General features: G+C 57.9%; 50 protein-coding genes (1 of these 50 only partly in view). 28 read left to right on the top strand and 22 right to left on the bottom strand.

Annotated features, from left to right (window positions below):
• Both ACMYSP_RS06415 and ACMYSP_RS06410 read right to left on the bottom strand, forming a co-directional pair.
• A protein-coding gene (locus tag ACMYSP_RS06415; RefSeq protein ID WP_434586039.1) for a carbohydrate porin crosses the window boundary here: on the bottom strand, positions 1-1177 show its 5' portion. It extends 341 nt beyond the left edge of the window; 1177 of the gene's 1518 nt are visible here — the first part of the coding sequence; it begins with the start codon at positions 1175-1177; its stop codon lies beyond the left edge, outside the window.
• 166 nt (positions 1178-1343) lie between these two features.
• Positions 1344-2267: an aminoimidazole riboside kinase gene (locus ACMYSP_RS06410; RefSeq protein WP_434586038.1), complete on the bottom strand. Its 924-nt coding sequence runs from the start codon at positions 2265-2267 to the stop codon at positions 1344-1346.
• Between the two features lie 248 nt (positions 2268-2515).
• Here ACMYSP_RS06410 and ACMYSP_RS06405 point away from each other — a divergent pair, with 248 nt between their 5' ends.
• The 3 genes from ACMYSP_RS06405 (at position 2516) to ACMYSP_RS06395 (ending at position 4743) form a co-directional block, all read left to right on the top strand.
• Positions 2516-3157: a helix-turn-helix domain-containing protein gene (locus tag ACMYSP_RS06405; protein WP_434586037.1), complete on the top strand. Its 642-nt coding sequence runs from the start codon at positions 2516-2518 to the stop codon at positions 3155-3157.
• A gap of 99 nt (positions 3158-3256) precedes the next feature.
• Complete coding sequence (locus ACMYSP_RS06400) at positions 3257-3601, top strand: DUF3302 domain-containing protein (protein WP_434586036.1); 345 nt, start codon at positions 3257-3259, stop codon at positions 3599-3601.
• Entirely contained in the window at positions 3601-4743 is a 1143-nt protein-coding gene (locus tag ACMYSP_RS06395; RefSeq protein ID WP_434586035.1) for an HlyD family secretion protein, read from the top strand. The genes ACMYSP_RS06400 and ACMYSP_RS06395 overlap by 1 nt, the downstream gene beginning before the upstream one ends.
• Positions 4744-4789: 46 nt before the next feature.
• Here ACMYSP_RS06395 and ACMYSP_RS06390 read toward each other — a convergent pair whose 3' ends face one another.
• The 3 genes from ACMYSP_RS06390 to ACMYSP_RS06380 are packed head-to-tail and all read right to left on the bottom strand — an operon-like array spanning position 4790 to position 7800.
• Positions 4790-5593 (bottom strand): ABC transporter ATP-binding protein, encoded by an 804-nt coding sequence (locus ACMYSP_RS06390; RefSeq protein WP_434586034.1) that lies wholly within the window; start codon positions 5591-5593, stop codon positions 4790-4792.
• The gene (locus ACMYSP_RS06385; protein WP_434586033.1) at positions 5590-6672 is read right to left on the bottom strand and encodes a FecCD family ABC transporter permease; all 1083 of its coding nucleotides are present in this window, start codon (positions 6670-6672) and stop codon (positions 5590-5592) included. The genes ACMYSP_RS06390 and ACMYSP_RS06385 overlap by 4 nt, the downstream gene beginning before the upstream one ends.
• A gap of 6 nt (positions 6673-6678) precedes the next feature.
• Entirely contained in the window at positions 6679-7800 is a 1122-nt protein-coding gene (locus ACMYSP_RS06380; RefSeq protein ID WP_434586032.1) for an ABC transporter substrate-binding protein, read from the bottom strand.
• A gap of 268 nt (positions 7801-8068) precedes the next feature.
• Here ACMYSP_RS06380 and ACMYSP_RS06375 point away from each other — a divergent pair, with 268 nt between their 5' ends.
• The 3 genes from ACMYSP_RS06375 (at position 8069) to ACMYSP_RS06365 (ending at position 10538) form a co-directional block, all read left to right on the top strand.
• The gene (locus ACMYSP_RS06375; protein WP_434587028.1) at positions 8069-8491 is read left to right on the top strand and encodes a hypothetical protein; all 423 of its coding nucleotides are present in this window, start codon (positions 8069-8071) and stop codon (positions 8489-8491) included.
• A gap of 208 nt (positions 8492-8699) precedes the next feature.
• Positions 8700-9203, top strand: coding sequence for an RcnB family protein (locus tag ACMYSP_RS06370; protein WP_434586031.1), 504 nt, complete (start codon positions 8700-8702; stop codon positions 9201-9203).
• A gap of 261 nt (positions 9204-9464) precedes the next feature.
• On the top strand, positions 9465-10538 hold the full coding sequence (locus ACMYSP_RS06365) for an HNH endonuclease (RefSeq protein WP_434586030.1): 1074 nt from the start codon (positions 9465-9467) through the stop codon (positions 10536-10538).
• Between the two features lie 83 nt (positions 10539-10621).
• Here ACMYSP_RS06365 and ACMYSP_RS06360 read toward each other — a convergent pair whose 3' ends face one another.
• Positions 10622-11209, bottom strand: coding sequence for a YSC84-related protein (locus ACMYSP_RS06360; protein WP_434586029.1), 588 nt, complete (start codon positions 11207-11209; stop codon positions 10622-10624).
• 515 nt (positions 11210-11724) lie between these two features.
• Here ACMYSP_RS06360 and ACMYSP_RS06355 point away from each other — a divergent pair.
• The 3 genes from ACMYSP_RS06355 to ACMYSP_RS06345 all read left to right on the top strand — a co-directional run bounded on the left by ACMYSP_RS06355 (position 11725) and on the right by ACMYSP_RS06345 (position 14784).
• Positions 11725-12903 carry a M20 aminoacylase family protein gene (locus tag ACMYSP_RS06355; RefSeq protein WP_434586028.1) on the top strand — a complete coding sequence of 393 codons (1179 nt, stop codon included), beginning with the start codon at positions 11725-11727 and terminating at the stop codon, positions 12901-12903.
• 19 nt (positions 12904-12922) lie between these two features.
• Positions 12923-13699, top strand: coding sequence for an ABC transporter substrate-binding protein (locus ACMYSP_RS06350; protein ID WP_434586027.1), 777 nt, complete (start codon positions 12923-12925; stop codon positions 13697-13699).
• 131 nt (positions 13700-13830) lie between these two features.
• Positions 13831-14784 carry an aldo/keto reductase gene (locus ACMYSP_RS06345; RefSeq protein WP_434586026.1) on the top strand — a complete coding sequence of 318 codons (954 nt, stop codon included), beginning with the start codon at positions 13831-13833 and terminating at the stop codon, positions 14782-14784.
• A gap of 40 nt (positions 14785-14824) precedes the next feature.
• On the opposite strand, the gene ACMYSP_RS06340 is transcribed toward ACMYSP_RS06345, so the two are convergent.
• The 4 genes from ACMYSP_RS06340 to ACMYSP_RS06325 form a co-directional block, all read right to left on the bottom strand.
• The gene (locus ACMYSP_RS06340; protein WP_434586025.1) at positions 14825-15616 is read right to left on the bottom strand and encodes a MoaF C-terminal domain-containing protein; all 792 of its coding nucleotides are present in this window, start codon (positions 15614-15616) and stop codon (positions 14825-14827) included.
• Positions 15617-15639: 23 nt separating this feature from the next.
• The gene (locus ACMYSP_RS06335) at positions 15640-16422 is read right to left on the bottom strand and encodes an SDR family NAD(P)-dependent oxidoreductase (RefSeq protein WP_434586024.1); all 783 of its coding nucleotides are present in this window, start codon (positions 16420-16422) and stop codon (positions 15640-15642) included.
• An 88-nt stretch (positions 16423-16510) separates the two neighbouring features.
• Positions 16511-18244 carry an arylsulfatase gene (locus tag ACMYSP_RS06330; RefSeq protein ID WP_434586023.1) on the bottom strand — a complete coding sequence of 578 codons (1734 nt, stop codon included), beginning with the start codon at positions 18242-18244 and terminating at the stop codon, positions 16511-16513.
• A gap of 70 nt (positions 18245-18314) precedes the next feature.
• Positions 18315-19505, bottom strand: coding sequence for an anaerobic sulfatase maturase (locus ACMYSP_RS06325; protein WP_434586022.1), 1191 nt, complete (start codon positions 19503-19505; stop codon positions 18315-18317).
• A gap of 425 nt (positions 19506-19930) precedes the next feature.
• Between ACMYSP_RS06325 and ACMYSP_RS06320 the strand changes: the two genes are divergently transcribed.
• The 3 genes from ACMYSP_RS06320 to ACMYSP_RS06310 all read left to right on the top strand — a co-directional run bounded on the left by ACMYSP_RS06320 (position 19931) and on the right by ACMYSP_RS06310 (position 23034).
• A complete protein-coding gene (locus ACMYSP_RS06320) occupies positions 19931-20614 on the top strand; it encodes a helix-turn-helix transcriptional regulator (RefSeq protein WP_434586021.1) in 684 nt (227 codons plus the stop codon).
• Positions 20615-20729: 115 nt separating this feature from the next.
• Positions 20730-21917, top strand: coding sequence for an MFS transporter (locus ACMYSP_RS06315; protein ID WP_434586020.1), 1188 nt, complete (start codon positions 20730-20732; stop codon positions 21915-21917).
• Position 21918: 1 nt separating this feature from the next.
• Positions 21919-23034 carry a class II histone deacetylase gene (locus tag ACMYSP_RS06310; protein ID WP_434586019.1) on the top strand — a complete coding sequence of 372 codons (1116 nt, stop codon included), beginning with the start codon at positions 21919-21921 and terminating at the stop codon, positions 23032-23034.
• Between the two features lie 48 nt (positions 23035-23082).
• Here the strand turns inward: ACMYSP_RS06310 and ACMYSP_RS06305 are convergent, their stop codons facing one another.
• From ACMYSP_RS06305 to ACMYSP_RS06290, 4 genes are all read right to left on the bottom strand, one after another.
• Positions 23083-23643, bottom strand: a complete 561-nt coding sequence (locus tag ACMYSP_RS06305; RefSeq protein WP_434586018.1) for a DUF3156 family protein — start codon at positions 23641-23643, stop codon at positions 23083-23085.
• Entirely contained in the window at positions 23621-25120 is a 1500-nt protein-coding gene (locus ACMYSP_RS06300) for an APC family permease (RefSeq protein ID WP_434586017.1), read from the bottom strand. Before ACMYSP_RS06300 ends, ACMYSP_RS06305 begins: the two co-directional genes overlap by 23 nt.
• A 190-nt stretch (positions 25121-25310) precedes the next feature.
• Positions 25311-25676 carry a cupin domain-containing protein gene (locus tag ACMYSP_RS06295; protein ID WP_434586016.1) on the bottom strand — a complete coding sequence of 122 codons (366 nt, stop codon included), beginning with the start codon at positions 25674-25676 and terminating at the stop codon, positions 25311-25313.
• Between the two features lie 13 nt (positions 25677-25689).
• Positions 25690-26991: an NAD(P)/FAD-dependent oxidoreductase gene (locus tag ACMYSP_RS06290; RefSeq protein WP_434586015.1), complete on the bottom strand. Its 1302-nt coding sequence runs from the start codon at positions 26989-26991 to the stop codon at positions 25690-25692.
• A 155-nt stretch (positions 26992-27146) separates the two neighbouring features.
• Here ACMYSP_RS06290 and ACMYSP_RS06285 point away from each other — a divergent pair, with 155 nt between their 5' ends.
• From ACMYSP_RS06285 to ACMYSP_RS06255, 7 genes are all read left to right on the top strand, one after another.
• Positions 27147-28631 carry an aldehyde dehydrogenase family protein gene (locus ACMYSP_RS06285; protein WP_434586014.1) on the top strand — a complete coding sequence of 495 codons (1485 nt, stop codon included), beginning with the start codon at positions 27147-27149 and terminating at the stop codon, positions 28629-28631.
• A 368-nt stretch (positions 28632-28999) separates the two neighbouring features.
• The gene (locus ACMYSP_RS06280) at positions 29000-30079 is read left to right on the top strand and encodes a hypothetical protein (RefSeq protein WP_434586013.1); all 1080 of its coding nucleotides are present in this window, start codon (positions 29000-29002) and stop codon (positions 30077-30079) included.
• 57 nt (positions 30080-30136) lie between these two features.
• A complete protein-coding gene (locus ACMYSP_RS06275) occupies positions 30137-32332 on the top strand; it encodes a TonB-dependent receptor (protein ID WP_434586012.1) in 2196 nt (731 codons plus the stop codon).
• 162 nt (positions 32333-32494) lie between these two features.
• Positions 32495-33871: a phenylalanine transporter gene (pheP, locus tag ACMYSP_RS06270; RefSeq protein WP_434586011.1), complete on the top strand. Its 1377-nt coding sequence runs from the start codon at positions 32495-32497 to the stop codon at positions 33869-33871.
• A 186-nt stretch (positions 33872-34057) separates the two neighbouring features.
• The gene (locus ACMYSP_RS06265) at positions 34058-35263 is read left to right on the top strand and encodes an MFS transporter (RefSeq protein ID WP_434587027.1); all 1206 of its coding nucleotides are present in this window, start codon (positions 34058-34060) and stop codon (positions 35261-35263) included.
• A gap of 15 nt (positions 35264-35278) precedes the next feature.
• Positions 35279-36307: a sugar phosphate isomerase/epimerase family protein gene (locus tag ACMYSP_RS06260; protein ID WP_434586010.1), complete on the top strand. Its 1029-nt coding sequence runs from the start codon at positions 35279-35281 to the stop codon at positions 36305-36307.
• The gene (locus ACMYSP_RS06255; protein WP_434586009.1) at positions 36304-37455 is read left to right on the top strand and encodes a Gfo/Idh/MocA family protein; all 1152 of its coding nucleotides are present in this window, start codon (positions 36304-36306) and stop codon (positions 37453-37455) included. The genes ACMYSP_RS06260 and ACMYSP_RS06255 overlap by 4 nt, the downstream gene beginning before the upstream one ends.
• Positions 37456-37492: 37 nt before the next feature.
• Here the strand turns inward: ACMYSP_RS06255 and ACMYSP_RS06250 are convergent, their stop codons facing one another.
• Positions 37493-37909, bottom strand: a complete 417-nt coding sequence (locus ACMYSP_RS06250) for an Exc2 family lipoprotein (RefSeq protein ID WP_434586008.1) — start codon at positions 37907-37909, stop codon at positions 37493-37495.
• Between the two features lie 251 nt (positions 37910-38160).
• Between ACMYSP_RS06250 and ACMYSP_RS06245 the strand changes: the two genes are divergently transcribed.
• A complete protein-coding gene (locus ACMYSP_RS06245) occupies positions 38161-39141 on the top strand; it encodes a LacI family DNA-binding transcriptional regulator (RefSeq protein WP_434586007.1) in 981 nt (326 codons plus the stop codon).
• Between the two features lie 3 nt (positions 39142-39144).
• Here ACMYSP_RS06245 and ACMYSP_RS06240 read toward each other — a convergent pair whose 3' ends face one another.
• Entirely contained in the window at positions 39145-40389 is a 1245-nt protein-coding gene (locus ACMYSP_RS06240; RefSeq protein ID WP_434586006.1) for a mechanosensitive ion channel family protein, read from the bottom strand.
• 75 nt (positions 40390-40464) lie between these two features.
• Positions 40465-41892: an MFS transporter gene (locus ACMYSP_RS06235; RefSeq protein ID WP_434586005.1), complete on the bottom strand. Its 1428-nt coding sequence runs from the start codon at positions 41890-41892 to the stop codon at positions 40465-40467.
• 109 nt (positions 41893-42001) lie between these two features.
• On the opposite strand from ACMYSP_RS06235, the gene ACMYSP_RS06230 reads away from it, so the two are divergent.
• Together ACMYSP_RS06230 and ACMYSP_RS06225 are read left to right on the top strand one after the other, a co-directional pair.
• The gene (locus ACMYSP_RS06230; protein ID WP_434586004.1) at positions 42002-42880 is read left to right on the top strand and encodes a helix-turn-helix transcriptional regulator; all 879 of its coding nucleotides are present in this window, start codon (positions 42002-42004) and stop codon (positions 42878-42880) included.
• Between the two features lie 18 nt (positions 42881-42898).
• A complete protein-coding gene (locus ACMYSP_RS06225; protein WP_434586003.1) occupies positions 42899-43942 on the top strand; it encodes a DUF2157 domain-containing protein in 1044 nt (347 codons plus the stop codon).
• On the opposite strand, the gene nfsB is transcribed toward ACMYSP_RS06225, so the two are convergent.
• The 3 genes from nfsB to ACMYSP_RS06210 form a co-directional block, all read right to left on the bottom strand.
• A complete protein-coding gene (gene nfsB, locus ACMYSP_RS06220) occupies positions 43939-44592 on the bottom strand; it encodes an oxygen-insensitive NAD(P)H nitroreductase (protein ID WP_434586002.1) in 654 nt (217 codons plus the stop codon). The two genes, ACMYSP_RS06225 and nfsB, sit on opposite strands and share 4 nt — an antisense overlap.
• Positions 44593-44716: 124 nt before the next feature.
• Positions 44717-45097 carry an MmcQ/YjbR family DNA-binding protein gene (locus tag ACMYSP_RS06215; protein ID WP_434586001.1) on the bottom strand — a complete coding sequence of 127 codons (381 nt, stop codon included), beginning with the start codon at positions 45095-45097 and terminating at the stop codon, positions 44717-44719.
• The gene (locus ACMYSP_RS06210; RefSeq protein WP_434586000.1) at positions 45097-45678 is read right to left on the bottom strand and encodes a TetR/AcrR family transcriptional regulator; all 582 of its coding nucleotides are present in this window, start codon (positions 45676-45678) and stop codon (positions 45097-45099) included. The genes ACMYSP_RS06215 and ACMYSP_RS06210 overlap by 1 nt, the downstream gene beginning before the upstream one ends.
• Positions 45679-45867: 189 nt before the next feature.
• On the opposite strand from ACMYSP_RS06210, the gene ACMYSP_RS06205 reads away from it, so the two are divergent.
• The 3 genes from ACMYSP_RS06205 to ACMYSP_RS06195 all read left to right on the top strand — a co-directional run bounded on the left by ACMYSP_RS06205 (position 45868) and on the right by ACMYSP_RS06195 (position 49056).
• Positions 45868-46968, top strand: coding sequence for an MBL fold metallo-hydrolase (locus ACMYSP_RS06205; RefSeq protein ID WP_434585999.1), 1101 nt, complete (start codon positions 45868-45870; stop codon positions 46966-46968).
• Positions 46969-47000: 32 nt separating this feature from the next.
• Positions 47001-47342: a RamA family antibiotic efflux transcriptional regulator gene (locus ACMYSP_RS06200; RefSeq protein ID WP_123755857.1), complete on the top strand. Its 342-nt coding sequence runs from the start codon at positions 47001-47003 to the stop codon at positions 47340-47342.
• 121 nt (positions 47343-47463) lie between these two features.
• The gene (locus ACMYSP_RS06195) at positions 47464-49056 is read left to right on the top strand and encodes an alpha/beta hydrolase (protein ID WP_434585998.1); all 1593 of its coding nucleotides are present in this window, start codon (positions 47464-47466) and stop codon (positions 49054-49056) included.
• On the opposite strand, the gene ACMYSP_RS06190 is transcribed toward ACMYSP_RS06195, so the two are convergent.
• The gene (locus tag ACMYSP_RS06190) at positions 49015-49263 is read right to left on the bottom strand and encodes a DUF1158 domain-containing protein (RefSeq protein ID WP_434585997.1); all 249 of its coding nucleotides are present in this window, start codon (positions 49261-49263) and stop codon (positions 49015-49017) included. The two genes, ACMYSP_RS06195 and ACMYSP_RS06190, sit on opposite strands and share 42 nt — an antisense overlap.
• 502 nt (positions 49264-49765) lie before the next feature.
• On the opposite strand from ACMYSP_RS06190, the gene ACMYSP_RS06185 reads away from it, so the two are divergent.
• Genes ACMYSP_RS06185 through ACMYSP_RS06175 form a run of 3 tightly spaced genes read left to right on the top strand, consistent with a single transcriptional unit; the run spans position 49766 to position 56728 of the window.
• Positions 49766-52489: a cation-transporting P-type ATPase gene (locus ACMYSP_RS06185; protein ID WP_434585996.1), complete on the top strand. Its 2724-nt coding sequence runs from the start codon at positions 49766-49768 to the stop codon at positions 52487-52489.
• Positions 52490-52542: 53 nt separating this feature from the next.
• Positions 52543-53631, top strand: coding sequence for an efflux RND transporter periplasmic adaptor subunit (locus ACMYSP_RS06180; protein WP_434585995.1), 1089 nt, complete (start codon positions 52543-52545; stop codon positions 53629-53631).
• A gap of 4 nt (positions 53632-53635) precedes the next feature.
• Positions 53636-56728 (top strand): efflux RND transporter permease subunit, encoded by a 3093-nt coding sequence (locus ACMYSP_RS06175; RefSeq protein ID WP_434585994.1) that lies wholly within the window; start codon positions 53636-53638, stop codon positions 56726-56728.
• A 70-nt stretch (positions 56729-56798) separates the two neighbouring features.
• On the opposite strand, the gene ACMYSP_RS06170 is transcribed toward ACMYSP_RS06175, so the two are convergent.
• A complete protein-coding gene (locus tag ACMYSP_RS06170) occupies positions 56799-57524 on the bottom strand; it encodes a phosphodiester glycosidase family protein (RefSeq protein ID WP_434585993.1) in 726 nt (241 codons plus the stop codon).
• Positions 57525-57671 lie beyond the last annotated feature (147 nt).

The following is a 57671-nucleotide window of genomic DNA, read 5'->3' as shown; positions in this document are numbered from 1 at the left end:
TGTCGCCGTCGACATAGCGGTCTTTGCTGCTCTGAGCGAGGATTGCCGGAGCGATAGCCCAGTTTTTGCTGAGCGGCGTAGTGCCGTAGCTGGCGAAGCGCCAGGTATTGGCCCCCGGGCGCAGGGCGCCGTCGGAACCGATGCTTTTGACTTCAGCACCCAGCCCATGTCCGTAGAGCAGGGCGGTTTTGCTGGTGCCTTCACGCAGGCCGTAGAAACTGTCGTTGTGCAAACCGAGCACCGCATGCACCCCGGTATTTGCCGCGTCCCCTTTCACCAGATTACCGTTGGTATCTTTACGATCGTCATTGTCTTTCGCCCGCAAGCCGCTGACCATCATCTGCACCGGTCCGGCGAAGTTGTTCATGGTGACGATGTAGTTCTGGACGCTGTTACTGGCCTCATCGATATCGCCGAAGTTGCGCCCGTAAAGCGAGAAGTTACTGCGCAGGCTGTCGTTCCACTTCACGTCATAGATCCCGCCGCCGGTCCCGGCGAGGAAGACCACGTCGGAATCGATCCAGTGAATATCGAAGTTGTCGCGGTCGAAGCGTTTCCCGGCCCACAGGGTGGATCCTTTGAACGGGCCTTCGAAGGTGGGCAGGTTACCCAGTTCGACAAACGCCTGGCGGACGTTGAGATCGCTGGTGCTGGCCGTCCAGTCGTTGTAGCTGCTTTGTCCGTCGGCCACCATCACTTTGAAGCGGGTCGTCGCGCCGTTTTCCAGGGTCTGTTTATGTTCGAGATTCATTTCAACATAGGTGTCGGCCTGGTTGCCCAGACGGCCGATGGCTCCGCCGGTTTCCCCTGCCGGCGTCATGTAGGCCCCGGACTGCGTGCTGGCGCCGGAATCATTCATGATCACCCCGGAACGGGCATAGCCGTGGAACTCAAATCCGCTGGTCTCGGCGGATTTTTTCTCCAGTTTCGCGGTACGCTGCGCGACCTCCTGGGTGGTGTCCTGGGTTTGTTGCTGCTGAGTGGTCAATTGCTGGACTTTTTTCTCTGCCGACTCGGCGCGGTTTTCCGCCGTCTGTGCCCGGTTTTCTGCATCCTGCAACCGTTTTTCCAGCGCGATTAAACGTGCTTCGATGCTGCTGAGGTCGGTTTGCGCATGGGCTGATCCGGCGCCGGTTAGCAAAGCGATAAGAACTGCGAGTGTGCTTTTTTTGAACATTCTGGTCGCATCCCAAAAGTGAAAATGAAGATTGTGTGTTTTTTGCTAAACCGGTTTAGGTGCTATGTTAAACGCGATAATTACGCGCTGGGAATATAATTTGCTAAACCGGTTTAATAATTGTGATGGATGCAACAAAGTGGGCCGCAACGGGCGGCCCGGGGGATCAAAACTGGCGCTGAAGATCGTGCTGATAAGGCAGGGCGGTCATCGCCCCTTTGGCGGTGGTAGCGAGCGCCCCACAGGTTTGTGCGAGGGTGATGGTAGGTTCCAGCGCCTCAAGCGTCTCCGGCATCCCATGGGCGGCAAGGCTGGCGAGCAGTCCGGCGACAAACGCGTCTCCAGCTCCGGTGGTATCGACGCTGACCACCGGCTTCGCGCTGAAGTGCACCCGTTGCTGCTGGAACACTGCCTGTACGCCGGCTTTTCCTTGGGTGACCAGCAGTAAATCGGGTTGATAACGCTGGCTCAGAATCGCGATGCCCTTGGCTAAATCAGGGCTGCCGCTGATCAATTCCAGCTCTTCTTCGGAGAGCTTTACCACATTCGCCAGGCGTAGGGCGCGGTCGAGACAGGCGTGCAGCTGCGTCGGATCCTGCCACAGGTCCGGGCGGATATTGGGGTCAAAACTGACCCGTCCGCCGGCCTGTTTGATCTGCTCCATTGCCGCGAAGGTGGTGCTGCGGCTGGGCTCGGCGCTGAGGGCGATCGAGCAGACGTGCAGCCACTCGTTGGCGGCAAAGACTGGCAGGTCGTCCGGCTGCAGGAACAGGTCGGCGCTGGGGCGTACCATAAAGGTGAAGCTTCGCTCGCCCCTTGAATCAAGCTCAACCACCACGGTAGAGGTACGATGATGCTCGTCGAGCCGCATATAGCTGACGTTGACCTGCTCCTGTTGCAGGGTGTGACGCATAAAGCGGCCAAAAGGGTCGTTGCCGACGCGGCCGATAAACCCGCTATGGCCGCCGAGTCGGGCGATCCCGACGGCGACATTGGCCGGGGCGCCGCCGGGGCATTGCAGCAGGCGACCTTCCGATTCCGGCAGCAAATCCACCACGGCGTCGCCAAGTACCCATACGTTTGTTTTCATGTTCATTCCACCTTCTTGCTAAACTTAATTAAAACGGTTTAGCTAATTAAAGCATAGCCTGCCAGCGATCGGAATGCCGTGGCTGATAAAGTGCGAGGCAGGGCAAGAAACGAGCCTGTGGAGGCGATAAAACAAGACGGTAGCGGCAGAACTCCAGCTGTGGACTTTTACTGCCTGAGGTTCTTCTGTATATTTTGTGCAGCAATAATTTGCCCGCTACCGGTTGGTAAAGGAGAGCGCACGATAAGATGACGAGTCGTTTTGGCAATATCCACTCTTTTTACCAGACGCTGGAGCTCACGACCCACTTGCCTGAGGTTATCGCCTGTGGCGAGTCTGTGGAGCTGGCCGCCGGCGAGCGTTTCCAGCCCGCAGAGGGGTTTATCTACTTTGTGCTGGAAGGGCAAATGACCCTTGCCGTTGACGATGAGCAAAACCTGCTGGGCATTGTTATCGAAAATATGCCGCTGGGCCTGCTGGAGCACTATTGCCCGCCGGTTGAATTCGTCTACCAGTGCAAGGAACATTGCCGCTTTAGCAAAATCACCGCTAGCGATTTTGAACGCATTTTCTATCACTCGTCGCCGCGGTATATGAAAGAGCTGGCCACGATTCTGATCTATATGGGCATCTTTGTGCTGGATGCCAGCAATGAAAGAGGCAACTTATCGGGGTTTCAGACCATCAGGTCGATGCTGTTTCGTTATCTGTATCGCAACGAAATTGATACCGGAAAACGTGAAAGCTTGTCCGCGTTTATTATTAAACGAACGAACCTTTCAAGAAGCTATGTTTATCAGGTGCTGGCGGCGTTAAAAGCGGGAGGATATATTACGGTGAAAAAAGGGCAGCTTATTTCTATTGACCGGAAAATCCCTGAAAAATTCTGATTAATAGCTGAGCAGGAAATAACAATTAATTATTTCCTGGGATCGCTACATCTTAATTCAGCTTTCTGTTTTATTTTAAATTTACTCTGGAGTTATTCTATGACCCTGGATTACGTAGCATTGGCTATCCTGGTTGCGGTAGTCCTGATCCTGTTTTACGGGATCATTGTTATTCACGATATCCCTTATGAAATTGCGAAAAAAAGAAACCACCCGCATCAGGATGCGATCCATTATGCAGGCTGGGTGAGCTTATTCACTCTGCACGTGCTGTGGCCGCTGCTGTGGATTTGGGCCACCCTGTGGCGCGATGACCGCGGCTGGGGCATGAAAAGAATCGAAGATAACCAGGACGATCTGCATCAGCGTCTTGAAACGGTACTGGCCCGCCTTGACGGGGTCCAGCAGGAATTAACGCTGCTGAAAGAGAAGGAGGCAAAATAATGGAAACGTTAATGCTTCTGACCTATGCCGCACTGTGTATTGCGATATTTAAAATATTTCGCATTCCGTTAAATAAATGGACGGTGCCGACCGCGGTATTGGGCGGCGTTATCCTGATTGGTGGGGTGATTTTTGGCATGAATTATAATGCGCCGTTTACCGAGGTGGGGAATCAGGTCTTTCGTACCGTCCCGATTGTTTCACAGGTGCGCGGTCGTGTCTTAACGGTGCCGGTGAAAGCCAATCAGATGCTGCATAAAGATGACATCCTGTTTACCATCGACCCGACGCCATATCAGTCGAAAGTGGACGATCTGGAAGCGCAGGTTAAACAGGCCAGCCAGAACGCGCTGTCGCTGAATTCTGCACTGAACAGCGCGCAGGCCAACCTGAATAAAGCGGTGGCTGAACGCGACCAGGCGCAGCGGGAATATGCGCGTTATCAGGAAGGGCACAACAAAGGCGCCTTTTCCGATCAGATGGTGGATACCCGCCTTCAAACCTGGAAAGCGGATGAGGCCAGCGTCAAGGCCGCACAGGCTGAAGTGGTGCGGTCGAAGAACGATTTGAACTCGGTTGTGAACGGGGAGAATACCACCGTCGCCTCGCTGCTGGCGCAGTTGCGAAAGGCTCAGTTTAAACTCGACAACACCGTGGTGCGTGCGCCATCCGACGGTTATGTCAGCACCGTTGGCCTGCGTCCAGGCACCATGTCGACCGCGCTGGGACTGGCGCCGGTGATGACGTTTGTGCCGATGGTGGCACCTGCAGACAGACTGTACGTGGCCGCCTTTCGTCAGAACTCACTGCAGCGCCTGGAAAAAGGTGAAACGGCTGAGCTGATGTTCCCGGCGATCCCGGGTACCGTCTTCCAGGGCGAAGTGGCTGCTGTACTGCCGGCAATTGGTGAAAGCCAGTTCCAGGGGCAGGGAAAACTGCTGACGACCGCGGCGTTAAACACCCAGGGGCGTGCGCTGGTGGTCATGAAAGTCACCGACGACCGCTTCAAAAACTACACCCTGCCGCAAGGGGCGACGGTTGAAGCGGCGGTCTACTCCGACCATATGAAAGAGCTGCTGCTGATCAGAAAGATCCTGATCCGCATGAAGAGCTGGGAAAACTATCTCTATCTCGACCATTAATCGGCAGACGACAAACGGCCCGGGCGATAAAACCCGGGCCGTTTGTTTATCCCGCTGGGGTGGCCAGACCGTCAATAATCACCTGCATGATCCCCTGTGAACAGGGTTCCACGCGACCACGAACGCCATACACCGCGGCTAAAATTTCCGGCGTAATGACCTGGGACGGCGGGCCATCGGCCAGCAGTCGCCCCTCTTTTAGCATCACGACATGATCGGCATGCCGCAGGGCAATATTAATATCATGCACCACCACCAGGGTGGTGATATGCCGACGGCGCGTCTCCTTACGCACCAGGTCCATCACGTGGAACTGATAGTTTAAGTCCAGTGCGCTAAGGGGCTCATCGAGCAGCAGTAATGCCGGCTGGCGGATCAGCGACTGGGCCAGACCGACGAGCTGTTTTTGCCCGCCTGAAAGCTGATCAAGGTAGCTGAGCGCCAGATGCTCAATGCCCAGCAGGCGCAGCAGAGACATCACTTCTGCCGGGTTATCTGCCTGGCGAAGACCGCCGGCCGCACGCTGGGCGACGATAATCGACTCCAGTACATGCAGATGCACCCCGGCCGGCAAGGTTTGCGGCAGGTAGACCACTTTTTCCGCCCGCCGGGCGAACGGCAGCGTCAGCAGATTTTCCCCGGCCAGCGACAGTTCCCCCGTGGAGGGACCGAGACCCGCGATGGCCCGCATCAGGGTCGATTTACCGCTGCCGTTAGGGCCGAGCAGGGCGGTAATTTTGCCGCGTGGCAGGTGGCGAACCGTGAGGTCGCGGATCACCTGGCGTTTGGGATAACCGGCATTGAAATGGCCGATGGTCAGTCCGGTTGCTACCGGGTCATGCTGGCTCATACGTTCCCCCGATGGCGCAAAATAATGCTCAGGAAGAAGGGGACGCCAACCAGCGAGGTGACGATGCCGACCGGAATAATGGCGCCGGGGAGCAGATTTTTCGAGGCTACCGACGCCAGCGAGAGCACCAGTGCCCCGATACAGGCGCTGGCGGGGAGATAAAACCGGTGATCCTCGCCAAACATCAGGCGCGCGATATGGGGGGCCACGAGCCCGATAAAGCCAATCGGCCCAACGAAGGCTACCGACAGCGCCGACAGAATACTGATGCGTAGCAGCGTGGTCAGACGCAGGCGGCGGACGTGAATACCAAAGCTGATGGCCCGGTCTTCACCGAGGCGCAGTGCGGTCAGTTTCCAGGCGTTGAGCATCGACAGGGGCATCACCACCGCCAGCACCGCCAGCAAAATCCCGACTTTTTGCCACGAGGCGCGATCGATACTGCCCATGGTCCAGAACACCAGGCCCTGCAGAGTATCTTCGTTAGCGACAAACTGCAGCATCGACACCAGCGCGTTGAAGGTAAAGACCAGCGCGATACCAAACAGAATCACTCCTGAGGTGGCGACCTGGGTCCAGCGGGTGATGCCGTCCAACAGCAGCGCCGCCAGCAGGGCGAAGATAAAGGCGTTGGCTGAGACAAACCACTGGGCGGGGATGCCGGGGAGACCGATCCCCAGCACGATGGCCAGTGCCGCACCAAATGCCGCCGCTGAGGAAACGCCGAGGGTGAAAGGGCTGGCGAGGGGATTATTGAGGATGGTCTGCATCTCGGCCCCGGCAAGCCCCAGCGCGAGGCCGACTACCACCGCCATCAGCGCGTAAGGCAGGCGGATGTCCCAGACAATTACCTCGGTTCCGGCGCCGGTGCTGCCGGGAGCGGTCAGCGTTTGCCACAGGGTATGCAGCGAGAGTCCGGACGGCCCGAGGACGAAGTCGAGCAGCAGGGACGCGACAATCAACAGTAACAGGACCAGCATCAGGCCGAGGCGGCGGCGCAGGATGCGGCGGTAGTGCGTCATGACGTCATCCGCGTCGGCGGTCGCCGTGCGGATGCCGGGTTCGGTGGCTGAACTCATGCGGGGTTACTCACCTTGTTTCCAGGAAAAGACGAACGGCAGATCGGGCAGGGTGGTGAAATGGCGCACGATGTAGTGGTAGGTCTCATTCGGATCGAGGGTGCTAAAGGACTGCGGATAGATATCTTTCGCCAGATACTCCATCCCGACGATATTCCACGGGTGGTTGTAGAAATGGTGATAAACCCCGTAAGCGTGCTGGGCTTTTACCGCCGGGATAGTGCTGACGCCGGTGCGTGACAGCAGTACCTGAGCCTGGTCATTAACCGTCTGCGGGTTGACCTGATAACCCAGCGGCAGAACCTGGCTGTTGCCGCGTTTGGAACCGGTCATGATGTAAGCGTCGGGCTTCATGCTGATAATTTTTTCCAGCGACACAAAGCCGGAGGCACCGGGCAGCACCTGTGAGCCAATATTATTGGCGCCCACCGCCTCGACCAGACCGCCCCAGCCGCTATGACCATGGGTGAAGCAGCAGGCGTCGCTATTCCCGGCCAGTGCTTCAACAAACACCGTTGCTTTCGGGGTGATAGCCGCCGTTTTCTGCACAATGGCCTGCAGATGCTGGCGGTAGTAGTCGGTATAGGCTTTGGCGTTGCTTTCGCGGTTGAGGACCTGGCCTAACAGGTCGATGCTGGGTGCGGTGTCCCTGGCTGGATTGATCTCATAATCGACAAACAGCACCGGTATGTTCAACGCCGCCAGTTTGCTGATAATGCCGCTTTCCGTCAGCGCCGGCTTCGCACGCAGCTGGGCAATCATCAGGTCTGGCTGGCGGGAGAGCACGCTTTCCAGGTCAACATTGCCTTTGTCGCTAAACCCCATATCCAGAATCGTGGCCGACTGCGGCCACTTTTGCTTGAGCATCTCCCAGGTGGCAATATCCTGTTTTTTCGCAAGATTATTCCACGCCACCACCCGTTTAAACGGGTTATCGCGGTCCAGTAGCGCCAGCGCCATCAGATCCCGTCCGTCCTGTAAAATAATGCGCTGTGGTTCATGCTGGAGGGTAATGGTTCTGCCGTCGAGGTCGGTGACGGTAAGCGGGTACTGGCTGGCGTAGCCAAGCAAAGGCGTGCCGATGAGCGCGGTGAAAAATATGAGCGATCTTACTGATTTTATTGCCATAAATGAGTACCGTTGCCAATTTATAATAGAATGATTTTGATAATTATTCGCGTATGAAAATAAACAGCAGGTATATGAAAATGGATTTTAATGGAATGTTACAAACTTACTGGAAGATATAGGCCCGTACCGGAAGTGCAGGGGCTTCAGCCTGAAAACGGGTGAAAATCGCATTAAATAGTTTTAAGAACTATCCCTAAAGTCATGAGCGGAATGTTATGCCATGCTGTAGGTGACTCATAACATTAAGAACGTTAGAGAGGACATGATGAAAAAAGCAATGATTGCATTATCTGCGATTCTGGTAGCAGCCCCGGTTTTTGCTGCGACAACACACGCAACTGATGATACCGTCGCGACGGCTCATGAACAGGCGAATACCGCCAAGGAAAAACTGCATCAGGCCCAGAACGAGGGCGATGAGCTGAAGCTGAAATCCGAACATGCGGCGCAAGGCAAAAGCGATAGCGTCGGCAGCCAGGTGAGCGAAGGCGCGCAAAAAACCTGGAATAAGACCAAGGAAGGGACGGAAAAGGGCTGGGATAAAACCAAAGAAGGCACGGAAAAAGGCTGGAATAAAACCAAAGCCGCCACTGAAAAAGGGTGGGATGCCACCAAAGATGGCGCAGCTAAAGGCTGGGACGATACCAAAAAGGGCGCTGAAGACTTAAAAAATAAAGTCTCTGAATAATCAACGTCACTGAATCTGTTCTGTACTGAAGATGTCCCTGATAAAGGCCGCGAAAGCGGCCTTTTTTATTGCCGAGAGTTTTTTTCGGTTCGCCGCGGCGGCTGGTTTCACGCGCTTCAAATCAGCCAGGAATCCTCCTGGATATCCTGATACTCACTATTCCTCCACATTCTGGCGGTAAAAATAAAGCCATATCAGGAGGTGTACTATGAAAAAGATGATTTCTCTCGCCGTCATGTTAGCGTGTGCGTTCAGTTCGCTGGCCTACGCCGATGGCCCGAATGACAGCTACAAACCCGGCCAACAGCAAGAGTGGCAGAAGGGCGACAATCGTGGTGGCCAGGATGCTCATCGCCAGCAGGGGCCCGGTAATAATGGTCCTCAGGGCAACGGCGACAACCATCGTCAGGGCGGTGATAATCGTGGCCCTGGCCGCGACCAGCACGCCGATAACCGTGGACAAAGTAAGCCGCATCAGGATCGTCATGAGCAAGACCACTTTGCGTGGAATGGCCATGATTTCCGTAAAGGACAGCCGGCACCGGAACATTACCGCGGCAACGATTATCGGGTGAATGACTGGAACGCTCGCGGTCTGCCGGCCCCTCCGCAGGGCCAGCACTGGTCCTATATCGACGGCAACTATGTGCTGATTGCGGCGGCAAGCGGCATCATCACCTCGATTCTGGTGAACGGGTTATTGTCGCACTAAGCGATAGTCAGCCGGTATTTCACGCCATCCCCCAGGGCAGCTTTGTGCTATTTGACAAGGCTGCCCTTATATTTTATCTGACCCCTGCCGTTGATACCGAGTAAATAGCGACGGCCACAGTGCGAGTCGTCAGCGGTGAAATATATTGTCGTTTTATCTTCGATAACCGATCATAATTCCCATGGATGGAACGATGCAGAGAAGGTGACGCAGATGATTTGCGCTGTGGCACCGAGGCATTAACTGAAAACCGCGAATAAAATGAACGACACGACTTCCCCGCAACATACCGCTGGCACCACCAAAAAGAAGAAAAAGAAACAAACAATGTCTCCCGGGCGCGTTGAGCGCCGCCGTCGTGAAGTACAGGAACGGATCCGCAGGATAATGGACTCTAAGCTGGCACCCCGTCAGACTGGAGCGGGCCAGCCGGAAGCGACGCTGAGCATTGCGGAGCAAAATGCACTCTTAGCCGAAATTCGCACCAGTATCTCCCCGAATGGCGAACCCATTCCACAAACCATGACGGAGCAGCAGGCCAGAACCGCGCGTAAAAAAGCCCGTAAGCTGGCAAAACAGGGGCTTCATTCGCTTCGCGGCACGACCCATAGTGTAACCCCGGCGGCGAGCACATCAACAGCCGTCAATAAAGCGACGACTAACGCTGCTCCGACACCTCTCAATCCGTCTGCCAGCGCTGCCAAAAAGCGCCACGTGGCGGAGTTAGGGGCGCTGATTATTCAGCACATTCCTGCCGGTCAGAGACATGCATTCAGTATGTGGTGTTTTCAGCGGCGTAATGAAGCATTGACTCCCCGTGAGCTTATTAATGCTTTTTTAGCAGAGGTCACGCCAGCACCAACGCCGATAGCATCAACCCCGATAGCGACGCCGATACAAGACTGGCAGGAGCCGATTTCTGTGCCGGTACGCCTGCCAGTGAAACGAAAAGGGGCCGCTGTACAGATGTTGAGTCGGCCTGACCAGGCCGCTTTTGCTGCCAGCGTGCGTCTCAACTGCCGCGGAACGTGCGTCGTGACGGGGGCAACGCTGACGCAGCGCTGCCAGGCAGCCCATCTGGTTGAGCACCGCCATGGTGGAGTCGATCACTATACCAACGGTCTGTGGATGCGTACGGATATTCACGCACTTTTTGACGCGGGTTTCTGCGCAATCGATCCGCAATCCCTTCGCCTCTATTTCACAGCCAGGGCGCTGGCCGCCGATCCTGATTTACAGCAGTACCATGGCAACGTTATCACTCCGACACGCAGAGCGATTAATCGGGATTTTTTACGCCAGCGCTGGAAGTTATTTGAAAGAGTTAAAATCTGAATACTGTCGACGGGGGCTTTATTTTGAGCACAGGCTGACGCAAGAGGTTGCATGACAACCCCTTGCGCTGACCATAATGATGATTACTTGTTTAGCTCGTCATCTGGCCAGTATTTATAGCCATTGAGCATCGCCTGCGCGGCTAAGCCTTTCTCGGTGATTTCGTAAACATTTACCTTCGACGGCAGCGAAGCGGTGTCTTTCGCTACGCCGTTGGCCGACGCGGCGACCGGGGCAACGCCTTTATCGTCATATTTGGCGGCCGCGTTGGCATCGGCTCCGACCACGTAACCCTTGGTGATAAAGTGATTCAGCGCCTCTTTATCATGGAATACCAGCACGGTCCGCTGCTGCTTCACGCCTATTCCAAGGCCCGCGCCACCCTGGGCCATTTTCATATAGGTATCTTTGCCGGTGTGGGTATTTTTTACCACGCCATAGCCGCTACCAAATCCGAAGACTAAAATTTTGCTGCTGTTGCTGGAAAATACCGCATAGCCGTCGGAGTGCTGAATATCGCTGCGTGCTTCCGGGTGCAGCGTATAGAGTTTGCTCAGCGTGTCATTACGTATTTTCTGGATACTGGCGCGTTGCTGACTGGCAGTGTCGCCCTGTGCGCTACAGCCGGCAATCGCCAGTGCTGATGCAAGGATAAGAGCCTGATATTTCATTATTGAGTTCTACTGTATTCGGCAGGTCATTCATAAAGCGCTGTCATTATCTCTCTCCCTCACGGGGCCTGCATAACGCCACGTGGTGAGCGCGTCTGTGTGTCCTGCAACCATGACGCTATCTGAATTCATCCCTGCTAATGATGCGCTGATTTAAGACCGATGATCGTAGAGTAAAAACGCGTTAATAATCCAAATATTAAAAGTTTATATTTAAATTTAGGCTTAACTCTGGTCTTTTTGACTGAAAAATACCGAATTTATGGCGTGGGTGATTCGTGTTGATTCGCGGCATTATGGCTGCCTTATTTTTAACAAGGCGGAAAGATAACATGCTGAATAATCATGAGTAAATGCGATGAGGTCGGTTGCAGAAATCAGAAATCCTACTTGCATTAAATAGTTATCCAGATAAGTTAATTAGTCTGAACCTGTTCGTTGACTCTACTGCTTCCAACTTTTTCGCTTAAGCCTGATTTATTCAGGATATGTATTCCTTATTCCCGGAGACCGGCATGACCGATTTTGTGATTCCAGAAATTAAAGCCGCTGAAGATGAAATGATTGCGATCCGTCATTATTTACATGCCAACCCGGAATTAAGTCTGGAGGAGTTTAATACCAGCGAGCTGGTGGCGGAAAAACTGGCTGAATGGGGCTACGCGGTCACGCGCGAATTGGGTAAAACCGGCGTGGTGGGCTCATTAACAAAAGGCCTGCCGGGGCGCACGATTGGGCTGCGCGCTGACATGGACGCGCTGCCGATCTTTGAAACCACCGAACTGCCGTGGGCCAGCACTGTCCCTGGGAAAATGCACGCCTGTGGCCATGACGGGCACACCACAATCCTGCTGGCGGCAGCGAAGTATATTGCGTCGCCAGCCTGCCAGTTTAACGGCACCGTGCACCTGATTTTCCAGCCGGCGGAAGAGGCCATTGGTGGCGCGGACCTGATGATTAAAGACGGTCTGTTTGAACGTTTCCCCTGCGACAGCGTGTTCGCGCTGCACAATATGCCGGGGCTGCCGGTCGGCAAGCTGGGCTTCTATGCCGGTAACTTTATGGCCTCGGCGGATACGGTGAAGATAACCATTCACGGTTACGGCGGCCACGGCGCCCATCCGGAACGTGCCATCGACCCGATTGTGGCCGGTTCGGCGTTGGTGATGTCGCTGCAAAGCATCGTCGCCCGCAACGTGCCGCCGGGGGAAACCGCGGTCGTCACCGTTGGGACCTTCCAGGCCGGTATTGCTTCCAACGTCATCCCGGAAAGCGCGGTGATGGAGCTGACCGTGCGCGCGATGAAGCCGGAAGTGCGCGATCTGCTGATTAAACGCATCCACGAGATCGCTGACTTCACAGCTAAAAGCTATGGCGCAACCAGCGAGGTTGCGGTCTACGACTCTTATCCGGTGCTGACCAATAGCGATGCGGAGACGGCGTTCGCCAGATCGCTGGCGCTGGAGGTCTTTGGCCCCGAGCAGGTGCTGCCTTCGGTGGCCCCGATGAACGCCAGCGAAGATTTTGCTTTTATGCTGCAGGCGCGTCCCGGCTGCTACTTCCTGCTGGGCAACGGCGAGAAGGGCGGTAAAGGGAGCTGCATGGTGCATAACCCTGGCTATGACTTTAACGATGACATTATTACCACCGGCGCGTCATTCTTCGCCCGGTTAGTTGAAACACACTGCCGTTGATCTCTGGAGTTGATAAAAAATGAAAAAATCTCTTCTGCTGTGGGTTGCGCTGATGGCGTCAACATCGGTGCTGGCCGCAGGGCAAAAGGAAATTCGCTTTGGCGTCGATCCCACTTTCGCGCCCTTTGAATGGAAAGACCCGCAGGGCAAGCTGGCGGGGTTCGATATTGATTTAGGCAACGCGATCTGCGCGCAGCTCAAGGCGAAATGCGTGTGGGTCGAGAGCAATTTCGACGGCATTATCCCGGCGCTGAAGGCGCGCAAATTCGACGCCATTCTCTCCGGCATGTATATGACCGAAAAGCGTAAAGAACAGATTGGCTTTACCGACAAGCTGTACAACGGCCCGGTGTTCCTCGTGGCGCGTAAAAACACCCTGACGGGCAATACGCCGGAGCAGCTGAAAGGCAAAACCATCGGCGTCGAGCAAGGGTCGGCGCAGGAAACCTACGTTAACCAGCACTGGCGTCCGGCGGGCATCAATATCGTGGCCTATCAGGGGGCTGACAGCGTGGTGCGGGATCTGGAATCCGGGCGTATCGATGGCGCGGTACTGTCCGGGATGATGGCGGACTATAGCTTCCTGCAGCAGCCTCAGGGCAAAGATTTCGCCTTCGTCGGCGGAAGTCTGCAGGATAATACGCTGTTCGGCGCCGGTGCGGCGATCGGCCTGCGCAAAGAAGACGACGCCCTGCGTCAGGAAATTAACGGCGCGATTGCCGCCATTCTTGCCGACGGGACCTATAAAAAACTGTCGGGTAAATATTTTAGCTTTGACGTCTATTCCGGAACATAATGTGGTAATGCGTCCGGCGGGCACGGATTAGCCCGCCTCAAGATTCCTTTTCTTAGTATCCCAGATTGTCCTTTACCAGCCCTTGTGGTGTACCGAAGGATGCAGAATATAAGCGATAAGGAGTGAACGGCATGAATACACGTCCCTTGGGCAAAACCGGATTTTCCATCGCCCCGCTGGTCTTTGGCGGCAACGTTTTTGGTTGGACCTGCGATGAGAAAACCAGTTTTGCCATTCTTGATGCTTTCGTTGATCACGGCTTTGACGCCATTGATACCGCCGATGTCTACTCCCGCTGGGTGGATGGCAATCAGGGCGGCGAATCTGAAACCATTATCGGCCGCTGGCTGCAGGCGCGTCCCGGCATGCGCGATAAGGTGAAAATCTTCACCAAAGTGGGGGCTGATTTAGGGCTTCCGAGGCAAAAAGGGTTGAAGAAAGCCTGGATCCAACAGGCGGTGGAAGCATCGCTGTGCCGTCTGAATACCGATTATATCGACCTCTATTTTGCCCACTGGCCGGACCCGGAAACGCCGGTTGCTGAGACATTAGAAGCGTTCCATGCCCTGCAGCAGAGCGGGAAAATCCGCGCTACCGGCGCGTCCAATCTTGATGCGCTGCAGCTTTCCGCCGCGCTGGAGGTGGCTCGCAAAGAGGGGCTGCCGGCCTGGCAGGTACTGCAACCGGAGTACAATCTTTATCACCGTTCGGCGTTTGAAGGCGCGCTGTGCGACCTGTGCACCACGCGCGATATTGGCGTCGTCACCTACTACAGCCTGGCTTCCGGCTTTTTAACCGGTAAATACCGCCAGCAGTCCGATCTGACGCAAAGCCAGCGCGGTGGCGGCATTGGCAAATATCTCAACCCGCGCGGTATGCGGATTCTCGATACTCTGGATGAGGTGGCCGCCCAGCACAAGGCGAAACCCGCTGAAGTCGCGCTGGCCTGGCTGATGCATCGTGAAGGCGTGAGTGCGCCGATCGCCAGTGCGACCAGCGTGGCTCAGGTGGAAAGCTTTGCTCGTGCGGCGCAGCTGACGCTCAACGCCGCGCAGCTGGCGCGTCTGGAAATTGCCAGCGCCTGATGGCCGCGTGTACCGGAGCCGCCGGGCTCCGGTATTTTTCTCAGGCCGAATGATCCGTTACATTCAGAATCTGCGCGCGGGCTCCGACCGGGAAATTGCTCAGGGCGGCAAAGTCGCTTCCCTGATAGCCCAGAATTTTACCGTCGGTGCGCATTTGTTGTAGATCGATAAGGATCACCCCCAGCGTCGGTATAATTTTCTCGCGCCAGACGAACAGATAAAGATCGTCGGCAACCGCCACGTAATGACAGCGATCGACATCCGCCAGCCCCTTTTCCACCCCATCCAGACACTGCCAGGCATAAAAATTATCGTTGAGATAAATATGTTCGTAGCGCTCGGTCGGGCTGTAGGTGTACTGATTGCGCATCCCCACTAACGCCCCGGTAAAGGCCGGCAGCGGCCCCGGTTCGTGGTTCAGGCGGGCAAAATGAAAGTTCACCTCAACCGACGTCAGCGGCAGACCCTGCTCGACGCGGCTGAAGGCATCCAGGCGCGCAGCCTGCTCGGTGGGCAGCGCGCCGTAAACCAGAGTGGCGTTCTGTTGCGTCAGATTGCACACCGCGCTGATGCTGGCATGCCGTTGGTCGGGATCGAGAAAGTCGATAAACAGCACGTCGGGGCGCAGGGCGGTGATGCGCCCGGCAACCGGCTGCCCGTTCCAGATAACGCTGTGCGCATCGGTAATTTGCAGCTGATGGCGGGTACCATCCGGCAGATAAAAGGTCAGGGATTCCCCGGCGGGTAACGTGGCGACGGGTAATACGTTGCCGTGCGGGGCAAAACCATCGGCCAGGGCGCCGACCTGAATAAATACGGCTTCTGCGGTCATGTGAGTTCCTTTTTGTTTATTGACTAAGGGGAAGAGAACGCCAGGGTCGGGACATCCACCGCGCTGGCGCCGCCGTCGGCAACCAGGGTGGCACCGCTGATGATCGATGCATGTTCAGAGCAGAGAAACTGACAGGTGAGGGCTATCTCCTGGGCGCTGGCCGGGCGGCGCAGCGGCACATCGCGACACACCTGGCGATAGGCCTGCTCAAGGCTGATACCCTGGGCGGCCATCAGCGGCTGCATCTCCTCATCGGCCATCGGCGTGGTGACCCAGCCGGGGCAGATAGCGTTGGCGCGTACGCCCTGCGGGCCATAATCCCGGGCAACTGAACGCATCAGGCCGATCAGCGCATGTTTGGCCGTGACATAGCCGCAGGCCTCAGGCCCGGCGGCGAGAGAGGCGATCGAGGCGACAAACAGCACGTTGCCACGGCGGGCAATCAGCGACGGCAGGCAGGCGCGGACGCTGGCGAAAGCGCTGTCGAGATTGCTCTCCAGTGCCTGACGCCACTGCTGGTCGCTGGTCTGCGCCGCCGCGCTGTTGCCCATCCCGCCGGCGCAGCACAGTAAGACGTCGATACCGCCCGCTTGCGCGAGGATGGCCGGCAGCAGATGGTTCTGCCAGTCGCTACCGCTGGCGGCATCGCCGGTCAATGCCAGCGCGCCGGTCTCTTGCGCCAGGGCCTGCAGAGGGGCGAGGCGGCGGCCAATAATAAATACCGTATCGCCCGCCGCCGACATCTGCCGCGCGCAGGCGGCGCCGATGCCGGTTCCACCGCCCGTGATCACCACCACTTTACTCATCCAGCTTCTCCCGTTACCTGCGTTTTTCCTACCTTAAAAAGGGGCCCAGATCCCGGCTATCGCCCGGAAGAACGAGAGCCGGGGCCGATCAGTTGCCCTGGCTCACAGGAATCGCCTGCGGGGCCGGAACTGACTCCATGGTCTGGGGATCGACGGCGAGGTAGCGGCCGGTTTTACTGTCAATGCCGGCGTAGTCAATTAGCTTGCCGTCGGCGTGGACCACCATGGTACGTTTGGCAAACGCGGCATAGGCCTCGCTCATCGCCTGCACCCGCTGCGGATATTGCGCCGCGACATCGTGGGTCTCCAGCGGGTCGCGCTTAAGATTGAACAGCCCCCATGGCGCATCGCCAGCCTGCGGGAAGGTTTTTACCAGCCGCCGCAGCTTCCAGTCGCCGTCAACCCAGGCCGCCTGATTATGCAGTTCGACGCCGTAAGACGAGCGTGGCGGCTGCTGGGTTTCGCCAGTCAGATAGCGCTTAAAGCTGACCCCCACCATCGGCAGCACCGGCTTTTTCGCCAGCGGCTTAGTCGCATCGATACCCGCGAACTCGTATAAGGTCGGGGCGACGTCGTACACCGCCATGGTGGAGGTGTCGATCTTACCGTTATGCACAATCCCGGGAGCGGAGATCATAAAGTCGGTGTTGATCCCCCCCTGACCGCTGGTGGTTTTGTGGTAACGGGCGTAAGGGGCGTTGCTGACGTTGGCCCAGTGCGGACCGTAGGAGACGAACGAGCCTTTGCGCCCGATGTTCTGGTAGCTGTTGTCGAACTGTTTCCAGAACGACGGTTCCGATTCGTAGTAAAAGCCTTCCGCCGGGTTGGCACCGTTATCGGTTAAAAAGAGCAGCACGGTGTTTTTATCACGCCCTGTCTGCTTCAGCGTCGCCATCACCGAGCCTATCTGCGCGTCCATATTGGCGATCATCGCCGCGTACACCTGCATCACTTTGGCGGTATATTTTTGCTGCTCCGGCGTCAGCGCTTCCCACTCTTTATCGAGATCGAGGCCAGGAAGCGGCGTGTCGTCATGGAGGATCCCCAGCGCCTTCAGGCGGGCAATGCGCTGGCGATAGACCTCGGCATAGCCTTGCTCGTACTGACCCTTAAAGCGCGCGATCCACTCATCCGGCGCCTGCAGCGGGTCATGTGGGGCGGTAAAGGCCAGCCAGGCGAACACCGGCTGCTCCGACGGTGTCTGTTTGATCCACGCATTCATCTGACTGGCGTAGGCTTCGCTGGAGTAAAAGTTGTCGGGGAGCGAAACGCGCTGGCCATCGCGGGTGTAGTAGGTGTGGAACGCTTCGACCGTACCCAGCGGTACCGCGTCGTTAAAATGGCTGGTGCCGCCGCCCATAAAGGCGAACGAGTGGCTAAACCCGCGGTCCTTTGGCGTGGCGCCGGGCACGAAACCGAGGTGCCATTTCCCGGCCATCAGGGTGTTATAGCCGGCATCTTTAAAGCGTTCCGCCATGGTGGTGACGCGGTCGGTGAGGCGTAGCTCGTAGCCCTCTTTGCCGAGGGTGCTGTCGTACCACCACATACCGCCCATACCCGCCTGCTGATTGGTATTGCCGGTTAACAACATCGAACGCGCCGGTGCGGACATTGGCGAGGTGTAATACTGGCTCATGCGTACGCCCTGTTCGGCCATCGCCTGCAGATTGGGCGTCGGGATTTCGCCACCAAAGGGGCTGATATCGGAATAGCCCATATCGTCGGCGATAATGACGATCACGTTCGGGCGATCGGTCTGCGCACTGTGCGCAGCCCCGGAGAGGATCATCCCCAGGGTGGCGGCCACGGCTGTTTTATTCACTGCGTATTCTCCTGTTCTGGCTCGGAAGGTGCGCACCTAAGCAGACGGCGCGACACGGGAGTGGTATCGGCTAACCAGTAAACTGTTGGCTGTCGACAAAGGCGGCTCGCCAGGCGCGCAGGCCGTTCATGTCCCGGGAATACGGGCGCAGCGGGGCGAGGATTTCGTTAAAAAAGCGGAAGTAGCCGGCGCACAACCGGTTGTAACCGGCGTCGTTAAGATGGGCGGGACAGCCGCCCTGGCAGACCATATTTACCGGGCAGTGCTGGCACTCCCGGCGGCGGCTTTTTTCGCGGCCGAAGGGCAGGTGCGTGGCGTTATCGACCGCCTGCGCCAGCGTCTGTTCCGTGAGCGCGCCCAGGTGATGGCGATCGTTAATCAGATGATCGCAGGCGTACAGCTGACCGTCTGACTCCATCACCAGGTTGCTGCCGCAGCGGGCTGCGTGGACGCAGGTGGCGCTGGTATGGGTAAAATATTGCCCCCACGCGTGCTCGATATTCATCACGAACACCCGCCCCATATCGCAGCGTTTGCGCCACTGATGCCAGATAGCCACCATAAACCGTCCCCAGTTGTCGGCGCTCAGCTGATAGCCCTGCTGCAGGGCGTCGCCTTCGCTCATCAGCGGCTGAAATTGCAGATAACGGGCGCCAAGGCTGACAACGTGGTCGTAAATGGCGGCAGCATGGCGGGTCATCGCGTCATGCACCACCACCAGTAAATTGAATTCCACCTGATGTTGATGCAGCAGGGCGATGCCGCGCAGCGCCGCCGGATAGCTGGCCTGGCCGCGTTTATCCGGGCGGTGCTGGTTTTGCAGCGTTTCGCTGCCCTCGAGGCTGACGCCGATGGTGAAACGATGCTCATGAAACAGACGGCACCACGCATCGTTGATAAGCGTCGCGTTGGTTTGCAGGCTGTTACTGATCGTCACTCCCGGCGGGGCATACTGCTGCTGTAACGCCAGCGCTTTTTTATAAAAGCTCAGTCCGGCCAGCAGCGGCTCGCCGCCCTGCCAGACAAAATTGATCTCCCGCACGCCGGGGGGCTGAGCGGCAATATAGCGGCGAATGAACGATGCCAGCATCGCATCATCCATTTTCTGCACCGGGGTATCGCCCTGCGGGTAGTAACAGTAGCGGCAGGCGAGATTACAGGCCGGGCCAATCGGTTTGATCAGAATATGAAAGGGCACCGTTGCCCGGGGTTCAATCACCAGCGGAATTTGCTGCTGGCGTAGCGAGGCGATATTCAGCATCGATGGCTCCGTATTTATTTTCCCGGTGAACGCTATTATTTAGGCAGCACAAAAGCTGCGCTTCCGGGAATGGTTAAGCGCCTGATAAGCATGTCCTGCACAATATTTATTAGGTATAGAGTAGCGCTTAAAAAAATCACTCGTTCTAAAGGACGAGTAACCGGTGAAAAAAAACGGGAGCAAAACCCTGACGCGGTCACCGGTCATGAGGTTAATAACTTTTGTTTATGTTTTAATGTTATGGCGATAACGACAGGATATATTGATTATTAATTCTTTAATTAACAGTGTGTTGAATAATTTTTTGTAACCCATATCACATTGTTAATATGTTAATGATTGTGTTACTTAAATGTGAAATGTATGCTTCATCTATCGGTCTTCATCCGCGTTTAACGCACTTTCACCTCGACGGGAGGGGAATCATGTCTGCTTTATTAAAAGCCAGTCGTAATGATGCGATAATTGCCCGTTGTTTACAGACTATTTCACAGTTAATTCCACTGTCATCGGCGGTTTTTTATCGGGTTAATCAGCGTTTAAAACCCGAAGACTATATTTTGCATAATATTTCGGCCAATACGCATCAACAATATCTGGAATGTTTTCAGCCGCTGGATCCGCTGTTGCCGTCCCGTTTTAGCCACCAGACGATTACCATGGCGGCGATGACGCCGGGGGTATGCGATCGCCACCGTCATTATTATCACGAGTTTATGCTGCCGAATAACGTCCGCGATATGACGGAAGTCTTTATCCGTCGCGACCGACGCATTATTGCCGGCATCTCCTTAATGCGCGATGCGCCGTTCTCCAGTGAAGAGCGCCTGCGTGCCCAGGCGGTACTGCCGCTGGTGGAGCTGGCTATTCATGACTGTCTCGAGCAGGAGGATGACCTGCCGGCGATGCTGACCGCCAAAGAGCGGGAAGTGGTCGGCATGGTGCGCGAAGGGGCCAGTAATAAGCTGATCGCCCGCCAGATGGATATTTCGCTCTCCACCGTGAAAACCCACTTACGCAATATTTTCGCCAAGACCGACGTGGTCAATCGTACCGAGCTCGTTTCCCGAACCTGGATGCCATCCGCTCAGCGCACGCTGCATCTGTAATCTGACTCATCACATCCCGCGCGCCGCCGACGGCGGCGTTTTCCTGATACCAGAAGGTATCACTCCCTGGGCTTTTGTCCGGGGGGCAGTTTTTTTGACTGGAGCACGCATCACGATGTCGAGTACACCCGTTACTGAAAACAGCTTATCCCGGCCGACCGGCCTGGTGTTTACCGCACGTCTGCTGTGCGCCATCGTGATTTTTGCCGCGATCGCGCCGGGGATCTTGATGACCGCCCCGGCGGTTGCCGCTCAGTTAGCCAGCGAGTGGCGGCTGGCTCCCGGGCAGATAGGCTATCTGTTCTCCGCTGAACTGGGGGCGATGAGCCTGGCGACGCTGCCGGCATGGTGGTGGATGAGCCGTCTCAACTGGCGCCGCGTGGCGCTGGGGGCCGGGGTGGTGTTTCTGCTGGCGAACCTGGCTTCGGCGGCGGCGAGCCACTATGAAACGCTGCTGCTGGCCCGCTTTATCGCGTCGCTGGCCGGCGGCACGCTGATGATCCTGTGCATCAGCTGCGCGGCGGGCACCGCCAATCCTTCGCGGGTTTATGCCTTCTGGGTGCTGGGCCAGTTGCTACTGGGGATGGTAGGGCTGTTGATCCTCCCCGGTCTGTTTGCCAGTTTCGGCCTGAAGGTGGTGTATCTGATCCTCGCCGCCATCATGCTCTGCTGCCTGCCGCTGGTATCGGCATTTCCATCGCGCTTTCAGCCGATGTCGGCAACCCGCCGGCAGCCTGCCGTCGCGCCGCTGCGTAAGCTCCTCGCGGTGCTGGCGGTCCTGACTTTTTATATCAGCCTCAGCGCGGTATGGACCTTTATCGGCACTATCGGTAGCGCGGCAGGGCTGACGGCGTCGCAGATTGGCCTGGTCCTGGCGGTGGCGACGGTGTTTGGCATTCTTGGCGCCGGTGGTGCGGCCTTACGCGGTACGCAACGCCCGGATCGTATGGCGGTGTGGCTGGGCTACGGGCTGCTGATCCTCAGTATTGCTCTGCTCATCAGCCACCCGCTACTGCTGCGCTTCGCGCTGGCGGCGGTGCTGTTCAAATTCACCTGGACCTTTGTCCTGCCGTTTATTCTCGCCCGCGTCGCCGGGCTGGATAACAGCGGTCGTCTGATGAACAGCATCAATTTGGTTATTGGCGGCGGTATGGCCGCCGGTCCGGCGCTGGCCGGGACGCTGCTGCAACATTTTTCCAGCGCCGACGCGCTGCTGGCCGCAGCAGGCGGCTGCGCCTTGCTCTCGGCAGGATTGATTCTGGCGGCATCGCCCGCTGGAAAGGATGATCTAACAGGAGGATAGAGTGAAAAGAAATACCGGTTTCTTCTTTGATGAACGTTGTTTCTGGCACAGCACCGGCCTGCATGCGGTGACTTTACCGGTCGGGGGCTGGGTACAGCCGCCGGCAGGGGGTGGCCATGCCGAATCGCCTGAGACTAAACGGCGAATGAAAAATCTGATGGATGTTTCGGGGCTGACTGCTCAGCTGCAGCTTTATAGCGCGGCTGCCGCGAGTGAGGAGGACCTGCGGCGCATCCATCCCGCCCATTACCTTGAGCGCTTTAAGGCGATCAGCGATAACGGCGGCGGCATGTTGGGTAAAGAGGCGCCGTTGGGGCCGGGCAGCTATGAGATAGCATCGCTGTCTGCCGGGTTGGCCAGCGCGGCGGTAGAGGCGGTATTGCGCGGTGAACTGGATAATGCCTACGCACTGTCGCGACCGCCGGGACACCACTGCCTGCCTGACCAGTCGATGGGCTTCTGTTTCCTGGCCAATATCCCCATTGCCGTTGAGCGGGCGAAGGCGCTGCACGGTCTGGGCAAGGTGGCGATCCTCGACTGGGATGTGCACCACGGCAACGGGACGCAGCATATCTATCTGCAACGTGACGATGTCCTGACCATTTCGCTGCACCAGGACGGCTGCTTCCCGCCGGGTTACGCCGGGGAAGAGGATCGCGGTAGCGGCGCGGGCGAAGGCTATAACATCAATGTTCCGCTGATGGCCGGAGCGGGGGACGACAGCTGGCGCTATGCGCTGGAGACCATCGTGATCCCGGCGCTGACGCGTTTTGAACCCGAGCTGATTATCGTGGCCTGCGGTTATGATGCGAACGCCATGGACCCGCTGGCGCGGATGCAGCTGCACAGCGACAGCTTCCGCGCGATGACCGAACAGGTGCAGGCGGCGGCGGATCGTCTGTGCGGCGGTAAACTGGTGATGGTTCACGAAGGTGGCTATGCCGAATCCTACGTGCCGTTCTGCGGGCTGGCGGTGATGGAAGCGTTAAGCGGCGTGAGAACGGCGGTGGAGGATCCGTTGCTGGAATTTATTCAACAGCAGCAACCGCGTGAAGCATTTCGTACTTTCCAGCGCCAGGCGCTTGATACCCTGGCGCGTCAGTTTGGCCTGAACTAACGCCCCACGCTTCTCCGCCATCAGCGCGGAGAAGCGTTCTCCAGTGAACTACTCTTCTGTTGTTACCGTCTGCTGCATCCACTGATTGACCGCCTGATGCATCATGTTCATGACGCTCAATAGCAGCATGCGCTGCTGCTTTTCGAGGCGCAGATAGCGGCGTAGCGGCGGCATTTTGCACACCACTTCACTGGCGGCCCACGGCTCAATGCAGCAGCGCCAGCGCTGGTCGTCGAGGGTAAAGGTGAAGCGACGATAGTCCAGTTCGCTGAGCGTTTGCTGTAAACGGGGAAAGCCGTTGAGATAACGGGCGAGTTCAACGGCGGTTTTACTGCCGCGAAAGATGACCGGCTGACGTTTCAGCCAGCCGGATTGATGGGCGCGAATCTTCCCCTGAGCGGGCCGGGATACCGGCCCCTCTACGACAAATTCGCAGCTGTGAATGCTCGCCATAAACAACCGTTTCTGGCGAACGCTGACGGTGACATCGGTGCTGGCGTTAAGGTGCAGTACCGCGCTGCGCTCGTTGAGCTTTTCGCCGGGCCAGCCGGCGAGATCGCGCTGTACTGCATTCATCAACGGTGTGCTAAATGAGGGGGCGGAGGACATCGGGCGTCATCTCCCCATGGTTTTGTTTCTCATAGTTGCCAATAGCACGTTCCACGACCTCTTCGACGGGGACCGGGCGGAATGGGTTGACCCGCTGCACGCACACCGTCCAGAACAGCGCGTAGGCGGCGGTTAACCCAAGCATAATCCCGAACGGCACCAGCACGTCGCGGCTGTCCATACCCGGCGGGGTGATGTTGATGATGGCGATAATAATCCCGACGCTGGAGATAATCTGCGGCAGCGGAAACCACGGCGAGCGGTAGGCCCGCGGTAGATCCGGGCGGCGAATACGCAGCAGCACCACCGACAAGGTGACCAGCAGATAGGCCACGCCCCAGGCGCATACGGCGGCGAGGATCAGCGGCACGATACGGTCGATGTCACCGTTCAGATACCAGGCGTGCAGGCAGGGGATTGCCACGCCGATGGCAATGGCGATAACCGGCGTCTTAAAGCGCGGGTGCAGCCAGGTGAGGAAGCGCGGCAGGGCGCCGTCCAGCGCCATTCCGTAGATAATGCGCGGCACGGCGGCCATCAGCGTATTGATGGTGGCGCAGCCCGCCAGCAGCAGCCCGACGCCGAGCCAGTACTGACCCGCATGGCCCATCACTCGCTCGGCAAAGGCCGGGATCGCCATCGGCGTATCCAGCAGATGGACGTTGGTCGCCGCATCCAGCACCACGTTTTCAACCTGGCGGTTAATCGCCGCGCCGTAGATAAACATGCAGCTGGCGACGCCGAACAGACCGAGCGCCATAGCGCGCGGAATGGTGCGGTGGGCCTGTTTAATTTCCGGGGCCATCGGCGTGACCAGCTCGCAGCCGACGAACATAAACATCGCCATGCCGATATAGCCGAACAGGCCGGAGAGGTCGCTGACGTTCAGCGGCGTCCCGAACCAGCCGGAAAGGTGGGTCACCGGCGCCATAAAAATACCGCACAGGCCGAAGATGGTCAGGGTGCTCCACATCCCGAAGGTCAGCACCACTTCAACCTTGCCGAAGATCTCCACGCCAATGGCGTTCAGCAGGCCGAACACCACCACCATCCCGACCCCGACCATCCAGGTGTTCTGGTGCATCGCCATCTGGCTGCTGATGGATTCGAAGTTCACCAGCGCCATGACCCCCGCAAGAATGGTTTCTGCGGTCCCGGCAAAAATATGGACGATCAGATAGGCGCACAGCGCGCCGGTGATCGCGAAAAAACGCCCCATCCCGCAGGCGATATAGTCATAGACCGAACCGGTGGTGGGGATCAGGGTAGCCGCTTCGGCAAAGGTGGTGACCTGTGCCTGCATCATGATAAACGCCAGCAGAACCGCCAGCGCGAAGGTGTCGCCGCCCATGCCAAAACCGCTGGTCACGGTGAGGATCACCGGGCTGGCCATAATCAGCCCGACGGAGCTGGCGAGGGTAGTGGGAAAGCCGACGACGCCGCGTTCGAGATGGCTGGCGAGTCTTTTACTGAACATAGTCAACCTCTGCACAAAATAGGGAAGGGCAGGGAGTGGCGCAAAGCGAAGCGCCATTCCGGATAGTCATAATTTAGGTTGGCATCCGGCTCAATGAATATCGTCCTGAAGGTGGAGAACGGCGGTTGATTCTGTGACGTAGAGCAGATGCCACTCTCCGCCGCCGTGCGCCGGGGAGTGGCTGGGGAGATTAGCGGCTTTCGACGTTGGCCAGGTAGTGCTTAACGAAGCGCGGCGTCAGGATTTTCCATTCCACTTCGGTACCCTGTTTAACAAACCAGCTGTCGCCCGCAACAAAGCGCTGCGGCTGACCACCGGCGACGGTCAGCTCCACTTCGCCTTCCAGTACGGTGGCATGTTCGGTGAACGGATAGGTCATGGTAAAGCTCCCCTGGGTGGAGGAAAACAGACCGCAGGTAAAGGCGTCCTGCGGTTCACCGTAAATCATGGCGCCCGCTACCTGCGGGTCGCCGGCGGTTGGCGTCGCGCCCAGCAGGCTGACGCTGCCGATAGGCTGCAGTTCGGGAACCGGTTGATCGAGTTTAAATGCGTGCATGATGCTCTCCTGGTTAACTCCGGCCTTTCCAGTAGCCGGCGGTTTGATGCATGAGTTTTCCGGCGGTGACCAGCAGCATGCGCAGGCTGTCACGACCGTGTATTGTCGCGTGGGGAATACTGCTCATCAGGCGGTAACGATCGGAGCCGCCATTAATTCCTTCGGCAAGAATTTTGCAAACGATATGCGAGGGGGTGACGCCGAATCCGGAATAACCCTGAACGTAGAAGACGTTATTGTGATCGCGCAGGGTGCCGATTTGTGGGAACAGGTTAGCGCTACAGGCCATCGGGCCGCCCCAGGCGAAGTCGATTTTGACATCCTTCAGATAGGGGAAGACCTCCGCCAGCAGCGTACGGTTCCAGGCGGCAAAATCGTTAGGGGTATATTCAAGATAACGGGTGGCGCTGCCAAACAGCAGGCGGTTTTCCCGGGTAATGCGGTAGTAGTTGATCACCGGGCGAATATCGCTGAAGGCACCGCGCAGCGGGCTGATACGGTCGATTAGCGCATCGGACAGCGGCTCTGTCGACACCTGATAGGAGTAGGTCACCAGGGTCTTGTTGTAGATCTCCGGCTCCATATTGTTGAGGAAGCTGTCGCAGGCCCACAGCAGTTTGGCGGCCTTCACGCTGCCCATCGCCGTGCGGACGCGGACCGTTTTACCGTACTCTACCTCAACCACCGGGGAGGATTCGAAAATCTTCACTCCCAGAGAATGCGCCGCCTGTGCCGACCCGAGCAGCATATTCAGCGAGTGGATCTGCCCGCCGCCCATGTGCTTGAGCGCGCCGCAGTACACTTCAGAGCCGACCACCTGCTGTACTTCGCTGCCGGTATAGAGAGCGATATCTTCATCCGGGGTGGCGGCCTTGAACTCTTTCTCCCACTGGCGCAGCGTCTTCAACTGGCGTTGGTTGTAGGCCAGATAGCCGTAGCCGGGGACGAAGTCGGCATCAATATTGTATTTTTTAATGCGATCGCGAATGATCCCCGCGCCAAGGTTAGAGATTTTAAACAGCGTCTCCAGCCCCTCTTTACCCACGTGTTTTTTCACTGCTTCAATGTCGTGACCAATACCGGCCATCACCTGACCGCCGTTGCGCCCGGTGCCGCCGTAGCCTAAATGACGGGCTTCCAGCACCACCACGTTGGTAATGCCCTGTTCCGCCAGTTCCAGCGCGGTGTTGATCCCGGAAAAGCCGCCGCCAATGATCACCACGTCGGCTTCGATATCGTCCTGCAGCGCCGGAAAATGCAGCTGGTATTTTTTGGTGGCGCCATAGTAGTTCAGCGCATCGATTTTGATATTCATAGCGTTACCCTGTCTCGCCTGGCTAAGGCACCCATCACAGCATGGCGGCGGGGGGCTGAATATCGTCCGAAAGAATGACGTTCTTTAGAACGATAGGCCGCGCGCAGTGGATATGGTGGGATGGGGGACATTTTCTGAAACCACGGGTGCCACCGATGAGCGACGTAACCTTGCTTGCTGAAGTAACTGCTTTTTTACGCCAACCCCACGGGCAGTTTATTGCCGGGGAAGCCTTGCCGGGCAACGGACCGACGCTGACGGTCATCAACCCCGCCACCGGCAAAGCGATAGCTAACGTCACGTCCGCGGACGCGGAGCAGGCGGAGCGGGCGATGGCCAGCGCCAGCCAGGCGTTTGTATCCTGGCGTGAAATGCCGGCGCTGCAGCGCGGTACGCTGCTGCTGAATCTGGCGGATCGGCTGGCAACGCATCGCGAGGAGCTGGCGCAGCTGGAGAGCCTGTGCTCCGGAAAAACCATCTCCCTGGCGCGGATGCTCGAGCTGGACCAATCGGTGGCGTTCCTGCGCTACTTTGCCGGCTGGGCCGGGAAAGTCACGGGGGAAACCCTGGATGTGTCGCTTCCGTCGATGGCCGGCGAGAAGTACACGGCATTTACCCGCCGCCAGCCGTTGGGCGTGGTGGTGGGGATCGTGCCGTGGAATTTTTCGATTATGATCGCTATCTGGAAGCTGGCGGCGGCGCTGGTGTGCGGCTGCACTATCGTGCTTAAACCGAGCGAATATACGCCGCTGACCCTGCTGCGGGTGGCGGAGCTGGCTAAAGCGGCGGGGATCCCCGACGGCGTGATTAATGTGGTGAACGGCGCCGGCGGTGACATCGCCCAACGGCTGATTACCCACCCGGACTGCGCGAAGGTCAGTTTTACCGGCTCGGTGGTTACCGGCGGTAAAGTTCAGCAGTCGGCGACCGGGGCCGGGAAACGCGTCACACTGGAACTGGGGGGCAAAAACGCCGCCTTGTTCCTCGACGATTTGACTCCTGAGGCGATGGCCGACGGCATTATCGAAGCGGGCTATCTCAATCAGGGACAAATCTGCGCCGCCGCCGAGCGATTTTATCTGCCGCAAGGCAAGCTGGATGCGGTGCTTGAGCTACTGAAGCAACGGCTCGCTGCGCTGCGTCCCGGCTCACCGCTCGACGAGCAGACGCCAATGGGGCCGCTGGCCAACCGGCAGCAGTTTGAGAAAGTCCTGCAGCTGATTGAGACGGCGCGGGAAGAGGGCGACACCATCGTCTGCGGCGGCGAAGCGCTGCCCGGCGACGGCTATTTCGTCCTGCCGACGGCGGTGAAGGTGCGTAGTGAAAACAGCACCCTGATGCAGGAGGAGACGTTCGGCCCGGTGTGTAGCTTTATTGGCTACCAGAGCGAAGCGGATGCGCTGTCCCGCATCAACGCCTCGCCGTTTGGCCTCGCTGCCAGCGTCTGGTCGGATAACATCCGCAAGGCGCTGCGCTACTCCGAGGCGATTAACGCCGGGATCGTCTGGGTGAACATGCACACTTTTCTCGACCCGGCGGTACCGTTTGGCGGCATGAAAGGATCGGGCACGGGGCGTGAATTCGGTAGCGCGTTTATCGATGATTACACCGAACTGAAATCGGTGATGGTGCGCTATTAAGTTATCCCTGACGTTACTCTGATGATCTTCAGGCCGCACATGTCGATGGTGCGGCCTGTTTCTTTTCCCCTTCGCCGTTCTGGCGACCCCTCTGACTTAGCGGCAGCCTCGTACTAAAGGTCCGGTTATCAGCAGATTATCGCTTTTACCTTCCGGCGGCATAATTCGGCTTGTGCGCTACAAGATAATGCGTATAGTTCTCATTCTTCTTTTTGTTTGCAGGCTAGGCATGGACTGACCTGCGCCAGTGACTTGCTCACACGGAAACAGCGAAGGCACAGGGTGGGGCTCACTCTCGTCAGGCCGGAAAACCATAATATCGGCGCGGAGCTACCACCGGTTCATTGATTTTGTTAAGGATCTCCACAATGAAATACACCATACCGGTATTAGCTCTGGCGATTTCTGCTGTCTTAAGCGGCTGCGCTGCCAACCGCGCCGCCCCTGTCACCCCGCCTGCGGTAGAGAAAATCACCACCAGCGCACAGCCGCTCAAACGCGAGCTGGCGGAGGGGCTGTATGAAATGGCGCTCAGCCCGAAGGGCGATGCTCTGTATGTTGCCAGCGCGGAAGGGTTTAAAGATGTGCAGGGCGGGGCGGTGTATAAGCTCGACCCGACAACCCTGAAGACGATCGGCCTGAGCCACACCGACCTGAAAAACTTTGCGGTCCAGATAACGCCTGACGGCAGCACGCTGTTCGTCACGAACTCGCTGGATGGCGGCATCAGCGCCATCGACACCGCTACCGGTAAAGTGAAAAAACGCCTGCTGTTTAGCGAGCGCAATGACAAGGATATGCCGTACGGCGCGCGGCAGATCCTGCTGCTGGATAACACCCTTTATGTCGGCGCCGTTGCCGATCCGGCGCAAATCTGGGTGGTGGATGCCACCACGCTGAAGCTGAAAACGCGGATTAAAAACACCGGGAAATGGATGACGGGCCTGCACTATTCCGCATCAACCGGGCGTCTGTATGCCGCCAACGGCAGCGGTGAAATTCTGGTGATCAACCCGCGTAACAACCGGATTGAACAGCGCTGGAAACCGCTCGGCGACAAGCCAGCGTTGCTGCTGAACCTTGCTGAAGATAGCAAAACTGGTCGCCTGTTCGTCACCGACAACTCGCAGGCCAAAACCACCCTGGTGCTGGACATTCATAGCGGCAAGGTGATTAAGCAACTGGACGTGGGCGACTCGCTGGCGGTGCAGTTCAACCCGGCACGCAATGAGATTTATATCTCCCAGCGCGAATCCGGCAAGGTTATCAGCCTCGATGGCACCAGCTATGCGTTGAAGCACACGTGGGAGATCCCGGCGAACCCGAACAGCCTGCTGCTCTCCGCCGACGGTCAGACGCTGTTTGTCACCGTCAAACAGCCGTTTAACAAAGATCATTCGACCAAAGGTCCGGACAGCGTTGTCCGCATCGACCTGCAGGCAAAATAACGATTTCTGGCCCGCTTGCGGGCCATTTGTTTTATTTCTTTATGCGATGGGATCATTATGCACACCACCCTTACCACACTGCCGCTGCGCAAGACGTTGCTGGCACTCACGATCGGCGCCATTACCCACGGCGCAATGGCGGTTGATGGCACCGCTGCCAACCAGAAAAACGAAGAGGTTATGGTCGTTCAGGCCAGCGAAGGCGACGATTTTAAAGCCGGCGGCGATCTGGTGGTGCCGGCCTTCCTCGACGGACAGATTGCCCACGGCGGCCGTCTTGGCATGCTCGGCGAACAAAAAGCGATGGACGTGCCGTTCAACGTCATCGGCTATACCGCGAAACTGATTCAGGACCAGCAGGCGCACACTATCGCCGACGTGGTCAACAATGACGCGGGTGTCCAGGTGGTACAGGGCTACGGTAACTTTGCTCAGACTTATCGCATTCGCGGTTTTAAGCTCGACGGCGACGACATGACCATGGGCGGCCTGGCCGGCGTGGTTCCGCGTCAGGTGATGGATACCCAGATGCTGGAGCGGGTGGAAGTTTTCAAAGGGGCTAACGGTCTGCTCAATGGCGTCGCCAGCAGCGGCGTCGGCGGGATGATTAACCTCGAACCCAAACGGGCAGAAGATGTGCCAACCGCCAGGGTGGGCGTGGACTACACTTCCGACTCCCAGGTCGGTGGCAGCCTTGATCTTGGCCGTCGTTTTGGCGATGACAACCAGTTTGGCGCTCGGGTAAACCTGGTGCACCGTGAAGGGGAAGGGGCGGTCGATAATGACAAACAGCGCACGACCCTGGCCTCTCTGGGACTGGACTATCGCAGCGACCGCTTGCGCTCCTCGCTCGATTTCGGCTATCAGAAAAAGACTTTCCACGGCGGGACCATGGGGGTCAATATCAGCGGCGTCGATTTTATCCCTGCGCTGCCGGATAACAGTAAAAACTACAGCCAGAAGTGGGGCTACAGCGATATCGAGAGCGAGTTCGGCATGGCCAAAGCCGAATATGACATGAGTGATAGCTGGACGCTTTACGGCGCACTCGGCGGCCAGCACTCGCATGAAACGGGCACCTACAGCGCCCCGAAACTGCTGAACGCGCAGGGTGATGCCACCGTCGGACGCCTGGATACCAACCGTATTATTGACTCCATCAGCGGTATGGGCGGCCTGCGCGGTGATTTTGCCACCGGCGCCATCTCGCATCAGGTGAACGTGGGCTATGCCGCTCAGGTCAGAACCGATGCTACCGCATGGCGTATGTCCGCCAAAAACCCGACCACCAATATCTACGATAACCACGATGTAGCGATGCCGGATAACGCCTACTTTGGCGGTAACTATTTCGACCCGCTGACCACGTCCCGCAGCCGTACCCAGGGCTGGTTGTTAAGCGATACGCTGGGCTTCCTGGATAACAAGGTGCTGCTCACCGCCGCCGCGCGTCATCAGAAAGTGGTGGTGCGCAACTACAGCAATAAAACTGGTCTGGAGGATACCTCCTCGCGCTATACCCAGAGCCGCTGGACGCCGACGGTGGGGCTGGTCTACAAACCGTGGGATACGCTGTCGCTGTACGCCAACCACACCGAAGCATTACAACCTGGTAGCGTCGCCCCGAGCACCGCGGCTAACGCCGGACAGAGTACCGGGATCGCCCACTCGAAGCAGGATGAAGTGGGGGTGAAGATTGACTACGGCACCCTTGGCGGTTCGCTGGCGCTGTTTGAGATTAAAAAGCCGAACGCGATTTCTGACGCCAACGGCTACTACGGCCTGGATGGTGAACAGCGTAACCGTGGGGTAGAGCTGAACGTCTTTGGCGAGCCGACGCTGGGCCTGCGTCTCAACGGCAGCATGCAGTGGCTGGATCCGGAGCAGACCAAAACGGCGAATGGCACCAATGACGGTAAAGATGCCGTGGGGGTGTCCCGCTTCTACGCCGTTCTGGGGGCAGAGTATGACATCAAGCCGGTTGAGGGCCTGACGGCGACCGCGCGGGTCAACCATACCGGTTCCCAGTACGCCGATGCGGCGAACAGCAAAAAACTCGACAGCTATACCACCCTCGACCTGGGCGTTCGCTACCGCCTGGCGCTGAATCAGAACCAAAACCAGATGGTCCTGCGTGCCGGGGTGGATAACGTCACCAACGAGAACTACTGGTCGGGCATTGATGATACCGGCACCTATCTGTTCCAGGGCGAACCGCGTACCGTTAAGGTCTCGATGAGCTACGATTTCTAACCCTTCAAGCCGGGGCGGGCTGCAACTGCCCGTCCCGCCTGTCGCTGTTTTCTCCCGCCGATCTCCCGTCTTCACCACGCCGGCCAGCGCATCTGTAACTTGAAGTAGGGCCAGCAGAAGTGTAAAAAGGTGCCCCTTCATAAAAACTAACAGGTGATCGACGTGAAAGACGCGTCAACGCAGCCAGATACCGCAGCAGAAAGCGGTCCGGCGCTTCATCGCGGTTTACAGAACCGACATATTCAGTTAATTGCTCTGGGCGGCGCCATTGGTACCGGTCTGTTTCTCGGAATTGGTCCGGCGATCCAAATGGCTGGTCCGGCGGTGTTAATTGGCTATGCGATCGCCGGGATCGTGGCGTTTTTGATCATGCGCCAGCTCGGTGAAATGGTGGTGGAAGAGCCGGTATCCGGATCCTTCGCCCACTTTGCCTATAAATACTGGGGCCCGTTTGCTGGTTTCCTCTCCGGCTGGAACTACTGGGTGATGTTTGTGCTGGTGGGCATGGCTGAGCTGACCGCTGCCGGCATCTATATGCAGTACTGGCTTCCCGATGTCCCCACCTGGGTCTGGGCCGCGGCCTTCTTCGTGATTATCAACGCCGTTAATCTCGTGAACGTCCGCCTGTATGGCGAGGCGGAGTTCTGGTTTGCGTTGATCAAAGTGCTGGCGATTATCGGTATGATCGGGTTTGGCCTGTGGATGCTGTTTGGTGACCACGGCGGCAGTAAAGCCGGCTTCGATAACCTGTGGCGCCACGGCGGTTTCTTTGCCACCGGCTGGCATGGCCTGGTGATGTCGCTGGCGGTGATTATGTTCTCCTTCGGCGGTCTGGAGCTGATCGGTATTACCGCGGCGGAAGCGCAGAACCCGGAAAAGAGCATTCCGAAGGCGGTCAACCAGGTGGTGTACCGTATTCTGCTGTTTTATATCGGTTCGCTGGTGGTCCTGCTGGCGCTCTACCCGTGGGTAGAGATCAAATCCGACAGCAGCCCGTTTGTGATGATTTTCCACAATCTTGACAGCAACGTGGTGGCTTCTGCGCTGAACTTTGTCATCCTGGTGGCATCGCTGTCGGTGTATAACAGCGGCGTCTACTCCAACAGCCGGATGCTGTTCGGCCTGTCGGTACAGGGCAACGCTCCGACGTTTCTCGCCCGCGTCAGCAAGCGCGGTGTGCCGGTGAATTCGCTGATCCTCTCCGGGGTGATCACCTCGCTGGTGGTGCTGCTGAACTATCTGCTGCCGCAAAAAGCGCTGGGTCTGCTGATGGCGCTGGTGGTAGCAACGCTGCTGCTGAACTGGATCATGATCTGCATGGCGCACCTGAAATTCCGCGCCGCGCAGCGACGTAAAGGCCGCGAGTCGAAGTTCAAAGCGCTGCTGGCGCCGGGGGGCAACTATCTGTGCATTGCTTTCCTGGCATTGATCCTGGTGCTGATGTGTACCATCGACGGCATGCGCCTGTCGGCCATTCTGCTGCCGGTCTGGATCCTGTTCCTGTTTGTGGTCTTCAAACTGCTGCGCCGTCCGGCGTAATGCCTCTTGCCCCGGCATCCGTCGGGGCACTCTGCTTATTATTGTGATCGTCTTCGCGCTTAAGGTATTTCGCTAAGGATCTTCTTTTTGTAATCGATTACTTTCTATTTCGAGATGATTTGTAATCGATTACTTTTTGAGGGCGTGAACATGGTATCCACAAGTGAAGGTCGTGAAAGTACCTGCGTGCAGCACCGGTTTCTGGTGCCGCGTTTGTCGCTAATGATGTTTATGCAGTTCTTTATCTGGGGAAGCTGGTCGGTGACCCTGGGGCTGGTGATGACTCGCTACGACATGGCGTTGCTGATTGGCGATGCTTTCTCTGCCGGGCCGATTGCCTCAATCCTGTCGCCGTTTGTGCTGGGGATGTTGGTCGACCGCTTCTTTGCCTCGCAGAAGGTGATGGCGGTGATGCATCTGGCGGGGGCGGTGATCTTGTGGTTCGTCCCGCAGGCGCTGGTGGCGCAAAATGGCGCGCTGCTGATCGGCCTGCTGTTTGGCTATACGCTGTGCTATATGCCGACGCTGGCGCTGACCAACAATATCGCCTTCCACAGCCTGAGCAATGTCGATAAGACCTTCCCGGTAGTGCGCGTCTTTGGCACCATCGGCTGGATCATTGCCGGGATCTGTATCGGCGTCACCGGGATTTCTGACACCACCGCTATTTTTAATCTGGCGGCGCTGTGCTCGGTGGTGCTGGCGGTCTATAGCCTGACGCTGCCGCATACGCCGGCACCGGCCAAAGGCATCCCGGTGAAATTTCGCGATCTGCTGTGCGCCGACGCTTTTGCGCTGCTGAAGACGCGCCACTTCTTTATTTTTTCGCTCTGCGCCACGCTGATTTCTATTCCACTGGGGACCTACTACGCCTATACCGCTTCGTATCTGGCGGATGCGGGCGTGGCGGATGTCAGCACCGCGATGTCATTTGGTCAGATGTCGGAAATCGCCTTTATGCTGGTGATCCCACTGCTGTTCCGCCGTCTGGGGGTGAAGTACATGCTGCTGGTCGGGATGGTGGCGTGGTTTGTCCGTTACGCCTTCTTTGCCCTCGGCGTGAGTGAAGAGGGGCGCTTCCTGCTCTATCTCGGCATCCTGCTGCACGGCGTGTGCTATGACTTCTTTTTTGTCGTCGGCTTTATCTATACCGACCGCGTGGCGGGGGACAAGGTCAAAGGCCAGGCGCAAAGCATGATCGTTATGTTTACCTACGGCATCGGCATGCTGCTGGGCTCACAGATTTCCGGCGCGCTGTATAACCAACTGGTGGCCGGGCAGACCGTGCCGCAGGCGTGGGTCACCTTCTGGTGGATCCCGGCGGTGGCGGCTGCGGTTATTGCACTGATTTTCCTTTTCTCTTTCCAGTACAACGAGAAAGAGCAGCACTGATTTTAAGGAGGGGGTATGAAAACGATCAAGGGACCGGGGATTTTCCTGGCGCAGTTTATCGGGCCGCAGGCGCCGTTTAACACCCTGGATGGGATCGCGGCCTGGGCCGCCGGATTGGGTTATCAGGCGTTGCAGATCCCGTGTAATCATCCGGCGATTTTTGATGTTGAGCAAGCGGCGGCGAGCCAGACCTACTGCGATGATATTCGCGGACGGCTGGCAGAGCACGGCCTGACCATCAGCGAGCTGTCCACGCATCTGGAAGGGCAGCTGGTGGCGGTTCATCCGGCCTATGATGCGGCGTTTGACGCTTTTGCACCGGCGGTACTGCGCGGTCAGCCACAGGCGCGGCAGCAATGGGCGGTGGAAAAGGTACGCCAGGCGGCTGTTGCCTCGGGGCGCCTAGGCCTGCAGGCCCATGCGACCTTCTCCGGCGCGCTGGCGTGGCCGCAGTTTTATCCCTGGCCGCCGCACAACCCGACGCTCATTGATGAGGCCTTTGATGAACTGGCGCGCCGCTGGCGGCCGCTGCTCGATAGCTTTGATGAGCAGGGGGTCGATCTGTGCTACGAGATCCATCCCGGTGAGGACCTGCACGACGGCGTGACCTTTGAGCGCTTCCTGCAGCGGGTGGATAACCATCCGCGCTGCAATATGCTCTACGATCCCAGCCATTTACATCTCCAGCAGATGGACTATCTGGCCTATATCGACATCTATCATGAGCGGATCAAAGCCTTTCATGTCAAAGATGCCGAGTTCCGCCGCGACGGGCGCAGTGGGGTTTACGGCGGCTACCAGAACTGGCTGCAGCGAGCCGGGCGCTTCCGCTCGCCGGGCGACGGGCAGATTGATTTCAAAGGTATTTTTAGCAAGCTCACCGAGTATGACTTTGACGGTTGGGCGGTACTGGAGTGGGAGTGTTGTCTGAAGGAGGCTGAAACCGGGGCGCGTGAAGGCAGTGAGTTTATTCGTCGCCACATCATTCCGGTCTCCGGGCGGGCATTTGATGATTTTGCCAACGGCAAGGAGGCGCAAGGATGATTCAGGTCGGCATTATTGGCACCGGGTTTATCGGCCCCGCGCATATTGAAGCCCTGCGCCGGGTAGGGGATATCGAGGTCGTGGCGCTGTGCGACAGCGACCTGGCCCAGGCACAGCGCAAAGCGCAGCAGCTAAATGTCGCTCACGCCTACGGGCAGGTTGAGGCGCTGCTGGCGCACCCGGGGTTGCAGGTGGTGCATAACTGTACGCCGAACCATCTGCACGCGGAGATTAACCGTCAGGTGTTGCGTGCCGGACTGCATCTGTTCTCGGAAAAGCCGCTGTGCATGCTGCCGGATGAGGCGCGTGAGCTGGTGTCGCTGGCGGAAAACGCTGGCGTGGTTCACGGCGTGAGCTTTGTCTACCGCCAGTTTGCCATGGTTCAGCAGGCCGCCAGCATGGTGCGCGAAGGGCAGGTCGGACGGCTGTTTTCAGCACACGGCAGCTATTTGCAGGACTGGATGCTGTGGCAAACCGACTACAACTGGCGGGTGGAATCGGCGCTGGGCGGCGCCTCGCGGGCGGTGGCGGATATCGGCTCCCACTGGTGCGACACGGTGCAGTTTATGACCGGGAAACGCATCACCGAGGTGATGGCGGATCTCTCTATCGTCTGGCCGACGCGACAGGCGGCGGTGGCGGGCGAGGCCACCTTCAGCCAGACAGAGAAAGACAGGCAGTATGAAGCGCGGCAGGTGGATACCGAAGATATGGGGTCGGTGCTGTTTCGCTTTGAGGACGGCAGTAAAGGCTGCTTTACCGTGTCGCAGGTCAGCGCGGGGAGAAAGAACCGCCTGGCAGTGGAATTAAACGGCAGCCAGTGCTCGCTGGCGTGGGACCAGGAGGTCCCGCAGCGTTTGTGGATTGGTCAACGTGCGCAGCCAAACCAGCTGCTCAGCGACGACCCCGGACTGATGCAGCACGATGTCGCCGCCAGCGCCCATTTTCCGGGCGGGCATATTGAGGGCTGGCCGGATGCCTTTAAAAATATGATGCTGAGCTTTTATCAGGCAGTGCGTGCCGGGAGGATGCCGGAGGCAGAGCACCGGCGTTTCGCCTCGTTCTATGAAGGGGCTGATGTGATGTATATCATTGACGCCATTCTGCAAAGTCACCAGCAGCAGCGCTGGGTTCGCGTCGCGCGATAGCAGGAAAACGCTGCGCCACCGGGTGGCGCAGAGGGCGTTATTTCACCCCGAGATAACCATCCAGATAGGCGCCGGAAAGTTCGTTGCCGAACAGCACGGCGTCTTTATTCTCCATTTGATGTTCCCATTTGTCGCTGCTGTTGCCGTTAAAGGCGTGCTGCGTCTGGCTCCCTTTGGCGATCTGCTGCTTGATCGCCTCGGCATTGCTGCGGGCTGCGCTTTCGCTGACGCCGCTGCTCCGATCCTTCTGTCCGCGCTGGTACGCTTCGGTGAAGGTCGGGAGATTGAGGCGGTAGTTCTCCTGGCGGTTCACGGCGTAATTGCCGCCGACAAAATCGGAACGGTGGGCAATGAAATAGTAAGCGTGACGCTCCGGTGAGGATTTAGACGAGGTACAGCCGGTGAGCGCAATGAGTGAACAGCCGATAGCAAGAAGCGTGATTTTAACCTTCATGGTGGCATCATCCTTAACGTAATTATTATGTCAGGCCAGGTGGAACAACAGCACCATCCCGGCGCTCAGATTTACGACGCTATCATCGCGCTGACCGCGCCTGAAAAATAGCCCCGATTATTTGTTGTTTTCCCCTAACGGCTGGCGCCAGGCCGCGGTGAATATCGCGATTTCTCCCGCCACGCCTCCATCGACGGCGTATTTATGATAGCCTGCGCACAATAACTTTTATCGCAGGAAATGCAGCCGTTATGTCAATTCAGAAGATTGCTCGCCTGGCGGGGGTGTCGGTGGCCACCGTCTCACGGGTGCTGAATAACAGTGATACCGTGAAACCGAAGAACCGTGAACGCGTGCTGCAGGCGATAAAAGAGAGCAACTATCAGCCGAACCTGCTGGCGCGCCAGCTGCGCACGGCGCGGAGCTACATGATTCTGGTGATGGTGTCGAATATCGCCAACCCCTTCTGCGCGGAAGTGGTGAAGGGGATTGAAGAAGAAGCGGAAAAGCACGGCTACCGCATCCTGCTGTGTAACTCGGGTTCCGATCTGGCACGCTCCACTTCGGGGTTGCGGCTGCTGTCGGGCAAAGTGGTTGACGGTATTATTACCATGAACGCCCTCGCCAGCCTGCCGGAGCTGACGATGATGATCGGTGAGGCACCCTGGGTGCAGTGCGCCGAATACGCCGATAGCGGCACAATTTCCTGCGTCGGCATCAACGACATTGACGCGGCGCAAGGGGCGGTCTCACGCCTGGCGGAGCGCGGGCGTCAGCGCATCGCCCTGATCAACCACGACCTGAGCTATCGCTATGCTCGCCTGCGCGAACGTGGGTATAAAAACGTCCTGCATGTCCGGGGGATGGGTTATCAGCAGGTGGCCTATGCCAGCGATCTCAGCGCCGCCGCGGGTAAAGCTGCCATGGAGACGCTGCTGGCCGCGAAAGAGTTGCCGGATGCGGTGTTTGCGGTGGCGGATTCGCTGGCGGCGGGGGCCTTACGCGCGATTGCTCAGGCCGGGCTGCGGGTGCCGGAAGATATTGCGGTGATGGGGTTTGATGGCACCGAACTGGCGGAGATGGTCTCGCCGCAGTTGACCACCGTTGAACAGCCATCCCGTGAGATTGGCCGTACCGCGGTGACGCTGCTGTTGAAGAAAATCGATAATCCTGACGCCGCTGCCGAGCGGGTGATGATGGACTGGCGCGTCATCGACCGCGCCAGTACCTGATCGTTAGCTCCTGCCTACCGCCGCTAACGAGCGGATATCGTTGCCAGTCGGCGACTGATGGATCCGCAGGCCAAATTCGTCAACCACGGCGAAGATGTGGTCGAAAATATCGGCCTGTATTTCCTCATACTCAGCCCACACCACCGTACTGGTGAAGCAGTAAATTTCAATCGGCAGGCCGTCGGCGTCCGGTGCCAGCTGGCGGACCATCATCGTCATATCTTTACGCAGTCGTGGGTGATTGCGGAGATATTCCTGTAAATAGGCGCGAAAAGTACCGATATTGGTCATTTTACGCAGATTCAGTACCGAATTGTCGGCGGCGTGCTGCTGATTCCACTCGCTGATTTCCTGATGGCGCGAATCCATGTAGGGCTTAAGCAGTTTTGCCTGAATTAAGCGCTGTTGCTCCTGTTCATCAAGGAAATGGATGCTGGTGGTATCGATATTCAGGCTGCGCTTAATGCGCCGACCGCCCGAGGCGGACATGCCGCTCCAGTTTTTAAAGGAGTCTGAAACCATCGACCAGGTGGGGATGGTGGTTATGGTGTTATCCCAGTTACGCACCTTCACGGTGGTCAGGCCAATATCAATCACCGCGCCGTCGGCGCCGTATTTCGGCATCTCCAGCCAGTCGCCGAGTTTTAGCATGTCGTTGGCAGAGAGCTGAATCCCGGCTACCAGGCCGAGGATCGGGTCTTTAAAGACCAGCATCAGTACCGCAGCCATGGCGCCCAGGCCGCTGATCAGAATGGCCGGTGACTGGCCAATCAGCAGCGAAATTACCAGAATGCCGATGATAATGGCGCTGACCAGCTTAATGCCCTGGAAGATCCCTTTGAGCGGAAGCTGCGAGGCGGTGGCGAACTTCTGCGATAAATTGAACACCACATCGAGCAGCGAAAAGAAAGAGAGCAGGGCATAGATCATCACCCACAATTGGGCGGCGGTGGTGACGATGTCGGCAGCTTCACTGCCTTTTTGTAGCCACAGGACCGCCTGAACATTGACGATAATCCCTTGCAGGGTAAAGGCCAGACGGTGAAACAGTTTGTTCTGAGTAATGATTTGCAGCCACAAATGGCTACTGGCCCGCGCGCGTTTTTCGAAGGCGCGCAACACCACTTTGTGCAGTATGAAATGAACGACGATCGCCGTCAGTAAAATAATGCCGAAGATAATGACGAGTGAAGTAGTTGCGGTGATTTTGATGCCTAATGCGGCAATTTGCGATATTAATTCCTGCATAACGTCTCCTGTACATCCAGCGGTTATGATGACCGCTGGATGTATATTATGCAAATCAGACGTGATGCACCGGGTTTACGAGGCGGCCGCCACCGGGTGAACGCTCAGATGATGGCGCATTCGCAGGGCAATGGCGCCTAATAGCAGCATCATCACCACCTCTACAGCCAGGAAGTCGATCAGCGCCTGGGGATAGTTACCGCCGCTGCGCTGGGCGAGGGTTAAAAACAGCGAACCGAGGATCGCCGGGCCTAATCCCAGCGTTGCCTGCTGTAGGGTGCTCAGAATCGCGCTGCCGGCACCGGCATCGCAGGCGCTAATATCGCGCATTCCGATACGATAGAAGCTATTGACGATCAGTGCCTGGCCGTAGCCGATAAGCGCGGTCGACGGCACCATCGCCAGCGCGGCGGTGTGCTGGCCGAAGTGTTGAAAGGTGGCTATCAGCAGCAGCAGGCCGGCTATCTGTATCCCCAGGCCGGTCAGCAGAATGCGTCCCATGCTGTAGCGTGCAATCAGCTTCGGTGCATATAACGCAGAGACAAAATAGGCGATCCCAAGGGCGATAAAGCTGTTGCCCGACTGCCACGGGGACATCCCCAGTCCGGACTGCATCGTCAGCGCCATGCAGAACATAAAGCCGGACCAGGCGCTAAAGAACAGCAGGGCGATCGCCATACCGAAACGGATGCTGGTGAGCTTCAACAGGCGCGGAGGCAGCAGCGGCTGCTCGCCGCGTTGCTGTTTACGCAGCGCGCTTATCCGCATCCAGACCAGCAGCGGCAGCACCGCCAGCAGCATTAGCTGCAACGTCCAGGGCCAGTGCAGCTCCGGGCCCAGCGCCATTGGAAACAGCAGACAGCAGAGGATCAGCGCCAGGCTGAAAGTACCCTGCCAGTCAATGGCGGCGTGGGCCTCACGCCGGGTTTCCGGCACAAAGCGCTGACTAAACGCCAGCACCAGCAGGCAGATCGGGACATTAATAAAGAACGCGTTACGCCAGCCCAGCCCGGCGATATCGGCCGATACCAGCCAGCCGCCGCCCATCTGCCCGACAATAAATGCAATCCCGCCGATCCCGCCGTACAGGCTAATGGCGCGGGCATGGGCGGTCCCTTTCAGGGTGACGTGCAGGGTGGCGAGAACCTGCGGCACGATCAGCGCCGCCCCTGCGCCCTGCAGCGTGCGGGCCGCCAGCAATTCGCCGATGGAACCCGCCATGCCACACAGCAGGGAAGCGAGGCCAAAAAGCACCACGCCCCACATAAACAGCCGACGGCGGCCGTAGTTATCGCCCAGCTTGCTGCCCATCGCCAGGCACACCGCAAACGAGACGCCGTACAGCGCCACAATCAGCTCCAGTTGGGTGGCGCTGGCATCGAGGGAGTGGGTTATCGAATCCAGCGCTACGTTAGTAATTGAGGTGTCGATCAGCGGCAGCATCTGGCCGGTCAACAGCAGCAGTAAACCGGCACGGCCGGGTGAAACAGCAGACGAATTCATCGGATCGCTCCATTGCGTCATTCAGCGGATGGTCGTAGCATTACCGATAAATTAAACGGGTACCAGTTCCTGTCTATACTGGTATTGGTACTACCATGCTGGAGGATATATGACGGGAATGCCGCAACGGGAAGCACTATCAATCGCACCCGATGACAGCCGTAAGCAGCTGGGGGCATTTCTGCGCGCCCGCCGCGAGAGTCTGGATCCGCAACGGCTTGGTCTGCCGCGGGTCGGACGACGGCGCACGCCGGGTCTACGCCGTGAAGAAGTCGCAATGCTGGCGGATGTCGGCGTCACCTGGTACACCTGGCTGGAGCAGGGGCGCGAGGTGAACCCGTCGGAAGCGGTGCTGGTGGGGGTGGCGAACGCCCTGCAGTGCAGCCCGCTGGAAACCCGCCACCTGTTCGTGCTGGCCGGCCTGACGCCACCGGAGGCACCGTCGGCGGCGGTCTGCGATGCCATCAGCCCGGGAACCCGTCGGCTGATTGACAGCCTGATGCCGCAGCCGGCGAGCATTCAGAAACCCAACTTCGATATTGTCGCGTGGAACGACAGCTTTTGCCGCCTGATGGGGATTGATTTCGCCCAACTCGCCGAAGAAGACCGCAACTGTATTTATCTCTATCTGACCAACGACATCTGGCGCAGCCGCATCGAAAACCGCGATGTGCTGCCGACCTTTGTCTCCTATTTCCGCGCGGCGATGGCCGAACATCGGGGCGATCCGCTGTGGGAGAATAAACTGGCGCGCTTCTTTGCCGCCTCCGCCGAGTTTGAAACGCTGTGGCACCAACGTTATGAAGTCCGCGGCGTGGAGAATCAGGTCAAACACTTCAACCATCCGCAACTCGGGCGTTTCAGTCTGCAACAGATGTACTGGTATTCCGCCCCGCGTAATGGCGCACGGCTGTTGGTTTATCTGCCGATGGACGAGTCTGGCGAACAGGCGCTGGCATGGCTGGATAAGCAGGATGCACTCTACTGATAACCACAGGGAACGCAGATGAACGTAACCAGGAAACAACATCGGGTGATTGCCCGGGCGCTGGATGAGTGGCAGTCCGCAGGGGCGTTGAGCGAGGCAGAACGCCAGCGGCTGGCGGGCACGCTGGAGGTGACGCCTTTTGACTGGCAGCGCCTGAGCCGCTACGCCTTCTGGACGGCGCTGGCCTGCCTGTTGATCGCGTTGGGCAGTCTGTTTGCCGACAGCGAACTGCTGGCCTGGCTGGCGGTTCTGTTCCGTGATTCGGCGCTGGCGCGGATCGTACTGCCGTCGGCAATTGCGCTCGGCTGCTACCTGTGGGGCTTTCGTCGCCAGCGGCGGGAGCAGCACTGGCACTACAGCACCGAGGCGATTCTGTTTGTCGGGGTGGTCTTTACCGCGGTGGCCATTTGGCAACTTGGCGAGCGGCTGGATAACGGCAGCGGCCATATCGCACCGCTGTTTCTGGTGGGCTGCGCTATCTATGGCGCCATTGGTATCGCCGCCCGCTCCGGGCTGGTGTGGCTGTTTTTCCTGCTGGCGTTGGGCAACTGGTTTGGCGCGGAAACCGGCTATGTATCGGGGTGGGGAGCTTACTGGTTAGGCATGAGCTACCCGCTGCGCTTTGTGCTGTTTTCCGGGGTGATGCTGGCGCTGTGCTGGCTGTTACGCCACTGGCTGGGGCAGCGTCGGCTGCTGACCGTCAGTAAAGCGATGGGGTTGACCTGGCTGTTTATCGCCCTGTGGATCCTGTCGATATTCGGCTATCACGACCCCGACCATTGGTACAGCATTTCTCAGGCGCAGCGGCTGCCGTGGGCGCTGTTATTTGGTATTGCGGCTGGGATCTGTATCTACATCAGTCTGAAAACCGAGGACGGGATGCTGCGCGGGTTTGGCCTGACGTTTCTCGGCATTAACCTCTACACCCGTTTTTTCGAATATTTCTGGGAGAGTATGCACAAGGTGGTGTTCTTCCTGATCCTGGCGGTATCGCTGGCGATCCTGGGGCGGTATGCAGAGAAAATCTGGCACGCCGGCGAGCGGCGTGCGCGGGAGGGTTAAATCTCGGTGATGGTCGTCGCCTGTGGCAGGCGTGATTTCGGCAGTGCGGCGTTGAAATCTTCGACGCTGTGGTGACCCACCGGAACGATGACCACGCTGGTAAGTCCTTGCTCGGTTAAGCCAAACTCGGCATCGAGGATCGCGGCATCGAAGCCTTCAACCGGCACCGCGTCCAGCCCCAGAGCCGCCACGCCGAGCAGGAAGTTACCGACGTTGAGGTACACCTGTTTCGCCATCCAGTGATTGTCATCCTGCAGCTCTTTGCGGTGCATATCGGCAAAGAACACGCGGCCTTTATGGTTCGCGGCTTTGGCTTCCGGGCTGGCGAAACGGCCGTCGGCCTCTTCCTGGTCAACCACACGGGTCAGCCAGGCATCGTCCATCGCGGTCTTCGCACAGAACACCACCACATGAGACGCATCGAGGATTTTACGTTCGTTGAAGACGTAGGTGCCGCTGGCGGCTTTCGCGACCCGCGCTTTCCCTTCGTCGGTGCTGGCGACAATAAAGTGCCACGGCTGAGAGTTGGTGCTTGACGGGCTGAATTGCAGCAGGGTTTTCAGGCCGTTGGCTTCCGCCTCAGTCAGTTTTTTAGAAGCATCAAAGGCTTTCGTGGAGTGGCGCTTTAAGGCGACGGAGATAATATCCATAACTCTTCCTCACTGCTTATGCTCAAGGTAATTTGAGTGCTCCCGGACGGAGCGGTTAGTGACAGCAGAGTACAGCGAAGGCGAGGGAATGATAAGAGACAAAAATGCGATAACACTTATCGTGTTAGCCTGAAAATCGCTCCGGGCGTAATCGTTTCTGATCGCGTTTTGCCAGCTTGTTCACCACCTGATGCCAGGAATCATCAACCAGTTCAGCCAGCAGATCCTCACTGATATCCTCGCCGGGCACCACCGTGATCCAGTGCTTTTTATTCATGTGATAACCCGGCTCAATGCTGCGGTAAATCTGTTGATTGAGCAGGGATTTTTGTGGTTCGGCTTTCAGATTGACCAGCGCACGACCGCGAAGGGTCATGGTGATCATAAAAATGCGCCCGCCCACTTTAAAGACGTCGTACTCCGGGCCAAACGGCCAGCAGTGCTCGGTAAACGGGTAGGCCAGGGCCAGACGATGGGCGCTGGCGTGCAGCGAGATATTATCCATTATTCATCTTTCACGTGGAGGGCCAGCCACATGGTTTCAAACCCGAGGGCGATGATTTCAGGCGCCCGTTTCACGTCATGGCTGGCAAATTCGATGGTGGTTTCCGCCAGAGAAAGGAACAGCGCATCGCCAAAGGCACCGAAGGTTTCACTCTGAAAGACCGGTTTAACGGAGGTCTGGCACATCTCGTTGAGTTCGGGAAACATCTCTTTGACCCGGGCCCGGGTTTCGTCGGTGATGCGCTCGCTCAGCGACATCCGGCGGATCGCTTTGTGCTCCATCGGGTGGCGAATACTCCAGTCGATATAGCTGTTCCAGATGTTGCGGGCGTTCTCTTTCGGCCGTTTTTCATTTGGCGTCAGCCCGTTCACCATCGACTGGACTAAGCCGCTTTTAATCGCGAGGTACAGTTCGTTGAGTAACTCATCCTTGGTGGCGAAATAGCGGAACAGCGTTCCCTCGGCCACCCCGGCACTGCGGGCAATGGCGGAGGTTGAGGCGGCGATGCCCGACTGGGCAAAGGCGGCGGTTGCGGCCTCCAGTAACGCTTGCTTTTTATCTTCACTCTTAGGACGAGCCACTACAATTTACCTCACATGTGATGAAACCCCGATCTAAGCATGCCTGGACATGCCACTGCAACGGCGTATGTCAAAATTTGAAAATCGTCTTGACGACTTTCGCTGCTTTCCTAATAATGAGTGCTTACTCACTCATAATCAAGTGTTATCACACAACCCTCAGGATAGAGGGTTTCATCTGGTCAGGTTATGAACCGTGTCACTCTAAGCGTGGTCGCCATCATGTTATTAGCCTCAGCAACCGCTTTGCCGTTTGTGTTAAATGCCGGGTTTGGTCGTGCGCCGCAGGGTGCTCAGCTTAGCCTGGTGGAACAGTCGCCGAACTACCGTGACGGCCAGTTCCATAATCAGCTGCCCACGCCAGGTTTTACCGGACAGAAAAATATGCTGGCTGCCTGGTGGGAGTTTCTGGTCGTTAAGCGCGAAAATGCGCGCCCGGCACAGCCGCTGCCGCTGGTGAAAACCGATCTTGCCAGCCTGCCGGTAGGGCAGGATGCGATGGTGTGGCTCGGCCACTCTTCCTGGTATCTGCAACTGGCCGGCAAACGGATCCTGATCGACCCGGTCTTTAGCAACTATGCCGCACCGTTCTCTTTCCTCAATAAAGCCTTCCCCGGTGACTATCCCTGGCGGGCAGAGAACATGCCGGAGATCGACCTGCTGATTATCTCCCACGATCACTATGATCATCTCGATTACGCCACCATCAAAGCGCTGATGCCGAAAATCAGACACGTGGTGACGCCGCTCGGTGTCGGCTCACATCTGCGTTACTGGGGAATGGACGGCGCGAAAATCAGCGAGGCTGACTGGAATGAAGCAGTACCGGTCAGTGATGAACTGACGGTCCATGTGCTGCCAGCGCGTCATTTCTCCGGGCGTGGGCTGAAACGCAATCAGACGTTGTGGGCCAGCTTTATGTTCGTCACCCCGCAGCAGAAGATTTACTACAGCGGCGACAGCGGCTACGGCCCGCACTTTAAAGCCATCGGCGAACAGTTTGGTGCCGTGGATCTGGCGATTCTGGAGAACGGTCAGTACGACCAGGACTGGAAATACATTCATATGATGCCTGACGAAACGGCGCAGGCCGCCGACGATCTGCGCGCTCGGGCGGTATTGCCGGGACACGCGGGGCGCTTTGTGCTGGCAAAACACAGCTGGGACGACCCGTACATCAAGCTGGCTGAGGCGAGCAAAGACCGACCATGGCGGCTGTTAACGCCGATGCAGGGCGAACCGGTTTGGGTTGCCGATCGCACACAATCATTTCATCGCTGGTGGCGGTAATTGCCAGTGTGTTTCAACGGGGGAGAGAACTGATGACTATTTCCGCTCAGGTCATTGAGACGATTGTCGGCTGGATCGATGATAATTTGCATCAACCGCTGCGTATTGACGATATTGCTCGCCACTCCGGTTATTCGAAATGGCATTTGCAACGTCTCTTTTTACAATACAAAGGGGAGAGTCTGGGACGCTATATCCGCGAGCGTAAGCTGCGGATGGCGGCGCGTGACCTGCGTGACACCGATCAGCGGGTCTATGATATCTGCCTGAAATACGGCTTTGATTCGCAGCAGACGTTTACCCGCATTTTCACCCGCACGTTCCATCAACCGCCGGGTGCCTACCGCAAAGATAACCACAACAGCGCCCACTAAAAGCCCGCCGCCGGGTAACCGGCGGAGCGTCAACGGACTGGTCATCGCTATGCGTGTTATTGCAAATCATTACCATTTGCATTAGCGTTACTGGTAAATTCTGACAAGGATAAACCGGGCGATGAAGAGGGCATGGAGTGGTCTGCAGGTAGGGGAGAGTGCTCTGCCTGCGGCGGCGATCGACGGCGAGTCCCCCTCTCTGCAGGGGGAGTTGCAGGGAAAATTCGATGCCAGCGGTGAGGTCTGTTTTGATCTGCCGACGTTGGGTGTGAATTACGTTACGGCAACGATTTACGGGGTGACCGACGCCCGGTTACTGGATGAAAATAACCGTCGCCTGCGTACGCTGCTGACGGACGGGCCGCCGGACGGTGAACAGTTGTTGCTGTTTTCCCTGCCAGTGAATCGTCCTTCGGCGTTGGTTTTCCACGGCCAGGAAGGGGCCCGCTGGCGTTTTTGCTGGCGGATGAAAGAGACTACCGCGTTGAGCAAAAGCCAGACGCAGGATCCCATCAGCCCGCGTTTGCAGGCGCTGAAGCGGACCCTGGCGGCGGGCGGTTGTACGGCGTCTTTCTGGCACGAGCGAGAGCTTGAAGGCACGCCGATGGTGGAGCCGGTAGATGCAGGGTACAAGCGGGTCACTTTCCTGTGGCGCGGGGCGCAGAACAATGTCTTTGTGCTGGGATCGCCCGCAGGAGAGCACGAGCCGTTATTCCGGCTTGGCGGTTCTGACGTCTGGTTTCGCAGCTATGTTGTTCCGGCCGATACGCTGATGCAGTATCAGCTGGCGCCGGATGTGCCGCTGGTTGACGGGGTAGGAGATGAGCTACGGCGAGCGATTCTGATCAGCGCTCAGGCCGATCCGCTCAATCCACACACGATCAACCACGCCAGCGATCGCTGGGGCCGCCATTCTTTGCTGGCGCTGGATCCGGCACGCTACTGTACTCCACGCCGGATGGCGCAACCGCTGCGCTATGGCACCCTGACCCGCCACCCCCTCCGCAGTGATTATCTGCAAAATACCCGGGAAGTTCGGATCTATCGGCCACGCCTGCCACAGCCCGCGCGCTGGACGCTGCTGCTGCTTGATGGCAAAACCTATCAGGATGAATACCGTTTTGCCAACGTGCTGGATAATCTGATTGCCCACCATATGGTGCCGCCGGTGAACGTGGTGTTTATCGATAGCCTCGATCAGGCGCGACGGATGAAGGAGCTGCAGCCGAATCCCTTCTTTGCCGACTTTATGGCCCACGAACTGCTGCCCTGGCTACGCCAGCAGGGGCTGAACCTCACGCGGCAAAAAACCGTGGTGGCGGGCGCGAACTACGGCGGGCTGGCGGCGTCCTGGGTGGCGCTGCGCTATCCGCGCCAGTTTGCCAATGTCCTCAGCCTGTCGGGAGCTTACTGGTGGGCGCCAAAAGATGAAGAGGCCTGTTGGTTAACGCGCCAGTATCAGCAGTCGCCGCGCTACCCGGTGCGTTTCTGGCTGCAGGCGGGCCGCTTTGAAAGCTCTGGGGCTAACGGCGGGGTATTCTGTCATACCCGCGCGTTTGAGCAGGCGCTGCGTGAAAAAGGCTATCGGGTCAGCTTCCATCCTTCTTCCAGCGGCCATGACTATGCGGCCTGGTGCGAGGCGCTGGTGGCCGGGCTGCGTGATTTTACCGGCTTAGCGATCCAGCGAAAACCAGCGGCGCCAGATCCAACGTAACACCACATATTCGACCGTACCCAGCACCAGGAACCACAGGCAAAAAAGCAGGGTGTAAAACTGGTTGAGATCCATCAGATGGAAGGTATCGACCAGCTTTTGCGCCAGCGTCAGCCCGAGTGAGGGCGCTGGCAGCAGTAAACATGAGAGCAAGGCCAGCAATAAAATACCGGCGGCAGACAGTAGCGTTTCGAGCGGATGCTTCATTATTTTGTTAATCATCAGTTAAAAAACATATTGTCCGGGAAAAAACCGGCTAACGCAATATGCTTTCCCTCGTTATTATTCTACGTTGTTCGTCGTAGCTCTTATATTATTTATCCTTACACCCTCGTTAATAATTTGAGTATTATTTGTAATTAAATTAATAGCATTAAAATGTCAGTTAACGTCATTATCCGGCCATCAGTTTTACAAAAGTATAGGTGCTATATCCCACCAGGGTGGCGATAATGATGGCTAGCAGGATGTACAGTGCCAGGCGGCGTCCGCGATAGATTCCAAACATGTTAACCTCGTTTGATGATGGTTTAATATTACTCTGCGATATTTACTATGAAGAATTAACTTATCATAGTTTTTTAATTTTGCGAGGGTTTAAATATTGCATTGAATCACGTTAGTTCGTGTCCGCTTGCGATGTATTTATTCATTGGCCAGAAATGATTTCAGGCTTTCCGATTCACGGAATTTAAAAGGAAAACTTATTTTGACCAAAATGATGAACTCTAATAATACAACTCCCGCTGGAGATGCCACGCCCCGACAGGCGTACCAGCAGAGCGTTGACGAGGTGCTGATCCAGAAAAAAAGCCGCGCTGAGGGCCTGTGTAGTGCCGATGCGGCTGAGCGCCTGAAATCTTTTGGCCCTAACGCCCTCCCTGAAAAGAAAAGCAAGCCGGCCTGGCTGCGTTTCCTCGCCCACTTTAACGACGTCCTGATCTTTGTCCTGCTGGCTGCTGCCGTGCTGACGGCCGCGATGGGGCACTGGGTGGATACCCTGGTGATCCTCGGGGTTACGGTTATCAATGCGCTGATTGGCCACGTTCAGGAGAGCAACGCCGAAAAATCATTGCAGGGTATTCGCAACATGTTGTCGAGCAACGCGCGGGTGCAGCGTAACGGCAAGCACGAAACCTTGCCGACTCGTGAACTGGTGCCGGGCGATATCGTCATTCTGCGGGCGGGCGACCGCGTGCCGGCGGACATGCGTCTTATCGAAACCCACAACCTGCGGGTGGAAGAAGCCATCCTCACCGGCGAATCGACGGTGGTGGATAAAACCACCGCCGCGCTGCAAGGGGAGTTGCCGCTCGGCGACCGTACCAACATGCTCTTTTCTGGCACCACCATCAGCGCTGGCGGCGGCGTTGGCGTTGTGACCGAGACCGGGCAGGATACCGAGCTTGGGCACATCAACCAGATGATGGCGGGTATCGAGAAACACCGCACGCCGCTGCTGGTGCAGATGGATAAGCTGGGTAAAGCGATTTTCGTCATTATCCTCGCGATGATGGCGGCCCTGTTTGTCTTCAGCCTGGCGCTGCGCGATATCCCGATGGGCGAACTGCTGCTGTCGCTGATTAGCCTTGCGGTGGCCGCCGTACCGGAAGGGTTGCCGGCCATTATCTCCATTATCCTCTCGCTGGGCGTTCAGGCCATGGCGCGTAAACACGCCATTATCCGTAAGCTGCCGACGGTCGAAACCCTGGGGGCGATGACCGTGGTCTGCTCGGATAAAACCGGCACCTTGACGATGAACGAAATGACGGTGAAAGCGATTATCACCGCCGACTGCTGCTATCGCGTGGAAGGTAACAGCTACGAGCCGCAGGGCAATATCTATCTCGAGGGCAGCGACGAGCCGGTACAGATTAAAGCAGGTAGCGTGCTGGATACGTATCTGCGCACCATCGACCTGTGCAACGACAGCCAGCTGGTACAAGACGCGCGCGGCCTGTGGGGGATCACCGGCGGGCCTACCGAAGGGGCGTTAAAAGTGCTGGCGGCGAAAGCCGGACTGCCGGCGGTAGCAACCCAGCTGGTGGCTAAAATTCCGTTCGACTCACAGTACAAGTATATGGCGACGCATCAGAAAATCGATCGGGAAGAGCGGGTGCTAATCACCGGCGCACCGGACGTTCTCTTTGCGATGTGCCGCCAGCAGATGACGAAGCAGGGTGTCGTACCGTTCGATCTGCAGTACTGGGAGAATGAGATCTCCCGTTTCGCCAGCCAGGGACTGCGAATGGTCGCCGCCGCATGCAAACCGGCTGCTGCTGGCAGCACGACGTTGACCCATGATGACCTGCGTGAGGGACTGGTGTTCCTCGGTATTGCCGGGATGATGGATCCGCCGCGCCCGGAAGCCATTGATGCGATCCATGCCTGCCAGACCGCAGGGATCCGCGTGAAGATGATTACCGGCGATCACCCGCAGACGGCGATGAGCATTGGCCAGATGCTGGGGATCACCAACAGCAGCCAGGCGATGACCGGCTATCAGCTGGAGCATATGGATGACCGCGAGCTGGCCAAAGCGGCGGTGGAGTACGACATTTTTGCCCGCACCAGTCCGGAGCATAAACTGCGGTTGGTGAAAGCGCTGCAGGAGAGCGGCGAAGTGGTCGGAATGACCGGCGATGGCGTCAACGATGCCCCGGCGCTGCGCCAGGCCGACGTCGGTATCGCGATGGGCATCAAAGGGACAGAAGTGACCAAAGAAGCCGCCGACATGGTGTTGACGGACGATAACTTCGCCACCATCGCCAGCTCGGTCAAAGAGGGACGTCGCGTCTACGACAACCTGAAGAAAACGATCCTGTTTATCATGCCCACCAACCTGGCACAGGGGCTGCTGATTATCATTGCCCTGCTGGCGGGGAACATTATTCCGCTGACGCCGGTATTGATTCTGTGGATGAATATGGCGACTTCCGCCACGCTCTCCTTCGGCCTGGCGTTTGAAGCCGCAGAGCGCAATGTGATGCACCGCCCGCCGCGTAAAACCGGTCAGCATGTGATGGATGCCTTCGCCGTCTGGCGTGTTGCCTTCGTCGGCACCATGATTGCCGTGGCCGCCTTTATTCTTGAGGCCTGGCTTGCGCCACGCGGCCATAGCCCGGAGTTTATCCGTACCGTGTTGCTGCAGATGCTGGTCACCGCCCAGTGGCTGTACATGATTAACTGCCGCAGCAGCGAGAGCTTCTCGTTGAATATCGGCCTCCTGCGCAACAAAGGGATCTGGATGGTCAGCGGCGTGCTGCTGCTCCTGCAGCTGGCGATTATCTACCTGCCGTTTATGCAGACCATGTTTGGCACCGAGTCGCTGCCGCTGCGCTACTGGCTGATCACCCTGGTCATTGGCCTGGGGATGTTCCTGGTGGTGGAAATTGAAAAGCGTCTGACCCGACCGTTACGTAAAACCGTCTGACCTGCCAGCGCCCTCGTCATTCGGGGGCGCTGCACCATCTGCAAGGAATCGCAATGAGAAAAATTATGCGCCTGGTCCTGGTGACCGTTGGCCTGACCGGTTGCGCCTTAACGGCAACGGCTGCCCCCGCAACGCCGGTCCGCGCGACCGCCGTCGAACGCCAGTCCTATACGGCCGAGCGCCAGATCCCCGGCCGTATCGAAGCCATTCATGACGTAGAAATCCGCGCGCGTACCGAAGGCAGTATTGTGCAGCGCCACTTCCAGGACGGGCAGTACGTTAAGCAGGGCGACCGGCTGTTTACCCTGGATGACGCCCAGCCGCGCGCCGCGCTGGCGCTGGCCAACGCCGAGCTGAAAAGCGCCCAGGCGTCATTACGCCAGGCCCAGCAACTGCTGAACCGCTATCAGCAACTGAAAAATAACCACTCCATCAGCCGCAACGATGTCGATAACGCCCGGATGCAGCGCGATGTAGCCGCCGCCGCCGTTGAACAGGCCAAAGCCCGCGTGACGACGCAGCAAATCACGCTCGATTACACCCGAATCGACTCCCCGGTAAGCGGGCGCATCGGCCACAGCCGCTTTCATGTTGGCAGCCTGGTGGGGCCGGGCAGCGGCATGCTGGTCGATATCGTGCAGCTTGACCCGGTTCGCGTCTCTTTCGCCTTAGATGAAGCGGCGTTTTACAGCAAGGCCGGGCAGCATGCCGATATCAGCGCGCTGAAGCAGGCGTGGGTCGCGCAGATTGCCCCCGAGGGGACGCGTGAAGAGGGGGTTTTGACCTCCGTCGATAACCGGATCGACAGCCGTACCGCCAGCGTGGTGTTGCGGGCGGAGTTTGCTAATCCGCAGCATCGCCTGCTGCCAGGCGGCAGCGTGTCGGTCATTTTCAGCCCGCGTCAGCCGCAGGAGAGCCTGATGGTGCCGGTGGCGGCCGTCCAGCAGGATGCGCAGGGGTTCTTTAGTTGGGTGGTGGCGGATAACGGCACCGTCGCCCAGCGTCGTTTAACGCTCGACGGACAGCAGGGACAGCAGTTTGTCGTCACCAAAGGGTTAAGCGCCGGCGAGCGTGTCGTGACCGAAGGTGCTCAGCGCCTGCGTGACGGCGCCAGCGTTCAGCTGTTGAACCAGGGAAGGTAAAAGGATGCTAACGTTTTTTATTCGTCGTCCTCGTTTTGCGATGGTGATCGCGCTGTTGCTGACGTTTGTTGGCGCGGTGGCGCTGAAGGTGATTCCGGTTGAGCAATATCCGCAAATTACGCCACCGGTGGTGAATGTCAGCGCCAGCTGGCCCGGCGCCAGCGCGGCGGATGTGGCGGAGGCCATCGCCGCGCCGCTGGAAACCCAGCTCAACGGCGTGGACCATATGCTGTATATGGAATCCACCAGTTCTGATGAGGGCAGCTACAGCCTGAGCCTGACCTTTGCCGCCGGCACCGATGCCGATCTGGCAGCGATTGACGTGCAAAACCGCGTCTCCCAGGCGCTGGCGCAGCTGCCTGCCGATGCGCAGCAGAACGGGGTGCAGGTGCGTAAGCGGGCGAGTAACCTGCTGATGGGCGTCAGCCTCTACTCACCGCTGGAAACCCTCTCGCCGCTGTTCGTCAGCAACTATGCCAGCACCCAGGTGCGGGAAGCGCTGGCTCGTCTGCCCGGCGTCGGCGAAGTGCAGATGTTCGGCGCCCGCGACTACAGCATGCGGATCTGGTTGCGGCCGGATCGTATGAATGCCCTCAACGTGACCACCGATGATATCGCCCAGGCGCTACGCGAACAGAACGTACAGGGGGCCGCCGGCCAGGTCGGGACGCCGCCGGTATTCAACGGTCAGCAGCAAACGCTGACCATCAACGGCATCGGGCGGCTGAACGATGCGCAAAGCTTTAGCCAGATAATTATCCGCAGCGGTGAACTGGGGCAACTGGTGCGCCTTAGCGACGTGGCGACCATCGAGCTGGGAGCGCGCAGCTACAGCTCTGGGGCGCAGCTGAACGGCAAAGACTCTGCCTATCTCGGCATTTACCCGACGCCAACGGCGAATGCCCTGCAGGTCGCGGCGGCGGTTCGTGCCGAACTGACGCGTCTGCACAGCCGTTTCCCGGCCGATATGACCTGGGAGGTGAAGTTCGATACCACCCGTTTTGTGGCGGCGACGATCAAAGAGATTGGCGTCTCGCTGGCCCTGACCCTGCTGGCGGTCGTGGTGGTCGTTTCGCTGTTCCTGCAGAGCTGGCGGGCCACGTTGATCGTCACCCTGGCGATCCCGGTGTCGCTGATTGGCAGTTTTGCCGTGCTTTATCTGCTGGGCTACAGCGCCAATACCCTGAGCTTATTCGCCATTATTCTTGCCCTGACCATGGTGGTGGATGACGCCATTGTAGTGGTCGAAAGCGTAGAGACGAAGATGGCTGAAGGGGTCGCTCGTCAAGAGGCGACGGCGCAGGCGCTGCGGCAGATCGCCGGGCCGGTGGTGGCCACCACCCTGGTCCTGCTGGCGGTGTTTGTGCCGGTGGCGCTGCTGCCGGGCATTGTTGGCGAACTGTACCGGCAATTTGCCGTCACCCTGTCGACGGCGGTAACGGTATCGAGCGTGGTGGCGTTAACTCTGACGCCGGCGCTGTGCGCGCTGCTGTTGCGCCCGCGCCCCGCTCAGCCGACGGCGGTCTGGCGCGGGTTTAATCGTGGCCTTGATAAGGTCCGCGATGGCTATGGTGCGCTGATCGGGCGGATGAATCGTCGCCCGTGGCTGGCGCTGATGGCGACGGTGGCCGCCGCTGCGGTAGTGGTGTTCAGCTTTATGCATATGCCGAAGGGATTTTTGCCGCAAGAGGATCAGGGTTACTTCTTTGCCAGCGTGCAGCTGCCGGAAGCCGCTTCACTGGAGCGTACGGAAGCGGTGATGACCCAGGCGCGAGAGCTGCTGCTGGCGAACCCGGCGGTCGAGGATGTGATTCAGGTTTCAGGTTTCAATATCCTTAACGGTACCAGCGCGTCCAATGGCGGGTTTATTTCGGTGATGCTGAAAGCGTGGGATCAGCGGCCGCCGCTGGAGACGGTAATGGACAGGCTGCAGGGTCAATTGCTGGGCTTGCCGGAAGCGACGATCATGACCTTTGCGCCGCCGACGCTGCCGGGGTTGGGGACCGCATCCGGCTTTAATTTACGTATTCTGGCCCAGGACGGGCAGTCTCCGGCGGAGCTGGAACAGGTGACCCGTCAGGTACTGCAGAAGGCGAACCAGCACCCGCAACTGAGCCGGGTGTTCACCACCTGGAGCAGCAATGTACCGCAGCTGACGCTCAACATTGACCGTGACCAGGCGGCGCGGCTGGATGTACCGGTATCGCGGGTCTTCAACAGCCTGCAAACGGCATTTGGCGGTACCCGCGTCGGCGATTTCAGTATCAACAACCGGGTGTACCATGTGGTGATACAAAACGAGATGCAGTGGCGCGAGCGCGCGTCGCAGATCGGCGAGCTCTTTGTGCGCAGCAACAGCGGCGAGCGCATTCGGCTGAGCAATCTGGTGACGATCACGCCGACCGTAGGTGCACCGTTCATCCAGCAATATAACCAGTTCCCGTCGGTATCCGTCAGCGGTTCGGCGAGTGAGGGAGTCAGCAGCCGCACGGCGATGAACGCCATGGAGCAGATTTTACAGGCCCATCTGCCGCAGGGGTATGACTACGCGTGGAGCGGGATTTCGTGGCAGGAGCAGCAAACCGGGAACCAGGCGGTGTGGATCGTGCTGGCGGCGGTGGCGATGGCGTGGCTGTTCCTCGTGGCGCAGTATGAGAGCTGGACGCTGCCGGCCAGCGTAATGCTGTCGGTGCTGTTTGCTATCGGCGGGGCGCTGCTATGGCTGTGGCTGGCAGGATATGCCAATGATGTGTATGTGCAGATCGGGCTGATATTGCTCATCGCCCTGGCCGCCAAAAATGCGATTCTGATCGTTGAGTTTGCGCGGGCCAGGCGAGAAGAGGGGATGTCGGTGGTCGACGCCGCCCGCGAAGGGGCCACCCGGCGTTTTCGCGCGGTGTTGATGACGGCGGTGTCGTTTATCATCGGGATTATCCCGATGATGCTCGCCACCGGCGCCGGGGCGCAGAGCCGACGCATCATCGGCACCACCGTTTTCAGCGGTATGCTGGTAGCGACGGTGATTGGCATCGTGTTCATCCCCTCACTGTTCGTGCTGTTCCAGCGCCTGCGCGAATGGGGGCATCGGCGGATATAGGCGGTGCCACCAGGATTAGCCTGGCCTGCGCTACGCTGGGCCGGGCTACGGTCTGGTGGTACAGGCTGAGTTATTTACGCTCTACTGCTATCAGGGTGACGAACGGGTGGTACTGCCACGGGATGCTGCCGCCTTTCTGGTACATCTTTGAGATGGTGCCGTCGAGATAGAGCATCTGGCGCACGTTGAGGGTGGACTGCGCATAGCAGGCAAAATCATAGAAATTGGTTTCGCGTTCGCTCAGCATAAACACCACTTCTCCCTGGCGGTTAATGCCGACGCCGTTGCGCAGCTTGCGCGAGCTGGCGGAAGGCTTCAGCCGCCAGTTGATCTTACCGTTTTCAATTAACATCGGGCCGGACTGCACGGCGTAGGTGACCGCTGGTGAGGGCGTAAATTTATCGAGGCTGGCGATCCCTGCTTTTTGCCCCTGAAGATAAAACACCCCGCCGGGACGGATAAAAAAGTTGCCGCCGCCGGAGGCGCGGTTGAGCGGAACCTTCTGTACCCCTTTTTCGATATACAGCCCCAGCGGGGCGTAGGCCTTATCGTAAATGCCGCCGTTCATTGCCATCTGGATACGATCGGCCTGAGGGCTATCCGCCAGCAGCGCGCGCAGTGAGCCAAAGGCCTCGCCATCCGCTTTTTTCCAGTACATCACGATGCGCTCGCGCTGTGGATTAACGGTATAGCTTTGCAGCGTCAGCGTGGGATCGGTGAGGGTACATTTACCGCTGGCAACGGCGGGCAGAGAGACAAGCAGCAACGGCAGTAGGGCAGAGAAACGCACGGTCATCGGGTCCTTAAGATCGGCAATAATCGACAGTATACCTGTTTCTAAATTAATAACCGGGCGCGGATTATGAATTTATTTTATATAAGGTCACGCACCGTGATGATATCGGCTGCAGGAAAATCGGCTGGTGCAATTCTGCAACAGAAT

The organism is Klebsiella sp. R390, assembly GCF_051131745.1.
Lineage (GTDB): Bacteria > Pseudomonadota > Gammaproteobacteria > Enterobacterales > Enterobacteriaceae > Klebsiella.
This window is presented reverse-complemented; position numbering and strand designations above follow the sequence as displayed.

Bases quoted from the DNA above. Each gene is read 5' to 3' on its own strand.
- ACMYSP_RS06410 (WP_434586038.1), bottom strand. From the start codon at position 2,267: ATGAAAACAAACGTATGGGTACTTGGCGACGCCGTGGTGGATTTGCTG.
- ACMYSP_RS06405 (WP_434586037.1), top strand. From the start codon at position 2,516: ATGACGAGTCGTTTTGGCAATATCCACTCTTTTTACCAGACGCTGGAG.
- ACMYSP_RS06400 (WP_434586036.1), top strand. From the start codon at position 3,257: ATGACCCTGGATTACGTAGCATTGGCTATCCTGGTTGCGGTAGTCCTG.
- ACMYSP_RS06395 (WP_434586035.1), top strand. From the start codon at position 3,601: ATGGAAACGTTAATGCTTCTGACCTATGCCGCACTGTGTATTGCGATA.
- ACMYSP_RS06390 (WP_434586034.1), bottom strand. From the start codon at position 5,593: ATGAGCCAGCATGACCCGGTAGCAACCGGACTGACCATCGGCCATTTC.
- ACMYSP_RS06385 (WP_434586033.1), bottom strand. From the start codon at position 6,672: ATGAGTTCAGCCACCGAACCCGGCATCCGCACGGCGACCGCCGACGCG.
- ACMYSP_RS06380 (WP_434586032.1), bottom strand. From the start codon at position 7,800: ATGGCAATAAAATCAGTAAGATCGCTCATATTTTTCACCGCGCTCATC.
- ACMYSP_RS06375 (WP_434587028.1), top strand. From the start codon at position 8,069: ATGAAAAAAGCAATGATTGCATTATCTGCGATTCTGGTAGCAGCCCCG.
- ACMYSP_RS06370 (WP_434586031.1), top strand. From the start codon at position 8,700: ATGAAAAAGATGATTTCTCTCGCCGTCATGTTAGCGTGTGCGTTCAGT.
- ACMYSP_RS06365 (WP_434586030.1), top strand. From the start codon at position 9,465: ATGAACGACACGACTTCCCCGCAACATACCGCTGGCACCACCAAAAAG.
- ACMYSP_RS06360 (WP_434586029.1), bottom strand. From the start codon at position 11,209: ATGAAATATCAGGCTCTTATCCTTGCATCAGCACTGGCGATTGCCGGC.
- ACMYSP_RS06355 (WP_434586028.1), top strand. From the start codon at position 11,725: ATGACCGATTTTGTGATTCCAGAAATTAAAGCCGCTGAAGATGAAATG.
- ACMYSP_RS06350 (WP_434586027.1), top strand. From the start codon at position 12,923: ATGAAAAAATCTCTTCTGCTGTGGGTTGCGCTGATGGCGTCAACATCG.
- ACMYSP_RS06345 (WP_434586026.1), top strand. From the start codon at position 13,831: ATGAATACACGTCCCTTGGGCAAAACCGGATTTTCCATCGCCCCGCTG.
- ACMYSP_RS06340 (WP_434586025.1), bottom strand. From the start codon at position 15,616: ATGACCGCAGAAGCCGTATTTATTCAGGTCGGCGCCCTGGCCGATGGT.
- ACMYSP_RS06335 (WP_434586024.1), bottom strand. From the start codon at position 16,422: ATGAGTAAAGTGGTGGTGATCACGGGCGGTGGAACCGGCATCGGCGCC.
- ACMYSP_RS06325 (WP_434586022.1), bottom strand. From the start codon at position 19,505: ATGCTGAATATCGCCTCGCTACGCCAGCAGCAAATTCCGCTGGTGATT.
- ACMYSP_RS06320 (WP_434586021.1), top strand. From the start codon at position 19,931: ATGTCTGCTTTATTAAAAGCCAGTCGTAATGATGCGATAATTGCCCGT.
- ACMYSP_RS06315 (WP_434586020.1), top strand. From the start codon at position 20,730: ATGTCGAGTACACCCGTTACTGAAAACAGCTTATCCCGGCCGACCGGC.
- ACMYSP_RS06305 (WP_434586018.1), bottom strand. From the start codon at position 23,643: ATGTCCTCCGCCCCCTCATTTAGCACACCGTTGATGAATGCAGTACAG.
- ACMYSP_RS06300 (WP_434586017.1), bottom strand. From the start codon at position 25,120: ATGTTCAGTAAAAGACTCGCCAGCCATCTCGAACGCGGCGTCGTCGGC.
- ACMYSP_RS06295 (WP_434586016.1), bottom strand. From the start codon at position 25,676: ATGCACGCATTTAAACTCGATCAACCGGTTCCCGAACTGCAGCCTATC.
- ACMYSP_RS06290 (WP_434586015.1), bottom strand. From the start codon at position 26,991: ATGAATATCAAAATCGATGCGCTGAACTACTATGGCGCCACCAAAAAA.
- ACMYSP_RS06285 (WP_434586014.1), top strand. From the start codon at position 27,147: ATGAGCGACGTAACCTTGCTTGCTGAAGTAACTGCTTTTTTACGCCAA.
- ACMYSP_RS06280 (WP_434586013.1), top strand. From the start codon at position 29,000: ATGAAATACACCATACCGGTATTAGCTCTGGCGATTTCTGCTGTCTTA.
- ACMYSP_RS06275 (WP_434586012.1), top strand. From the start codon at position 30,137: ATGCACACCACCCTTACCACACTGCCGCTGCGCAAGACGTTGCTGGCA.
- ACMYSP_RS06260 (WP_434586010.1), top strand. From the start codon at position 35,279: ATGAAAACGATCAAGGGACCGGGGATTTTCCTGGCGCAGTTTATCGGG.
- ACMYSP_RS06255 (WP_434586009.1), top strand. From the start codon at position 36,304: ATGATTCAGGTCGGCATTATTGGCACCGGGTTTATCGGCCCCGCGCAT.
- ACMYSP_RS06250 (WP_434586008.1), bottom strand. From the start codon at position 37,909: ATGAAGGTTAAAATCACGCTTCTTGCTATCGGCTGTTCACTCATTGCG.
- ACMYSP_RS06245 (WP_434586007.1), top strand. From the start codon at position 38,161: ATGTCAATTCAGAAGATTGCTCGCCTGGCGGGGGTGTCGGTGGCCACC.
- ACMYSP_RS06240 (WP_434586006.1), bottom strand. From the start codon at position 40,389: ATGCAGGAATTAATATCGCAAATTGCCGCATTAGGCATCAAAATCACC.
- ACMYSP_RS06235 (WP_434586005.1), bottom strand. From the start codon at position 41,892: ATGAATTCGTCTGCTGTTTCACCCGGCCGTGCCGGTTTACTGCTGCTG.
- ACMYSP_RS06230 (WP_434586004.1), top strand. From the start codon at position 42,002: ATGACGGGAATGCCGCAACGGGAAGCACTATCAATCGCACCCGATGAC.
- ACMYSP_RS06225 (WP_434586003.1), top strand. From the start codon at position 42,899: ATGAACGTAACCAGGAAACAACATCGGGTGATTGCCCGGGCGCTGGAT.
- nfsB (WP_434586002.1), bottom strand. From the start codon at position 44,592: ATGGATATTATCTCCGTCGCCTTAAAGCGCCACTCCACGAAAGCCTTT.
- ACMYSP_RS06215 (WP_434586001.1), bottom strand. From the start codon at position 45,097: ATGGATAATATCTCGCTGCACGCCAGCGCCCATCGTCTGGCCCTGGCC.
- ACMYSP_RS06205 (WP_434585999.1), top strand. From the start codon at position 45,868: ATGAACCGTGTCACTCTAAGCGTGGTCGCCATCATGTTATTAGCCTCA.
- ACMYSP_RS06200 (WP_123755857.1), top strand. From the start codon at position 47,001: ATGACTATTTCCGCTCAGGTCATTGAGACGATTGTCGGCTGGATCGAT.
- ACMYSP_RS06195 (WP_434585998.1), top strand. From the start codon at position 47,464: ATGAAGAGGGCATGGAGTGGTCTGCAGGTAGGGGAGAGTGCTCTGCCT.
- ACMYSP_RS06190 (WP_434585997.1), bottom strand. From the start codon at position 49,263: ATGAAGCATCCGCTCGAAACGCTACTGTCTGCCGCCGGTATTTTATTG.
- ACMYSP_RS06180 (WP_434585995.1), top strand. From the start codon at position 52,543: ATGAGAAAAATTATGCGCCTGGTCCTGGTGACCGTTGGCCTGACCGGT.
- ACMYSP_RS06175 (WP_434585994.1), top strand. From the start codon at position 53,636: ATGCTAACGTTTTTTATTCGTCGTCCTCGTTTTGCGATGGTGATCGCG.
- ACMYSP_RS06170 (WP_434585993.1), bottom strand. From the start codon at position 57,524: ATGACCGTGCGTTTCTCTGCCCTACTGCCGTTGCTGCTTGTCTCTCTG.